58 protein-coding genes and 3 pseudogenes (2 of these 61 only partly in view) are annotated in these 52,811 nt (G+C 73.8%); 32 read left to right on the top strand and 29 right to left on the bottom strand.

The window, feature by feature from the left end:
- The 3 genes and pseudogenes from ACIOGZ_RS21305 to ACIOGZ_RS21315 all read left to right on the top strand — a co-directional run.
- Positions 1-8: pseudogene (locus ACIOGZ_RS21305) on the top strand (NADPH-dependent F420 reductase) (its annotated part extends 640 nt beyond the left edge of the window); the annotation flags it as partial.
- Between the two features lie 436 nt (positions 9-444).
- Positions 445-756: a helix-turn-helix transcriptional regulator gene (locus tag ACIOGZ_RS21310; protein WP_063352995.1), complete on the top strand. Its 312-nt coding sequence runs from the start codon at positions 445-447 to the stop codon at positions 754-756.
- A gap of 165 nt (positions 757-921) precedes the next feature.
- Positions 922-2,190: an MFS transporter gene (locus tag ACIOGZ_RS21315; RefSeq protein WP_400986774.1), complete on the top strand. Its 1,269-nt coding sequence runs from the start codon at positions 922-924 to the stop codon at positions 2,188-2,190.
- Positions 2,191-2,459: 269 nt separating this feature from the next.
- Here the strand turns inward: ACIOGZ_RS21315 and ACIOGZ_RS21320 are convergent, their stop codons facing one another.
- From ACIOGZ_RS21320 to ACIOGZ_RS21335, 4 genes are all read right to left on the bottom strand, one after another.
- Positions 2,460-2,882: a DUF6879 family protein gene (locus ACIOGZ_RS21320; protein ID WP_363632318.1), complete on the bottom strand. Its 423-nt coding sequence runs from the start codon at positions 2,880-2,882 to the stop codon at positions 2,460-2,462.
- A gap of 113 nt (positions 2,883-2,995) precedes the next feature.
- A complete protein-coding gene (locus tag ACIOGZ_RS21325; RefSeq protein ID WP_363632320.1) occupies positions 2,996-3,184 on the bottom strand; it encodes a hypothetical protein in 189 nt (62 codons plus the stop codon).
- A 122-nt stretch (positions 3,185-3,306) separates the two neighbouring features.
- Complete coding sequence (locus tag ACIOGZ_RS21330; RefSeq protein ID WP_400335774.1) at positions 3,307-4,143, bottom strand: helix-turn-helix domain-containing protein; 837 nt, start codon at positions 4,141-4,143, stop codon at positions 3,307-3,309.
- Positions 4,140-4,895 carry a DUF6879 family protein gene (locus ACIOGZ_RS21335; RefSeq protein WP_363588113.1) on the bottom strand — a complete coding sequence of 252 codons (756 nt, stop codon included), beginning with the start codon at positions 4,893-4,895 and terminating at the stop codon, positions 4,140-4,142. Before ACIOGZ_RS21335 ends, ACIOGZ_RS21330 begins: the two co-directional genes overlap by 4 nt.
- A 240-nt stretch (positions 4,896-5,135) precedes the next feature.
- Here ACIOGZ_RS21335 and ACIOGZ_RS21340 point away from each other — a divergent pair, with 240 nt between their 5' ends.
- Complete coding sequence (locus ACIOGZ_RS21340) at positions 5,136-6,269, top strand: NAD(P)/FAD-dependent oxidoreductase (protein WP_363632325.1); 1,134 nt, start codon at positions 5,136-5,138, stop codon at positions 6,267-6,269.
- A gap of 64 nt (positions 6,270-6,333) precedes the next feature.
- Here ACIOGZ_RS21340 and ACIOGZ_RS21345 read toward each other — a convergent pair.
- Positions 6,334-7,056: pseudogene (locus ACIOGZ_RS21345) on the bottom strand (phosphotransferase family protein); the annotation flags it as partial.
- Between the two features lie 236 nt (positions 7,057-7,292).
- Between ACIOGZ_RS21345 and ACIOGZ_RS21350 the strand changes: the two are divergent.
- A complete protein-coding gene (locus ACIOGZ_RS21350; RefSeq protein ID WP_363588117.1) occupies positions 7,293-8,288 on the top strand; it encodes a zinc-dependent alcohol dehydrogenase family protein in 996 nt (331 codons plus the stop codon).
- A gap of 67 nt (positions 8,289-8,355) precedes the next feature.
- Here ACIOGZ_RS21350 and ACIOGZ_RS21355 read toward each other — a convergent pair whose 3' ends face one another.
- Together ACIOGZ_RS21355 and ACIOGZ_RS21360 are read right to left on the bottom strand one after the other, a co-directional pair.
- A complete protein-coding gene (locus tag ACIOGZ_RS21355; RefSeq protein WP_363588119.1) occupies positions 8,356-8,703 on the bottom strand; it encodes a helix-turn-helix transcriptional regulator in 348 nt (115 codons plus the stop codon).
- A 324-nt stretch (positions 8,704-9,027) separates the two neighbouring features.
- Complete coding sequence (locus tag ACIOGZ_RS21360; RefSeq protein ID WP_363588121.1) at positions 9,028-9,900, bottom strand: bacterial transcriptional activator domain-containing protein; 873 nt, start codon at positions 9,898-9,900, stop codon at positions 9,028-9,030.
- A 598-nt stretch (positions 9,901-10,498) separates the two neighbouring features.
- Here ACIOGZ_RS21360 and ACIOGZ_RS21365 point away from each other — a divergent pair.
- The 12 genes from ACIOGZ_RS21365 (at position 10,499) to ACIOGZ_RS21420 (ending at position 21,720) form a co-directional block, all read left to right on the top strand.
- Positions 10,499-11,710, top strand: a complete 1,212-nt coding sequence (locus ACIOGZ_RS21365; RefSeq protein WP_363588123.1) for an aminotransferase class I/II-fold pyridoxal phosphate-dependent enzyme — start codon at positions 10,499-10,501, stop codon at positions 11,708-11,710.
- A gap of 56 nt (positions 11,711-11,766) precedes the next feature.
- Positions 11,767-13,005 (top strand): beta-ketoacyl-[acyl-carrier-protein] synthase family protein, encoded by a 1,239-nt coding sequence (locus ACIOGZ_RS21370; RefSeq protein WP_363588125.1) that lies wholly within the window; start codon positions 11,767-11,769, stop codon positions 13,003-13,005.
- Complete coding sequence (locus tag ACIOGZ_RS21375; protein ID WP_363588127.1) at positions 13,002-13,895, top strand: MaoC family dehydratase; 894 nt, start codon at positions 13,002-13,004, stop codon at positions 13,893-13,895. The genes ACIOGZ_RS21370 and ACIOGZ_RS21375 overlap by 4 nt, the downstream gene beginning before the upstream one ends.
- 7 nt (positions 13,896-13,902) lie before the next feature.
- Positions 13,903-15,438, top strand: a complete 1,536-nt coding sequence (locus ACIOGZ_RS21380) for an AMP-binding protein (RefSeq protein WP_363588129.1) — start codon at positions 13,903-13,905, stop codon at positions 15,436-15,438.
- A 51-nt stretch (positions 15,439-15,489) separates the two neighbouring features.
- Entirely contained in the window at positions 15,490-15,762 is a 273-nt protein-coding gene (locus ACIOGZ_RS21385) for an acyl carrier protein (RefSeq protein WP_063352985.1), read from the top strand.
- 3 nt (positions 15,763-15,765) lie between these two features.
- A complete protein-coding gene (locus ACIOGZ_RS21390) occupies positions 15,766-16,797 on the top strand; it encodes a hypothetical protein (RefSeq protein WP_363588131.1) in 1,032 nt (343 codons plus the stop codon).
- On the top strand, positions 16,790-17,680 hold the full coding sequence (gene trpA / locus ACIOGZ_RS21395; RefSeq protein ID WP_363588133.1) for a tryptophan synthase subunit alpha: 891 nt from the start codon (positions 16,790-16,792) through the stop codon (positions 17,678-17,680). Before ACIOGZ_RS21390 ends, trpA begins: the two co-directional genes overlap by 8 nt.
- A gap of 19 nt (positions 17,681-17,699) precedes the next feature.
- A complete protein-coding gene (locus ACIOGZ_RS21400) occupies positions 17,700-18,074 on the top strand; it encodes an ectoine synthase (protein ID WP_363588135.1) in 375 nt (124 codons plus the stop codon).
- Positions 18,075-18,171: 97 nt separating this feature from the next.
- Positions 18,172-19,317, top strand: coding sequence for an acyl-CoA dehydrogenase family protein (locus ACIOGZ_RS21405; RefSeq protein ID WP_363588137.1), 1,146 nt, complete (start codon positions 18,172-18,174; stop codon positions 19,315-19,317).
- Positions 19,314-20,039, top strand: coding sequence for an N-(5'-phosphoribosyl)anthranilate isomerase (locus ACIOGZ_RS21410; protein WP_363588139.1), 726 nt, complete (start codon positions 19,314-19,316; stop codon positions 20,037-20,039). Before ACIOGZ_RS21405 ends, ACIOGZ_RS21410 begins: the two co-directional genes overlap by 4 nt.
- Positions 20,036-20,791, top strand: coding sequence for an indole-3-glycerol-phosphate synthase (locus ACIOGZ_RS21415; RefSeq protein WP_363588141.1), 756 nt, complete (start codon positions 20,036-20,038; stop codon positions 20,789-20,791). Before ACIOGZ_RS21410 ends, ACIOGZ_RS21415 begins: the two co-directional genes overlap by 4 nt.
- On the top strand, positions 20,788-21,720 hold the full coding sequence (locus tag ACIOGZ_RS21420; RefSeq protein ID WP_363588143.1) for an alpha/beta fold hydrolase: 933 nt from the start codon (positions 20,788-20,790) through the stop codon (positions 21,718-21,720). The genes ACIOGZ_RS21415 and ACIOGZ_RS21420 overlap by 4 nt, the downstream gene beginning before the upstream one ends.
- A 190-nt stretch (positions 21,721-21,910) precedes the next feature.
- Here the strand turns inward: ACIOGZ_RS21420 and ACIOGZ_RS21425 are convergent, their stop codons facing one another.
- The 4 genes from ACIOGZ_RS21425 to ACIOGZ_RS21440 all read right to left on the bottom strand — a co-directional run bounded on the left by ACIOGZ_RS21425 (position 21,911) and on the right by ACIOGZ_RS21440 (position 24,128).
- Positions 21,911-22,804 carry a phosphotransferase family protein gene (locus ACIOGZ_RS21425; protein ID WP_400986921.1) on the bottom strand — a complete coding sequence of 298 codons (894 nt, stop codon included), beginning with the start codon at positions 22,802-22,804 and terminating at the stop codon, positions 21,911-21,913.
- 77 nt (positions 22,805-22,881) lie between these two features.
- Entirely contained in the window at positions 22,882-23,034 is a 153-nt protein-coding gene (locus ACIOGZ_RS21430) for a hypothetical protein (RefSeq protein ID WP_400986778.1), read from the bottom strand.
- Between the two features lie 60 nt (positions 23,035-23,094).
- Complete coding sequence (locus ACIOGZ_RS21435) at positions 23,095-23,304, bottom strand: DUF397 domain-containing protein (RefSeq protein ID WP_363588149.1); 210 nt, start codon at positions 23,302-23,304, stop codon at positions 23,095-23,097.
- The gene (locus ACIOGZ_RS21440; RefSeq protein ID WP_363588151.1) at positions 23,289-24,128 is read right to left on the bottom strand and encodes a helix-turn-helix transcriptional regulator; all 840 of its coding nucleotides are present in this window, start codon (positions 24,126-24,128) and stop codon (positions 23,289-23,291) included. The genes ACIOGZ_RS21435 and ACIOGZ_RS21440 overlap by 16 nt, the downstream gene beginning before the upstream one ends.
- A gap of 118 nt (positions 24,129-24,246) precedes the next feature.
- Here ACIOGZ_RS21440 and ACIOGZ_RS21445 point away from each other — a divergent pair, with 118 nt between their 5' ends.
- The 3 genes from ACIOGZ_RS21445 to ACIOGZ_RS21455 all read left to right on the top strand — a co-directional run bounded on the left by ACIOGZ_RS21445 (position 24,247) and on the right by ACIOGZ_RS21455 (position 25,238).
- A complete protein-coding gene (locus ACIOGZ_RS21445) occupies positions 24,247-24,444 on the top strand; it encodes a hypothetical protein (protein WP_400986779.1) in 198 nt (65 codons plus the stop codon).
- A 2-nt stretch (positions 24,445-24,446) separates the two neighbouring features.
- On the top strand, positions 24,447-24,695 hold the full coding sequence (locus ACIOGZ_RS21450) for a hypothetical protein (RefSeq protein ID WP_363632342.1): 249 nt from the start codon (positions 24,447-24,449) through the stop codon (positions 24,693-24,695).
- A 75-nt stretch (positions 24,696-24,770) separates the two neighbouring features.
- Positions 24,771-25,238: an NUDIX domain-containing protein gene (locus tag ACIOGZ_RS21455; protein WP_363632344.1), complete on the top strand. Its 468-nt coding sequence runs from the start codon at positions 24,771-24,773 to the stop codon at positions 25,236-25,238.
- Positions 25,239-25,311: 73 nt separating this feature from the next.
- Here the strand turns inward: ACIOGZ_RS21455 and ACIOGZ_RS21460 are convergent, their stop codons facing one another.
- The 4 genes from ACIOGZ_RS21460 to ACIOGZ_RS21475 all read right to left on the bottom strand — a co-directional run bounded on the left by ACIOGZ_RS21460 (position 25,312) and on the right by ACIOGZ_RS21475 (position 29,147).
- Positions 25,312-26,220 carry an aminoglycoside phosphotransferase family protein gene (locus tag ACIOGZ_RS21460; protein WP_400986782.1) on the bottom strand — a complete coding sequence of 303 codons (909 nt, stop codon included), beginning with the start codon at positions 26,218-26,220 and terminating at the stop codon, positions 25,312-25,314.
- Positions 26,221-26,324: 104 nt separating this feature from the next.
- A complete protein-coding gene (locus ACIOGZ_RS21465; RefSeq protein ID WP_400986784.1) occupies positions 26,325-27,020 on the bottom strand; it encodes a DUF6875 domain-containing protein in 696 nt (231 codons plus the stop codon).
- Positions 27,017-27,682 (bottom strand): hypothetical protein, encoded by a 666-nt coding sequence (locus tag ACIOGZ_RS21470; RefSeq protein ID WP_363588163.1) that lies wholly within the window; start codon positions 27,680-27,682, stop codon positions 27,017-27,019. The genes ACIOGZ_RS21465 and ACIOGZ_RS21470 overlap by 4 nt, the downstream gene beginning before the upstream one ends.
- An 85-nt stretch (positions 27,683-27,767) precedes the next feature.
- Complete coding sequence (locus ACIOGZ_RS21475) at positions 27,768-29,147, bottom strand: pyridoxal phosphate-dependent decarboxylase family protein (RefSeq protein ID WP_400986786.1); 1,380 nt, start codon at positions 29,145-29,147, stop codon at positions 27,768-27,770.
- A gap of 258 nt (positions 29,148-29,405) precedes the next feature.
- On the opposite strand from ACIOGZ_RS21475, the gene ACIOGZ_RS21480 reads away from it, so the two are divergent.
- On the top strand, positions 29,406-30,911 hold the full coding sequence (locus ACIOGZ_RS21480; RefSeq protein WP_363632350.1) for a multicopper oxidase domain-containing protein: 1,506 nt from the start codon (positions 29,406-29,408) through the stop codon (positions 30,909-30,911).
- A gap of 64 nt (positions 30,912-30,975) precedes the next feature.
- On the opposite strand, the gene ACIOGZ_RS21485 is transcribed toward ACIOGZ_RS21480, so the two are convergent.
- Both ACIOGZ_RS21485 and ACIOGZ_RS21490 read right to left on the bottom strand, forming a co-directional pair.
- A complete protein-coding gene (locus ACIOGZ_RS21485; protein ID WP_400986787.1) occupies positions 30,976-32,466 on the bottom strand; it encodes an FAD-binding protein in 1,491 nt (496 codons plus the stop codon).
- Between the two features lie 63 nt (positions 32,467-32,529).
- On the bottom strand, positions 32,530-32,934 hold the full coding sequence (locus ACIOGZ_RS21490; RefSeq protein WP_400810463.1) for a hypothetical protein: 405 nt from the start codon (positions 32,932-32,934) through the stop codon (positions 32,530-32,532).
- 279 nt (positions 32,935-33,213) lie between these two features.
- On the opposite strand from ACIOGZ_RS21490, the gene ACIOGZ_RS21495 reads away from it, so the two are divergent.
- Together ACIOGZ_RS21495 and pgm are read left to right on the top strand one after the other, a co-directional pair.
- Positions 33,214-33,513 carry a YciI family protein gene (locus ACIOGZ_RS21495; protein ID WP_063352966.1) on the top strand — a complete coding sequence of 100 codons (300 nt, stop codon included), beginning with the start codon at positions 33,214-33,216 and terminating at the stop codon, positions 33,511-33,513.
- A 128-nt stretch (positions 33,514-33,641) separates the two neighbouring features.
- Positions 33,642-35,282: a phosphoglucomutase (alpha-D-glucose-1,6-bisphosphate-dependent) gene (pgm, locus tag ACIOGZ_RS21500; RefSeq protein ID WP_363632400.1), complete on the top strand. Its 1,641-nt coding sequence runs from the start codon at positions 33,642-33,644 to the stop codon at positions 35,280-35,282.
- A 188-nt stretch (positions 35,283-35,470) separates the two neighbouring features.
- Here pgm and ACIOGZ_RS21505 read toward each other — a convergent pair whose 3' ends face one another.
- The gene (locus ACIOGZ_RS21505) at positions 35,471-35,878 is read right to left on the bottom strand and encodes a MarR family transcriptional regulator (protein ID WP_363589201.1); all 408 of its coding nucleotides are present in this window, start codon (positions 35,876-35,878) and stop codon (positions 35,471-35,473) included.
- A gap of 218 nt (positions 35,879-36,096) precedes the next feature.
- Between ACIOGZ_RS21505 and ACIOGZ_RS21510 the strand changes: the two genes are divergently transcribed.
- Entirely contained in the window at positions 36,097-36,501 is a 405-nt protein-coding gene (locus ACIOGZ_RS21510; RefSeq protein ID WP_363589174.1) for a nuclear transport factor 2 family protein, read from the top strand.
- 33 nt (positions 36,502-36,534) lie between these two features.
- Here ACIOGZ_RS21510 and ACIOGZ_RS21515 read toward each other — a convergent pair whose 3' ends face one another.
- Positions 36,535-37,743, bottom strand: coding sequence for an MFS transporter (locus ACIOGZ_RS21515; RefSeq protein WP_400986789.1), 1,209 nt, complete (start codon positions 37,741-37,743; stop codon positions 36,535-36,537).
- Between the two features lie 110 nt (positions 37,744-37,853).
- On the opposite strand from ACIOGZ_RS21515, the gene ACIOGZ_RS21520 reads away from it, so the two are divergent.
- On the top strand, positions 37,854-38,189 hold the full coding sequence (locus tag ACIOGZ_RS21520) for a transcriptional regulator (RefSeq protein WP_363589178.1): 336 nt from the start codon (positions 37,854-37,856) through the stop codon (positions 38,187-38,189).
- A gap of 198 nt (positions 38,190-38,387) precedes the next feature.
- Here ACIOGZ_RS21520 and ACIOGZ_RS21525 read toward each other — a convergent pair whose 3' ends face one another.
- The gene (locus ACIOGZ_RS21525; RefSeq protein WP_363589180.1) at positions 38,388-38,810 is read right to left on the bottom strand and encodes a tautomerase family protein; all 423 of its coding nucleotides are present in this window, start codon (positions 38,808-38,810) and stop codon (positions 38,388-38,390) included.
- A gap of 66 nt (positions 38,811-38,876) precedes the next feature.
- Positions 38,877-39,578, bottom strand: coding sequence for an SDR family oxidoreductase (locus ACIOGZ_RS21530; RefSeq protein ID WP_363589182.1), 702 nt, complete (start codon positions 39,576-39,578; stop codon positions 38,877-38,879).
- Between the two features lie 145 nt (positions 39,579-39,723).
- Between ACIOGZ_RS21530 and ACIOGZ_RS21535 the strand changes: the two genes are divergently transcribed.
- Positions 39,724-40,350, top strand: coding sequence for a TetR/AcrR family transcriptional regulator (locus ACIOGZ_RS21535; protein WP_400845353.1), 627 nt, complete (start codon positions 39,724-39,726; stop codon positions 40,348-40,350).
- 508 nt (positions 40,351-40,858) lie between these two features.
- Here the strand turns inward: ACIOGZ_RS21535 and ACIOGZ_RS21540 are convergent.
- Positions 40,859-41,332 (bottom strand): MarR family transcriptional regulator, encoded by a 474-nt coding sequence (locus ACIOGZ_RS21540; protein WP_363623915.1) that lies wholly within the window; start codon positions 41,330-41,332, stop codon positions 40,859-40,861.
- A 150-nt stretch (positions 41,333-41,482) separates the two neighbouring features.
- Here ACIOGZ_RS21540 and ACIOGZ_RS21545 point away from each other — a divergent pair, with 150 nt between their 5' ends.
- The 3 genes from ACIOGZ_RS21545 (at position 41,483) to ACIOGZ_RS21555 (ending at position 43,769) form a co-directional block, all read left to right on the top strand.
- Positions 41,483-42,382 carry an MBL fold metallo-hydrolase gene (locus ACIOGZ_RS21545; RefSeq protein WP_363623917.1) on the top strand — a complete coding sequence of 300 codons (900 nt, stop codon included), beginning with the start codon at positions 41,483-41,485 and terminating at the stop codon, positions 42,380-42,382.
- A 334-nt stretch (positions 42,383-42,716) separates the two neighbouring features.
- A complete protein-coding gene (locus ACIOGZ_RS21550; protein ID WP_400810453.1) occupies positions 42,717-43,196 on the top strand; it encodes a hemerythrin domain-containing protein in 480 nt (159 codons plus the stop codon).
- A gap of 72 nt (positions 43,197-43,268) precedes the next feature.
- The gene (locus ACIOGZ_RS21555; RefSeq protein WP_363589191.1) at positions 43,269-43,769 is read left to right on the top strand and encodes a hypothetical protein; all 501 of its coding nucleotides are present in this window, start codon (positions 43,269-43,271) and stop codon (positions 43,767-43,769) included.
- 119 nt (positions 43,770-43,888) lie between these two features.
- Here the strand turns inward: ACIOGZ_RS21555 and ACIOGZ_RS21560 are convergent, their stop codons facing one another.
- The 4 genes and pseudogenes from ACIOGZ_RS21560 to ACIOGZ_RS21575 form a co-directional block, all read right to left on the bottom strand.
- Positions 43,889-44,080, bottom strand: coding sequence for a DUF397 domain-containing protein (locus tag ACIOGZ_RS21560; RefSeq protein ID WP_400986923.1), 192 nt, complete (start codon positions 44,078-44,080; stop codon positions 43,889-43,891).
- 116 nt (positions 44,081-44,196) lie between these two features.
- Positions 44,197-44,748: pseudogene (locus tag ACIOGZ_RS21565) on the bottom strand (DUF5919 domain-containing protein); the annotation flags it as partial.
- Positions 44,749-44,850: 102 nt separating this feature from the next.
- Entirely contained in the window at positions 44,851-45,057 is a 207-nt protein-coding gene (locus ACIOGZ_RS21570) for a DUF397 domain-containing protein (protein ID WP_400986791.1), read from the bottom strand.
- Positions 45,047-45,883: a helix-turn-helix domain-containing protein gene (locus tag ACIOGZ_RS21575; protein WP_400986793.1), complete on the bottom strand. Its 837-nt coding sequence runs from the start codon at positions 45,881-45,883 to the stop codon at positions 45,047-45,049. Before ACIOGZ_RS21575 ends, ACIOGZ_RS21570 begins: the two co-directional genes overlap by 11 nt.
- A gap of 118 nt (positions 45,884-46,001) precedes the next feature.
- Here ACIOGZ_RS21575 and ACIOGZ_RS21580 point away from each other — a divergent pair, with 118 nt between their 5' ends.
- The 3 genes from ACIOGZ_RS21580 to ACIOGZ_RS21590 all read left to right on the top strand — a co-directional run bounded on the left by ACIOGZ_RS21580 (position 46,002) and on the right by ACIOGZ_RS21590 (position 47,020).
- Complete coding sequence (locus tag ACIOGZ_RS21580; protein ID WP_400986795.1) at positions 46,002-46,202, top strand: hypothetical protein; 201 nt, start codon at positions 46,002-46,004, stop codon at positions 46,200-46,202.
- The gene (locus tag ACIOGZ_RS21585; RefSeq protein ID WP_400986797.1) at positions 46,202-46,450 is read left to right on the top strand and encodes a hypothetical protein; all 249 of its coding nucleotides are present in this window, start codon (positions 46,202-46,204) and stop codon (positions 46,448-46,450) included. Before ACIOGZ_RS21580 ends, ACIOGZ_RS21585 begins: the two co-directional genes overlap by 1 nt.
- 75 nt (positions 46,451-46,525) lie before the next feature.
- Positions 46,526-47,020: an NUDIX domain-containing protein gene (locus ACIOGZ_RS21590; RefSeq protein ID WP_400986798.1), complete on the top strand. Its 495-nt coding sequence runs from the start codon at positions 46,526-46,528 to the stop codon at positions 47,018-47,020.
- 62 nt (positions 47,021-47,082) lie between these two features.
- On the opposite strand, the gene ACIOGZ_RS21595 is transcribed toward ACIOGZ_RS21590, so the two are convergent.
- The 3 genes from ACIOGZ_RS21595 to ACIOGZ_RS21605 all read right to left on the bottom strand — a co-directional run.
- Positions 47,083-47,559, bottom strand: a complete 477-nt coding sequence (locus ACIOGZ_RS21595; protein ID WP_363589746.1) for a hypothetical protein — start codon at positions 47,557-47,559, stop codon at positions 47,083-47,085.
- 270 nt (positions 47,560-47,829) lie between these two features.
- Positions 47,830-52,254 carry a beta strand repeat-containing protein gene (locus ACIOGZ_RS21600; RefSeq protein ID WP_400986800.1) on the bottom strand — a complete coding sequence of 1,475 codons (4,425 nt, stop codon included), beginning with the start codon at positions 52,252-52,254 and terminating at the stop codon, positions 47,830-47,832.
- A 518-nt stretch (positions 52,255-52,772) separates the two neighbouring features.
- Positions 52,773-52,811, bottom strand: partial view of an AAA family ATPase gene (locus ACIOGZ_RS21605; protein ID WP_400986802.1) — the 3' end only. Its footprint extends 492 nt past the window's final position; 39 of the gene's 531 nt are visible here — the last part of the coding sequence; its start codon lies beyond the right edge, outside the window; it ends in the stop codon at positions 52,773-52,775.

Genomic DNA, 52,811 nt, shown 5'->3' on the forward strand with positions numbered 1-52,811 from the left:
GCCCACCGCACCGCCCGCACCCGCACCACCGTGACCGCCGACGCCCTGGCCGCCTACCGCACCGCCGCCCGCACCGGCCGGGGCCCCCCCCCCCCCCCCCCCCCCCCCCCCCCCCCCCCCCCCCGCCCGCCCCCCCCCCCCCCCCCCCCCCCCCCCCCACCCCCCCCCCCCCCGCCCCCCCCCGGGGCCCCCCCGGGCGCGGGCCGGGCTGCTGGAGGCGACCGCCGCGTTCCTGATCGGCCTGTGGGTGGGCGAGGGCGTGGACGCCCAGGCGATCGCCCCGCCCCTGGCCCACGCCGGCCCGTAGGCCCGTAGGCCCGCAGGCCGCCGGGGCGGCGGGCATGCGGGCCGCCCCCGCCTCGTCCGGCCCGGGTTGACACGCTTCTTCACATCTAGAATATTGGATACGTCATCTGGTCGAGGGTCGGGCGAAGGGAGCGCGCGGTGGATCCGCTGGCCGTCCACAAGGCGCTCGCCAACCCGGCGCGGGCGGACTTCCTGCGCTGGCTCAAGACGCCCGAGCGCTACTTCGACGAGGACTACTACCGCGAGCGCGGCGTGGGCTTCCACATCGGCGTGTGCGTGACGGACATCCGGGAGAAGTCCGGGCTCGCCCAGTCCGTGGTCTCCGGCTACCTGCAGATCCTGCGCGACGCCGGACTGCTGGTGTCCGAACGCGTCGGCAAGTGGACCTTCTACCGCCGCGACGAGGAGACGATCGCCGCGTTCGCCGCCTACGCCCGCGACGAACTCTGACGCTCCGCCCCCTCCGGGGCGCACCCCACCGCCCCCGCCGGGGCGGCCCGGGCTGCGCCCTTCCTTTTCGCCCCATTCCATCTAACTATCTAGATTTGTAGCCCCATGCGCGGGCGGGTGCCGTGCGCCCGCACACCCCGCGCGCCGGGCGGACGGAGGCAGCACATGCGAAAGACCGGCCCCGCCGTCCTGACACTCTCCCTGGGAGTGTTCGGGATCATCACCACCGAGATGGGCGTCGTCGGCGTCCTGCCCCGCATCTCCGAGGAACTCGGCGTCACACCCTCCGCCGCCGGCTGGCTGGTGGGCGTCTTCGCCCTCGTGGTCGCCGCCACCGGACCGTTCGGCACCCTGCTGGCCTCCGGCCTGCGCCGCAAGGCCGTCCTGGCGAGCGCACTGGCCGTCTTCGCGCTCTCCAACGCCGTGTACGCGCTCACCGACGACTTCGCCGTGATGTTCGCCTTCCGGATCCTGCCCGCGCTCTTCCACCCCGTCTTCTTCGCCGTCGCCCTCACCACCGCCGCCAACCTGGTCCCCGAACACCGCGCCACCCGGGCGGCCACCACCGTCTTCGCCGGCGTCACCGTCGGCTTCGCCTTCGGCGTGCCGCTCACCTCCTACCTCGCCGAACACGCGGGCCTGGCCGCCGCGTTCTGGTTCGGCGCCGGCGTCAACCTGCTGGCCTGCCTGGGCGTCCTGCTCCTCCTGCCCCCCACCCCCGCGACGCCCGCAGCGCCCGCAGCGCCCGCAGGCCGGCGCCCCTCCTACCGGGGCCAGCTGGCCATCCTGCGCCGGGGCCGGCTGTGGCTGTCGGTCCTCGCCGTCGTGTGCGTGTTCGCCGCGATGTTCTCCGTCTACGGCTACTTCGCCGAATACCTGGAACGCGTCACCGGCCTGAGCGCCTCCCTGGTGGGCGCCGCGCTGATGGCCTTCGGGATCGTCATGGTCCTCGGCAACCTCCTCTTCGGCCGCCTCCTGGAACGCGACCTCCCGCGCACCGTCACCGCCTTCCCCGCCCTCTACGTCCTCCTCTACGCCCTGCTCTACGCGATCGGCCCCTGGCCCGCGCCGATGACCGCCGGCGTCCTGCTCTGGGGCGCGGTGCACTCCGGCGGACTCGTCGTCAGCCAGAGCTGGCTGGCCCGCGACGCCCAGGACGCACCCGAGTTCGGCAACAGCCTGTTCATCTCCTTCTCCAACCTGGGCATCACCGCCGGCAGCGCGGTGGGCGGCCTCGTCGTCTCCACCGCCGGCGCCCGCCACCTGCCCTGGGCCGGAGCGGGCTTCGCCCTCGCCGCCCTGGCCGCCGTCCTGCTGCGCCGCCGCCTGGGCCCCGCCACCCAGGCCACCCCCACGCCGCAGACCCCGGCGCAGGACGAGCCGACCACCGACGACGCCGCCGCGCCCGATTCGGCCCGGGCCGCCACCGCCTGACGGCTGCCGTATCAGTCCAGGCAGGCCAAGGCGCCCGCCACGAGCGAGCGCACGGCCGCGCCCCGCACCGCCCCCCTGCGAGAGGCGGTCGAAGGCCCGGGCGTACAGACCGACCTGGCCGGGCCGGGTGAGGGTGGAAGCGGCATCCAGCGTGTCCGCGTGGACCCCGCTCCCCGTGTCCTCGCGGATCTCGCGCACCCGGCCGGCCAGGGCTTCGCGGGCCTGTTGAACGCTCGCAGAGGGGTGCGCGGGCACGGAGCCGGCCTTCGTCAGACGTCGTACAGGTGGTGCGGGACCGCTCGCTCCCAGACCGCTTCGAACGCGGTGGCACACAGCGCCACGGTCTGCGGGTCCGCCGTGATCTCGTCCTCGACCACCGCGCCGTCACCGGAGAAGTGGTGCACCCGAAGCAGCGCGCCGTCGAACAGCCAGAAGTCGTTGCCCGGCAGGGGGATGCCCGTGGCCCGTCGCCGGGGCAGCCAGCGGACCTCCTCACCCGCCGTGACGTTGGCGTGGGTGACGTAGTGCTCCCACCGGATGTACGCGGACACGGGCTCGGAGACGACCCGGGCCCGGCGCACGGCCACACCCCGGGCCACCGTGTCCGTGATCAACTGGTCGTAGGAGTCCCGCAGCTCCAGATGGACGGCGGAGCGCCGGCACCGCCCGAGCAGCTCGGCGAAGTCGGGCACGCCCGACGCCGCTCGCGTTCCTCCGGGGACAGCTCGGTCGGCCGGACCGCTCGTCGGGGTCCGGCGGGGCCGCCCCGCCTCCCGGCGGCCGGGGGCCCCTTGCGGTGCCGCGCTCACGTGTCCAGGGCTTTGCGGATCAGGGTGGCGAGCACGGCGGCCTCGGCCTCCTTGAGGTGTCCCAGGGCCACCCAGGAGAAGCTGGATCCCGCGAACACGTCCGGGCCACCACGGACGAGGGCGGAGATCCCGGCAGCGCGCAGCGCTTCCCGCAGATCGTTCGCCGCCGACTCCTCGGCGCTCACCCGTTCCGACTGTCCAGTCGGCTCAAGACCCGACATGTGCCACTCCCTTGACCGATGGGGTTCCGTCACCACGAAGGCAGGGGCGGCGGCAGGAACCGGGCGGAGGTGATTCCCGGTGATTCTCACAGCAGCGACCGGCGGGCCCGGGAAATCACCCGATGGGCTGACGGGCCGTAGACGGCGCTCTCCGCCAGGGCCTCCCACGCCCGGACGTGAAGCGCGACGTCTGCCGGATCGTCCAACCACATCTCCGCGTGCCAGGACTCGGTGATGACCAACGCGCCGTCGTGGATGGAGAATCCGACTCCCGCGGGCACTCTGAGATCGGCATCGAACGGCACGATCCCGAGCCGGACGTTCCCACGTGCCAGCCAGGGGGCCAGGCACTCCAGCTGGTCCGCCAGTACGGCCGGCGGGCAGAGCCGGGAGACAAGGGCGCCTTCCCACACCAGGAAGTGGAACGACCGCGACCGGTCGTTGAGAACCCTCTGGCGTTCCATGCGGGTCACCGCCGCGGCCTCGACGTCGCGGATCGACGGATGGACCCTGGTGTACCGGGTGAGGACCGCTCGCGCGTACTCGGCGGTCTGGAGCAGGCCGGGAACCAGGGTCGGGTCGAATGACCGACGGTCGCCGGTCTTCTTCCCCTGCGCGGCGTGCGCCTCCTGCACCGGCCGGACACCGCCGGCGAGTTGGCGCCGCCACGACCGGTACTGGGTCTCCACCGTCCGCAGCCGGCCCACCAGCTCGGCGGCGGCGTCGGGCCGGCCGACGGCCTCGGCCCAGGCGACCACATCGGCCCTGGTGGGCGACTGCCTGCCGTTCTCCAGCTTGCTGACCTTGGACTGGGGCCAGCCCAGCCGCACGGCCAAGGCGCGTCCGGACAACCCGCACTCGGTGCGCAGTTCACGCATCCGGGCACCAAGAGCAGACCGTGCCTGCTGATAGTCGGTGCTCACATGCCGGAAGGTACCTGAGCCCGGAACCGCGCGTAGGGCCTCGCGTGGTGCCAGGCGGCATCACGCACCTGGCAGGCACGGAGGACTTCCAGCGGGTCGGTGACCAACTCCATTCCCACGGTGCGCTCCCCCTCGAAGTGGAAGCGCGCGACCGTGCGGGAGTCGAAGAGCCAGAAGTCCGTCAGCCCGGCCAGCCCGGCCGCCTCGGCCTCCGAGCGCCACATGCACCGGATGTCCTCACCGGCCGCCACGTTGGTCCGGGCGCACGCCAGCAGGTACCGCTGCCCCTCGGTCGGCGGATCGTCCACCAGACGCACCCGCTCGAACCTCTTGCCCTTGCCGACCATGCGGCGCACGTTCTCGAACCAGGGGTGCCCGACCTCCCCGGCGCTGTCCCCCGTCCGAAGGAACTCGGCGTAGGAGGGCGTCTGCTTGTCGGAGAGGTATCCCGCCCTTGTCTCCAACCGCCACGCGGTGTGCTCGAACCCGTCGTTGATGAACTCGGTGATCCGCTGCTGCGGTACGAACTCCGGCACCGGCGTCGACTCCTTCGGAGCGAACCGCACCAGCAGTTCGCGGGGCACGACTACGAAGCCCTCATCGTCCTTCACGTGCATGAGTTGCGCCACGTCCTCGGGGTCCGTCACGGCGTACCCCTGCACGGCCACCTCGCCGGTGTCCACGTCCTCGTACAGCGTCGGGCAGTCGCCGACACCCGAGGTGCTACCGATGACACGCAGCCGCCTTGCCATAGCTGTTCCTCTCGACGGCAGACAGGAAGGTCCTCCCATGATCGGCCTCAACCGGCGCTCCGGAAGGGGTGATTCTCGATGATTCTCATGACGATCCGACGCGGGCGCGGTGACGGCCGGATGTCGGGGGTGTGAGCCGGGTGCCGGTGGCCTGTCAGCGGCGTGCCGGTGGGCCCTGGGACCTTTCCGGGGACAGGCCGGGTGCCCATCCGGCAGGCGCGCGACAGACAGGGAACCACCATGACCACCGACATCGCGATCATCGGCGCCGGACTCGGCGGGCTGACCCTGGCCCGGGTCCTGCACCTGCACGGCATCGCGGCCACCGTCTACGAGGCGGAGGCCTCGCCGGCGGCGCGTGCGCAGGGCGGGATGCTCGACATCCACGACTACAACGGGCAGCTCGCCGTCCGGGCGGCCGGCCTGACGGAGGAGTTCGAAGCCCTCGTCCTGGAGGGCCGCCAGGCGATGCGGATCCTCGACCGGGACGGGAGCGTCCTGCTCGACAAGGCCGACGACGGCACGGGCGGGCGCCCCGAGGTGCAGCGCGCCGAACTGCGGCAGATGCTGCTCGCCTCGCTCCCGGCCGGCACCGTCCGGTGGGGCCGCAAGGCCGCCGGCGTCCGCGCCCTGGGCGCCGGCCGCCACGAGGTGGCGTTCGCCGACGGCACCACCGCCGCCACCGGCCTGCTGGTCGGCGCGGACGGCGCGTGGTCACGGGTGCGGCCGCTGCTGTCCGCCGCCACCCCCCAGTACACCGGCACGTCGTGCGTCGAGACCTACCTGTTCGACGCCGACACCCGCCACCTCGCCGCCGCGAAGGCGGTCGGCGGCGGGTCGATGATGGCGCCCTCGCCGGGCGCGGAGATCTTCGCCCACCGGGAGAGCGGCGACACCCTGCACACCTACGTGATGCTCACCAGGACGCAGGAATGGTTCGCCGACATCGACTTCACCGACCCCGGTGAGGCACGCGCCCGCATCGCGGCACAGTTCGACGGCTGGGCACCGGAGCTCACCGCGCTGATCACCGACGGCGACACCGCGCCGCTCCTGCGCCCCCACTACACCCTGCCGATCGGCCACCGGTGGGACCGGGTGCCGGGGGTGACCCTGCTGGGCGACGCCGCCCACCTCGCGGCCCCCAACGGCGAGGGCGCCAACCTCGCCATGCTCGACGGCGCCGAACTCGGCCAGGCCCTGGCCGCGCACCCCGGCGACACCGAGGCCGCCCTCGCCGCGTACGAGCGGGCCATGTTCCCACGCGGCGCCGAGGCCGCCTCCGAGGGCGCGCACATGCACGAGCTCCTCAACGGCGACGACACCCCCCACGCCCTGATCGCCGCCTTCCTCGACGGCGGTCCGGCCTCCTGAACCGCCCACCGGGAAGCCGGGAAGCCGGGAAGCCGGGAGCCGGGGAGCCGGCGGCGGGCGGCGCTCAGGCGTACCGGTCGAGCAGCGCCTCCAGGTAGTCCTCCAGGCGCCGGCCCAGCAGGGCCGGCGTCAGGTCGCCGCGCCCCAGCTCCCGCCACGGCACGGCGACCTTCTCCGCGTCCGGCGCGAACGCCAGCGCGTCCAGCAGCCGCCAGTACAGGTGCGCGCCCCGGTCCGCCTCCAGCGTGCCGCCGGCCGCCAGGTAGCGGGCGGCGAAGTCCAGGCCGGTGTCCACGCCGTGCAGCAGGGCCAGGGCGGTGGAGCAGTGGGCCACGTCCAGGTCGGCCGGGCCCCAGGAGGTCTCCACCCAGTCCACGACCCCGCTGACGGCCAGCGCGGCGCCCTGCCCGGTGAACAGCACGTTGCCGGGGTGGAAGTCGCGGTGCAGGAAGCACGGCCGGTACGCGGGCACCTCGCGGCGGATCACGTCCACCGCCCGCCGCCACACCCCGGGACGCGCCGTGGCCCCGGGCACCCGCACCCGCTCCGGGGCCGTCCACGCCTCGAAGGCGCGGGGGCGCTCGCCCGGCGCCACCGCGAGCGCGTGCACGGCGGCCAGCTGACCGGCCAGCAGGTCCGCGCGGCGCTCCACGTCGCCGTCCTGCGCCACCCGCACGCCGCCCGGCAGCAGCGACATCACCAGCGACGGGTGGTCGCAGAACTCGCCCGCCGCGTCCAGGGCGTGCAGCCGCGCCGCCGGCACGCCGCCGTCCGCGAGCAGCCGCAGCCCGCGCGGCCCCGGGTCTGACGCGGGTCTGACGCGGGTCTGACGCGGGTCTGACGCGGGTCTGACGCGGGTCTGACGCGGGGTCAACTCACCGGCAACGCCCGCCGACCGCCCCCTATTCCGAGACCGGTCGAAGTTTGACAGTTTCCCGCGCACCGGGTTACGTAAGTGGCCGCACCGCACGCCGCACCGCACGCCGCACCGCCACCGGCCCGCCGCAGCAGGGGAGTTACGCCATGTCCAGGACCGTCGTCTTCGACCGCACCGGAGGGCCGGAGGTCCTGACCGTGCGAGCCGCCGCCGTACCCGTGCCCGGCCCCGGCGAACTGCTCATCCGCGTCACCGCGATCGGCCTCAACCGCGCCGAGGCCCTCTTCCGCGCCGGCACCTACCTCGACGAGCCCAGGCTGCCCGCCACCCCCGGCTACGAGGCCGCCGGCACCGTGGAAGCCCTCGGCGAGGGCGTCACCGGCTTCGCCGCCGGCGACCGGGTCGACACCGTCCCGGCCTTCTCCCAGAACGACTACGGCGTCTACCGCACCCACGCCCTCGTGCCCGCCCGCGCCGTCGTCCACCACCCGGCCGGCCTCACCGACGTCCAGGGCACGGCCGTGTGGATGCCCTACCTGACCGCCTACGGCGCCCTCGCCGAGGACGGCCACCTGCGCCCCGGCGACCACGTCCTGCTCACCGCCGCCGCCTCCGGCACCGGCCTGGCCGCCATCCGCACCGCCCGCCGCCTGGGCGCCGTCCCCATCGCCACCACCCGCACCCGCGCCAAGAAGCAGCAACTCCTGGACGCCGGCGCCGCCGACGTCGTCATCACCGGCGAGGAGGACCTGGTGGCCCGCGTGGACGCCATCACCGCCGGCACCGGCGTGCGCACCGTCTTCGACCCCGTCGCCGGCCCCGGCGTCCTCACCCTCGCCCGCACCATCGCCCCCGGCGGACGCCTGATCGTCTACGGCCGCCTCGACCCCCGCGACACCCCCCTGCCCGGCCAGGACACCTTCGCCCCCGTCACCAGCCGCTTCTACTCCATGCACGAGGTGACCCGCGACGACGAACGGCTGCGCCGCGCACAGGCCTTCGTCACCGCCGGGCTCGCGGACGGCTCCTTCACCCCCGCCGTCGACCGGGTCTTCGAGGGCCTCGACCGGATCGCCGAGGCCCACCGCTACCTGGAGGCCGGTACCCAGGTCGGCAAGATCGTCCTCACCGTCCAGAACTGACCCCGCCGGGGCCGAGCCTTCCGGAACCGGCCCGCCCCGCGGCCGCCGGCCGCGAGCGGGCCGGCCGTCAGGGCGCCGCGCGGGCCTCGGCGTCGGCGGCGGCGACCACCGCCGACAGCAGGCCCGGGAAACGGCCCTCCAACTCCTCGGCGCGCAGCGAGTTCATCTTGGTGGTGCCGACGTAGTACTGGTGCAGCAGTCCGGCCTGGCGCAGCACGTTGAAGTGGTGCGTCGAGGTGGAGCGGGAGACCGGAAGGTCAAAGGAGCCGCAGCTCAGCGCGGCGCCCGCGTGGGCCAGCCGGCGCACCACCGATCTGCGGGCAGGGTCCGCGAGTGCCTCCAACACCTGCTGGACGCTGAGGTCCTCCACACCAGGGTGCACGATCACCCGCGCCGCCACGCGTGCCCGTCCCACACCCACCACCCCTTCCCAACGCTCGACCCCCGTCCCGGTTCGGTAAAAGCCGCGCGGCGTGCGCGACTTCGCGCCTCGACGCTACTACGAGCGCGCCGTGCGCCACGCCCACCGCAACACCTCCGCAACACGCGCGCGCCCGCCCCGGCGCGCCCGCGACCCCCGCGCCCCCGCCCGCCCCCGTGCGCGCACGCGGGCGGGCGGCCCCCCGAAGCCGGGGGCCGCCCGCCACGACGACAGGCCGTCAAGCCGCGCGCGCACCGACAGGCCGTCAGGCCGCGCGCACCGCCGATCCCGCCAGGCCGCGCGCCCACCGACAGGCCGTCAGGCCGCGCGCACCGGCGGCCCGGCCGGGCGCGCCAGCCGGGCCAGGGCCAGCGGCTCGAAGATCCCCATCAGCACCGGGTCCACCGGCCGCACCGCCGCCGCAGCGGGCGCGACGGGAGCGGGGGAGCGCAGCAGCGCCAGGTAGAGCTCCTGGGTCTCGGCGGCCGGGTCGATGCCCAGCTCCTCCGCCAGCACCTGGCGCAGCTGCTGGTAACAGCGCAGCGCCTCGGCCCGGTTGCCGGCCGCGGCCAGCGCCTCCATCCGGCAGCGGTAGGCGCTCTCGCGGAACGGGGCGCGGCGCACCGCCTCGTCGGCCCAGCGCAGCGCGTGGTGCTCCTCGCCCAGCGCCGAGGCCGACAGGCTCGCCGTCTCCAGCGCGGACATCCGCAGCTCCTCCACGTGCTCGCGCACCCCGCCCGCCCACTCGCCCTCGTGGTCGGGCAGGAACGCGCCGCGCAGATTGGCGATCGCACCCGCGGCCAGCTGCTGCGCCACCGCGTAGGAGCGGGCCGCGTACGCCTCCCCGGCCTCCCCGACCGCGCTGGCGGCGGCCTCCAGGTCCACCGCCGCGTCCGCGGGCAGCCGCAGGACGTAGCGCCCGCCCTGGGCGATCAGCGGGGTGGCGCCCGGGCCCTGGCCGGGGGCGGCGACGAAGGCCCGCACCCGCGAGACCACGCTGCGCAGCGCGGAGGCCCAGGTGTCGGGCAGGCCGTCGGGCCAGATGGTGTCGGCCAGCTGGTCGCGGCTGGTGCCGGCGGAGCGCTCCAGGACCAGGCGGGCGAACGCCACCTGGGCCTGGGCGCTGGACAGGTGCTGCGGGGCGCCGTGGTCGTGCTCGATCGTCACAAGTCCTGTCAGGCGGATCAGCATGAGAATTCCCCCGATCTGCCGTACGGACTGTCTTCCCGGAAGCCGTTCAACGTGCTCCAACCCCCTTGAGCCAAAGCGGAGCCGACGGCCCGTGACGCCGGGCCGACGGCGTGGGAAACCTGGACCGGAAATTCCGCCGACCAGCCGTTCGGTTTCGGCGGATTTCGACCATACATTCGACGCATCACACGGTGTCAACACTGGTCGACAAAACATACCCACCAGCCGGTCCATGCGTCGTGGACGCAGGGTTTCTGCACGTCAGAGCGTTACCGCAGGCCGGGAACACGGCTATTGCGGACGCCTTGCGCATCCTGCCGTAGAAATGTAGTCATCCTTGAGCACCCCGCGTGAAGGCTTCGAGAAACACCACCCCACCCCCTGCGCCGGGCACCACCCGTAAAAGCCCCGGGACTATCCCGGGAGGAAACCCCAGCACCACCACCCGCCCCCGCGCCGGGAAATACCGAAAACAATCCGGAACAAGCCGACGACGAACCGCCGACCAGCCGACGGACAACCGGCGGCAAACCGACGGCAAACCGCACGGCAAAACCGCCGCGCGCCCGCCGCGCCCCGCCGAGAAGGAGACCCGCACGTGAACGCCACCGGAGCATGGGACCGCCTGGAGCCGAAGCTCGCCGCCACCCTGGACCGCGTGGCCGCGCTGGAGTCCGACCCCTCACGCCGCAACAGCTTCGTCGCCTACACCATGGAACGCGACAGCGCCTACTGCGACCTGGACGGCGAGCGCCTGCTCATGATGTCCGGCTACAGCTACCTGGGCCTGGCCGGCGACGAACGCGTGGTGGCCGCCGCCAAGGCCGCCGTCGACGTCTACGGCACCGGCAACCACGGCGTGCGCGCCCTGGCCGGCACCATCCCGCTGCACGAGGAACTGGAAGCCGAGGTCGCCCGCTTCGCCCGCCGCGAACGCGCCCAGGTCTTCGGCTCCGGCTACGCCGCCAACGTCGGCACCGTCGGCGCCCTGGTCGGCCAGGGCGACACCGTCCTGATCGACAAGTACGACCACGCCAGCATCGTCGACGGCTGCCGCCTCTCCGGCGCCACCGTCACCCGCTTCCGCCACAACGACGTCGACCACCTCGAACGCCGCCTCAAGGCCGCCTCCCCGACCGGCGTGCGCCTGGTCATCGTCGACAGCGTCTACTCCATGGACGGCGACATCGCCCCGCTGCCCGAACTGCGCGCGGTCTGCGACGCCCACGACGCCCTCCTGATGGTCGACGAGGCCCACGCCCTGGGCGTCATCGGAGAAACCGGCGGCGGCATCGAGGAGCACTTCGGCTACCGCCACCGCGTCGACATCAAACTCGGCACCCTCTCCAAGGCCATCCCCTCCATGGGCGGCTGGGTCGCCGGCAGCCACGAACTGATCGGCCACCTGCGCTACGCCGCCCGCCCGTTCCTGTTCTCCGCCGCCCTCGGCCCCGCCCAGACCGGCGCCGCCCTGGAGTCCCTGCGGATCCTGCGCCGCGAACCCGAACGCGTCACCCACATCCAGGTCCAGGCCCAGCGCCTGCGCCGGCGCCTCAACGACGCCGGCATCTCCACCATGGACTCCGCCACCGCCGTCCTGCCCGTCATCGCCGGCTCCGACGACGCCGCCTACGACTACGCCACCGCCTGCCGCAAGGCCGGCGTCATCGGCCTGCCCGTCGTCACCCCCGCCGTGCCCAACGACCTGGCCCGGCTGCGGATCGCCGTCACCGCCCGCCACACCGCCGCCGACATCGACTTCGCCGCCGACGCCTTCCTGACCGCCGCCGCCCAGACCGGCCTCATCTGACCAGGACGGCGCCACCAAGGAAGGCCCGGCCCCCAACGCCCGGAAAGGACAAGACCATGGCAGCCCGCCCCACCCGGCCCCCCATCGCCGTCACCGGCCTGGGCGTCGTCAGCCCCGCCGGCCACACCCCGGCCGCGTTCTGGCACACCGTCAGCACCGGCACCCCCACCGCCACCGCCCTCACCGACCCCGCCCTGGCCCGCCACCGGGTCCGCCTGGGCTGCCGCGTCACCGACCTGCCCGACAACGGCCCCGTCCCCGCCAAGGACGCCCGCCGCCTCGACCCCTTCGCCCACTACGGCACCCTCGCCGCCCTCGCCGCCCACCAGGACGCCGGCGCCCCCGAACCCGACCCCGGCCGCAGCGCCATCGTCGTCGGCAACGCCGTCGGCGGACGCACCACCAGCGACCGCGAATCCGCCCTCTTCACCACCGCCGGACCCCTGCGCGTCAGCCCCCTGATGCCCCTGGTCACCATGCCCAACGCCGCCGCCGCCCAGATCGCCATGCGCCTGGCCTGGACCGGCCCCGCCCTGACCATCGCCACCACCTGCGCCTCCAGCGCCGACGCCATCGGCCACGCCGCCCTCCTCCTGGAAACCGGCCGCGCCGACATCGTCATCGCCGGCGGCTGCGAAGCCACCCTCACCCCCGTCACCCTCGCCGCGTTCGGCAACCTCGGCGCCCACTCCCAGCGCAACGACGACCCCACCCGCGCCAGCCGCCCCTTCGACACCGACCGCGACGGCTTCGTCATGGGCGAAGGCGCCGGCTTCCTCGTCCTCGAACGCCTCGCCGACGCCCGCGCCCGCCACCGCACCCCCTACGCCCTCCTCGCCGGCTACGGCTCCAGCGCCGACGCCTACCACCTCTCCAACCCCCGCCCCGACGGCGCCGGCGCCGTCGCCGCCATGCGCGCCGCCCTCACCGACGCCGGCCTCACCCCCGCCGACATCGCCCACGTCAACGCCCACGGCACCTCCACCGTGCACAACGACCGCGCCGAAGCCGCCGCGCTGCGCACCGTCTTCGGCCCGCACGGCGTGCCCGTCACCTCCACCAAGGGCTCCATCGGCCACCTCATCGGCGCCGCCGGCGCCGTCGAGCTGATCGCCGCCGTGCAGGCCATGAACAGCCGCCTCGCCCCTCCCACCGCCAACCACGAGCACACCGAACAGGGCCTGGACCTCGACGTCGTCCACGGCACCGCCCGCCCCATCCGCCCCGGCGCGGCCCTGTCCAACTCGTTCGGCTTCGGCGGCCACAACTCGACCCTGGTGGTGACCCCGCTATGACCACGACCACACCCGCGACCGCGACCACACCCGCGACCACACCCGCGACCGCGACCGGGCCCGCGACGACGCCCGCCCACCGCACCGCCCGCACCCGCACCACCGTGACCGCCGACGCCCTGGCCGCCTACCGCACCGCCGCCCGCACCGGCCTGCCCCCCGCCCCGGACACCGCCGCCGCCCCCGCCCACCCCTTCGTCCTCGCCCACACCCTCGCCCAGCACACCGTCACCACCCTGACCACGGGCGATACCGGCTTCACCGGCGTGGTCCACCTCGCCCAGGAGATCCACACCCACCACCCCCTCACCGCCGGCACCCACGTCGACATCGACGTCACCGTCACCGCCGCCCGCCGCGAAGCCCGCGGCACCCGCCTGGCCCTCACCACCCACCTCACCGACGGCACCCGCACCCTGGCCCGCCTGACCACCTCCGCCCTGCTGGTCGGCGCCACCGCCATCGAACCCTTCGGCACCCTCACCCCCGCCGCCCACCCCGGCACCACCCCCGACACCGAACCCCTCACCCTCACCCACACCCTCACCCCCGCCGACGTCACCGCCTACGCCCACGCCGCCGGCGACCTCAACCCCCTGCACCTCGACGACGACGCCGCCCGCGCCGCCGGATTCCCCGCCGCCATCGCCCACGGCATGCACCTGGTCGCCCTCGCCACCGAGGAGATCACCGACCGCCACGCCGACGGCGACCCCACCCGCCTCACCGCCCTGGGCGCCCGCTTCGCCGCCCCCGCCACCCCCGGCACCCCGCTGCGCCTGACCCTGCAGCCCTACGACCGGGGCACGGTGGTGCGCTTCACCGTCGCCACCCAGGACGGCACCGCCGTCAAGGCCGGCTGGGCCGCCCTCACCCCGGCGGGGGAGTGAGACCCCGATGACCACACCCGCCGAACCCACCGCGCCCGCCGCGCCCGCCGCGCCCGCCGTGCAGGCCCCGCCGCCGCTGTCGCTGCCCGACGCGTTCACCGCCCACGCCCGCACCCGGCCCGACGCCGTCGCCCTCCTGTGGCACGAACGCGCCGTCACCTACCGCGAACTCGCCGAAACCGCCGAACGCGAACGGCTGCGCCTGCACACGCTGGACCTCGCCCCCGGCGAGCCGGTGGGCCTGCCCGCCGCCAAGTCCCCCGAGCAGATCGCCCTCGTCCTGGCCTGCCTGATCGAGCGCCGCCCCTTCCTGCTGCCCTCCCCGCAGCTGGCCCCCGCCCTGCTCGCGGCCCTGTTCGCCCAGGCCGGCGCCCGCCACCTGCTCGCCCCCCTCGGCCAGGACACCCCCGCCCTGCCCGCCCTGGCCCGCCCCGCCCCCGTGCCCACCCTCGCCGCCGGCACCTCCTTCCTGCTCACCACCTCCGGCTCCACCGACCTGCCCAAGATCGTCCCCCTCGCGCAGGCCGCCGTCGACCGCTTCACCGCCTGGGCCCACGACACCTTCGACCTCGGGCCCGGCCGCGTCGTCGTCAACTACGCCCCCCTCAACTTCGACCTGTGCCTGCTGGACGTGTGGGCCACCCTCGCCGCCGGCGGCACCGTCCTGCTCATCGACCCCGCCCACGCGCTCAACGCCCGCCACCTGCTCGCCCAGCTCACCCGCCACCGCCCGCACGTCCTCCAGGCCGTCCCCCTCGCCTACGCCCTCCTCGCCCAGGCCGCCGCCCAGACGGCAGGCCCGGCGGTGCTGGACAGCGTCGAGCACGCCGCGTTCACCGGCGACGCCATCGACGCCCGCACCCTGGCCGCACTGCCCGCCCTGCTGCCCGGCGCCGCGCTCTACAACATCTACGGCTGCACCGAGACCAACGACAGCTTCCTGCACCGCCTGGACCGCCTGGACGCCACCGCCGCCCTGCCGGTGCCCATCGGCACCCCCCTGCCCGGGGTGCGCACCCTGCTCGCCGCCCCCGACGGCACCCCCGTCACCGGCCCCGGCCGCGGCGAACTGTACGTCTCCACACCCTTCCAGGCCGCCGGCTACCTGGACCGCTCCCGCGACGCCGGCCGCTTCACCACCCAGCCCGAGGGCGCCGGGCCCGGACGGCGCTGGTTCCGCACCGGGGACCTGGCCGTCCGCGACGAACACGGCCGCCTGCACCTGACCGGACGCGCCGACTTCCAGGTCAAGGTCCGCGGCGTCGCCGTCAACACCGCCGAGGTCGAACGCGTCCTGCTCGCCCACCCCGAGGTCCGCGAGGCCGCCGTCGCCGCAGCCCCGGACCCGCTGACCGGCAAACGCCTGCACGCCGCCGTCCAGCGCGCCGCCGGCTCCGCCCTCAACAGCCTCACCCTGCGCGAGCACCTGGCCCGCAACCTGCCGCGCGCCGCCGTGCCCGAACGCCTGGCCATCCACGACGCCCCGCTGCCCAAGACCGCCACCGGCAAGGTCGACCGCAAGGCCGTCCTGCCCACCGCCTGACCACACCACCACACCCACCAAACCCCAATACACCCAAGGGAGTTGCGAGCCATGAGCAACATCGCCCAGATCAAGCGGTTCCTCATCGAGGAGTTCCTGCCCGACGTCACCCCCGAGCAACTCGCCGACGACCACGACCTGCTCTCCGACGGCGTCATCGACAGCCTGGGCGTCCTCAAGCTCATCGCCTGGGTCGAGGACCACTTCGCCCTGCCCGTCGACGACACCGACCTCGACCCCAACAACTTCCGCTCCGTCACCGCCATCGACGCCTTCATCACCCAGCGCCGCGCCGTCCCGGCCAGCGCCGTGGCAGGCGGCTGACCCGTGCACCCGGCCCTCACCGCCCTGCTCGCCGGGCACGACGTCGACCTGGACACCTGGCGCTCGTGGTGGGACCAGCTGGAGCAGCGCACCCCGGGCCCGGCCCGCGACAGCGACCGGGCCCAGGCCGCGGCACTGCTGGCCGCCCTCACCACCCGCCTGCCCGCCCCCGACACCCTCGCCGCCTTCACCACCTCCCTGACCGAACGCAGCCCCCACCCCGGCCCCGCCCACCCCGCCAGCGTCAACATCGTCGGCACCGGCGGCGGCCCGGCCACCTTCAACCTCTCCACCGCCGCCGCCCTGACCGCCGCCGCCATCGGCGTGCCCGTCGTCAAGACCGGCTCCCGCGCCTACACCAGCAGCGCCGGCTCCATCGACCTGCTGGAGCGCCTGGGCATCACCCTCACCTCCTCCCACACCGCCACCGCCGACCACCTCGCCCGCCACGGCATCGCCTTCGCCGGCCCCCACGTCTACCCGCCCGCCCTCACCCGCCTGGCCCGCCTCCTGTTCCCACTCACCCTCAAACCCTTCGGACGCCTCCTCAACACCCTCGGCCCGCTGCTCGCCACCGTGCCCGTCACCGCCCAGCTCACCGGCGCCAGCGCCGCCACCGACCTGCCCGCCCTGCGCCACCTCGCCCCCCGCACCCCCGGACGCGCCGTGTGGCTGGCCACCAACACCGCCGGCGCCGACGAACTCCTGCCCTTCGCCGACAACACCCTGCACACCCCCGACACCACCATCCACCTGCCCGCCGGCTCCATCGCCCCCGCCGACGGCACCCTGGCCGACCTCGCCCCCCACCCCGAGGACCTCACCGGCCACTTCCTGCAAGCCCTCGCCGGCCGCGCCGGCCCCACCGCCACCCACACCATCGCCCTCAACGCCGCCGCCCTCGCCCTCGCCTCGGGCCGCCACACCCACTGGCACACCGCCCACACCGCCGCCCTGGACGCCCTGGCCGACGGCGCCCCCCGCGCCCTGGCCACCCGCCTGCGCACCGACCACAAGGCCCCCGCCCATGCCTGACACCACGTTCTTCGCCGCCCGCGCCGACGGCCGCCCGCACCTGGCCCTGTTCCTCAACGCCGGAGACCCGCCCGCCCGCCTGACCGACCTGGCCCTCGTCCTGGACGAGGAAGGCGTCGACGTCCTCGAACTCGCCGTCCCCTTCCCCAACTCGCCCACCGACGGCCCCGTCATCCGCCGCTCCGCCGACCGGGCCCTGGCCGCCGGCACCACCCTGGACACCGTCCTGGACGAACTCGCCACCCTGCGGCCCCAGTTGAAGAACCTGAAGATCGCACTGCTCGCCGACTGGAGCCACAGCCTGCGCGCCGCCGACCCCGCCACCTGCGCCCGCGCCATCGCCCGGGCCGGCGCCGACGCCCTGCTCGTCCACGCCCTGCCGCCCCGCCTGCGCCCCGCCTGGCGCCAGGCCCTGCGCGAGGCGGCCCTGCCGCAGGTCGCCACCTGCTACCCGACCTCCACCCCCGAGGTCCTCACCGCCGCCGCCCGCGACGCCCACGGCGCCTACGTCTACCTCGTCGCCCACTACGGCCGCTCCGGCACCACCCCCGCGCAAGGCCACCACACCCTGGCCGCCACCGTCGCCGCCCTGCGCGCCGCCGCCCCCGCCACCCCGGTCGCCATCGGCTTCGGCGTCAAAAGCGCCGCCGACCTGGACGCGGTCGCCGCCGCCGGAGCCGACGCCGCGATCGTCGGCTCCGCCGCCGTCGCCCGCATCGAGACCGCCCTCACCGAGGGCCGCGACGCCGCACAGGCGCTGCGCGCCCTCCTCCACGACCTCCGCCCGCCCGGGCCACCCCAGCCCGCCACGGCCGGACGCACCACCAGCACCAGCACCACCGGCACGCGCACCACCCCCGGCACCACCACCCCCGCCCGCTGACACGAAAGGCAGAACCAGCATGCTGATCCGCGACATTGACGACGTCCAGACCGTCGAGTGGGGCAACGGCCTGTCCCGCCGCTTCCTGGTGGCCGGCGACAACCTCGGCTACACCCTCACCGACACCATCGTCAACGCCGGTACCAAGTCCCGCCTGGAGTACCGCAACCACCTGGAGGCGTGCTACTGCATCGCCGGCTCCGGCGAGGTCATCGCCATGGACGGCACCTCCCACCCCATCACCCCCGGCCGCCTCTACGCCCTCGACCAGCACGACGCCCACTACCTGGTCGCCAGCCCCCACGAGGACCTGCGCCTGGTCTGCGTCTTCTCCCCGGCCCTGCGCGGCGACGAGGTCCACCAGCTCGACGCCTCCTCCTCCTCCGCCTACTAGGCGAAGACCCTCCCCTTCGAGTCACGCGCCGGCGCCCCGCGCGTCGGCCTGCCACCCCGGGCCCCGCACGCGGGCCCGGGAGGAAGGCGGCACGTCCATGATCCGCTGGAACGCCGACCAGCACGCCCTGCGCGAGGGCCTGGCCCGCTTCGGCGACGACCTGAGCGCCGGCCACATCGAAGGCGACGAACAGGCCGCCTTCTCCCCCGACAAGTGGCGCCTCGTCCAGAAGACCGGCATCCTGTCCCTGCCCTTCGAGGAACGCTACGGCGGGCTGGGCCAGTCCCTGCTCACCACCATGTACGTCCTGGAGGGCCTGGGCCAGACCTGCCGCGACGGCGGCCTCAACTTCTCCGTCACCACCTCCCTCGCCTCCACCGGCGTCCCCCTCCAGGCCTTCGGCTCACCCGCCCTCAAAGAGGCCTACCTGCCGCGCATCGCCTCCGGCGAGGCCATCGGCGCCCACGCCATCACCGAGTCCGAGGGCGGCTCGGACGCCATGCAGATGCGCACCCGCGCGATCCGCGACGGCGACCACTTCGTCCTCAACGGCGCCAAGACCTTCGTCAGCAACGGCCCCGTCGCCGACGTCATCGTCGTCTACGCCCGCACCCACCCCCAGGGCGGGGCGCTCGGCGTCACCGCGTTCCTCCTGGACCGCGACATGCCCGGCATCAGCACCGGAAACCCCATCAAGAAGATGGGCCTGCGCACCTCGCCGCTGTCCGAGGTCTACCTCGACGACGTCAAGGTGCCCGCCTCCCGGGTCCTGGGCCGCGTCGGCGGCGGCTTCCTCGTCCTGGACCACGTCATGAAACGCGAGATCCTCTACTCCTTCATCGTCAACACCGGCGAGATGCAGCACCGCCTGGCCCGCTGCCTCGACTACGCCAAGACCCGCATGTCCTTCGGCAAGCCCATCGGCTCCTACCAGTCGGTCGCCAACAAGATCGTCGACACCAAGATCCGCCTGGAGACCGCCCGCAAGTGGCTCTACGACACGGCCCAGCGCCTGGAGGCCGGCGAGAACGTCACCGTCGACATGGCGATCGCCAAACTCCTCACCAGCGAATCCAACCTCGCCACCTCGCTGGCCGCCGTCCAGGTCTTCGGCGGCAACGGCTACATGTCCGAGTACGGGCTGGAGAAGGACGTGCGCAACGCCGTCGCCGGCACCATCTACTCCGGCAGCAACGAGATCCAGTACAACCGCATCGCCGCCATGCTCGGACTCGGCAAATGACCGCCCCCGCCCCGCCCCGCCCGCTGCCGCCCGCGCGGCCCCGCCACCTCAAGGTGTGCGGGGCCCGCACCCGCGCCGACCTCACCCTCCTCGCCGAATCCGGCCCCACCCTGGTGGGCCTGTGGCACGGCGTGCCCGGCGGCCCCGCCGAACTCTCCGAACAGCACCTCGCCCACCTCGCCGCCACCGCCATCCGCCTGGGCCTGGAACCCGTCCTGGTCACCTTCCTCGACGACGCCGACCAACTCGCCCGCCTCGCCCGCGCCACCGGCATCCGCTGGATCCAGCTCCACGCCTACCAGAGCCCCGCCCTCGTCACCGAACTGCGCCACCGCCTGCCCTACGCCGTCCTCGTCAAAGTCCTCCACCTCTCCCGCGGCCGCTGCCTGGAACGCCCCTTCATCGGCGCCTTCGAACGCGCCGGCTGCGACCTGTTCCTGCTGGACACCGTCACCGACGACGGCCGCGTCGGCTCCACCGGCCACCCCCTGGCCCCCGCCGACGTCCACACCCTGCTGCCCCGCCTCACCATCCCCTTCCTCCTCGCCGGCGGCCTGAACGCCGCCAACCGCGACACCTACCGCACCGTCACCGACCACCCCCTGTACGCCGGCGCCGACATCGACACCGCCGCCCGCAACCGGGCCGGCGACTTCACCCACGAAGCCGTCACCGCCCTCGCCCACGCCTGGCACCCCCGCCCCAAGGAGGCCTACGTATGAGCGCCCCGCGGTTCCTCGACGCCCTGCTGGCCGCGAGCCGCCCCCTGATCATGGAGGTCAAACTCCGCGACCCGCACGGCACCGACCTGCTGGGCCCGCGCACCGTCACCGACCTCGTCACCCGCTACGAACAGGCCGGCGCGCCCTGCCTGTCCGTGGTCACCGGCCGCTGGTTCGGCGGCACCCCCCGCCTGCTGCGCGAGGTCACCGCCGCCACCGACCTGCCCGTCCTCCAGAAGGACTTCCTCACCCGCCCCGCCCAACTGGAGGCCGCCGCCGCCCTCGGCGCCTCCGCCGTCCTGCTCACCGCCGCCCTGCTGCCCGCCACCTCCCTGCACCGCCTGGTCACCACCGCCCTCGCCCTGGGCCTGACCCCGTTCGTCGAGATCACCGGCGAACACGAACTCGCCCACCTGCCCCAGCCCGAACACTGCGTCATCGCCGTCAACAACAAGGACATCCGCACCCGCGAACGCGACCGCGGCGACCTCGGACGCAGCCTGCGCCTGCTGCCCGCCCTGCACGCCACCGGCACCCGCGCCCCCGTCTCCGCCTCCGCCATCACCGAACCCGCCGACGCCGCCCGCCTCCTGGACGCCGGCTACGCCGGACTGCTCATCGGCACCACCCTGATGCGCCAGAGCGACCTCACCGGCTGGCTCACCGACCTCGACACCGCCCGCGCCGGAGCCGCTGACAGGGCCGCCACCACCGCCCGCGCCGGAGCCGTCCGCGCCGGGGCCGCCCTATGAACCCCCGCCCGAACCCGCGGCCCAACCCCCGGCTCGCCACCCGCTCCCTCGTCCTGGACGCCGGCGGCATCCCCGTCTCCGCGCTCGTCGCCGAACCCCAGGACCGCGCCCCCAAAGCCGTCCTCCTCGCCATCCACGGCCGCGGCATGCGCGCCGCCTACTTCGCCGGCCCCGCCCACCCCGACACCAGCCTGCTCACCCTGGCCGCCGACCTCGGCTACACCGTCCTGGCCCTGGACCGCCCCGGCCACGGCGCCTCCGCCCACCGCCTGCCCGACGGCCAGCTCATCGCCGACCAGGCCGCCACCCTGCACGCCGCCCTCACCGACTACGCCCGCGCCCACCCCGTCGGCGCAGGCGTCCAACTCCTCGCCCACTCCTTCGGCGGCAAGATCGCCCTCCACCTCGCCGCCCACTGGCCCGCCGACCCCCGCCTGCCCCTGCTCGGCGCCGACATCTCCGGCCTCGCCCAGCACTACGCCCCCGGCGCGTGGGAGCGGCCCGACGACCTCGCCGGCGGCGGCCGCCTCAACTGGGGCCCCCTCAACCTCTACCCGCCCGGCACCTTCCACGCCGCCCGCACCCTGCTCACCCCCGTCCCCGCCCTCGAATCCCGCGAACTGGCCACCTGGCCCGCCCGCTACAGCGCCCTGGCCGCCCGCGTACGCGTGCCCGTGCGCCTCACCCTCGCCGACCACGAGGCCTGGTGGCGCCTGGAGCCCTCCCACCGCACCGCCCTCACCGCCGCCTTCCCCCCGGGCCTGGCCCACCTCGTCACCGCCCACCGCGCCGGCCACAACCTCTCCCTGGGCCACGCCGCCCGCCCCTACCACCTGCGCGCCCTCGCCTTCACCGACGAGTGCCTCACCCGCCCCCGGCCCCAGCCCGCCGCTGCCGCCCCCGAGCCGCTCCTGGCCGCCGCCGGCTGACCGGGCGGGACGTCGACGACTTCCTCGGCCAGATGCCCCCCGGCAGCCTCCCCGCCGCCTCCCCGGGCCCGCAGACGGGTGTCGGCACGTCCGCGTCGGTGCAGGTGCAGGTGCAGGTGCAGGTCACCGGCAACGGCCCCGGGCGGAATCGGGAGCGCGCCTCACACCGCATACCGAGCACAGGCGCGGGTCACTGCCACACGAGCAGCGCTTCGAGCTCCGGAAGCCGGCCGAACAGGTCGGGGAGGCCGCGCACGCCGTTGCGCACGGACTCGTGGGAGAGCGCGAGGTCAGGACCGGTGCTCGCCTCGACACCGGCGAGGCACCGCAGAATGTTCCACCTCGTGTGCCCCAGCCAGCCGCCGATCATGAACACGAACCAGCTCGGACCTGGCGGCGGCAGCGTGCCGCCCCCCGCGACATAGCCGTCGAGGACCGAGCGGAAGACGGCGGGCTCGATGTGGTCGAAGCCCGGTCCCTTCGCGAGGCTGAGCGCGGTCGAGCCGAGCTCGCCGGACAGGTCGAGCGTTCCCGAGAGCTCCCAGTCGAGCACCACCGGCCGGCCCTCCCGGGCGAGCAGGTTCCACGGTTGGATGTCCCTATGGGTCAGCACGACGGGGCCCGGCCGTTCGCAGGTGTCGACGAAGTGGGCGATCGCGAGGAACGTCTCGACGTGAGAGGCGAGTTCGTCGGCCCAGGGCTGTCCGGTCGCCGCCGCCCGCGCGGCGAGCTCGGGCCAGTCCCGTGACGTCGGTTCCTCGACCGACGCGTGGGTCCACGCGACGTCGAGCGCGTGGACGCGCGCGAGGATCCCGCCGATCTCGAACGCGTACGCCGCCGACACCGGCGCTTCCGGCACCTTCTCTCCCTCGACCCATCGGTGAACGAGCGTGTGGTGGCCGGCCGAGATCGGCTCCGGCATCGGGATGCCGGCGGCGAAGGCCGCCCGCTCAAACCTGAACACGTCCTCGGCGCGATAGGCCCAGCGGCGGTCGGCGAGGTTCAACTCCTTGACCGCGAACGACCCTTGGTCGGTGTCGAGCCGGTACATCCGGTTGGCGAACCCGCCGTGGACGCGGATCATCGGCCCGATCGGCACGCCGAGATGCGAAAGGTTCACCCACGCATGCTAGTGCAGCGCCGCGTTGATCCTTCGGGGGTTCATGCGGCTTTGAGCGGGGAGCCGTCGTAGGTCCAGCGGTCGGGCTTGGCGGCGTGTTCGTCGTAGTCCAGGACGAAGTCGTCGATGCGTTCGGTCGGTTCCTCGCGGGAGGTGAACTGGCCGTGGCGCAGCAGGCGTCTGGTCAGTGCCATCGTCCCACCCCGAGATGGCCCCGCCGCCCCGGGTCGGGGCGGCGGGGCCGGGAGTTGCTGCTACCGGGCGTCGAACTCGCCGGTGCGGACGGCGGTGACGAAGGCCTGCCAGGCGGGGGAGGGGAAGAGGAGGGCCGGGCCGAAAGGGTCTTTGGAGTCGCGGACCGGCATCACGCCGGTAAATCCGTCAGCGACCTCCACGCAGGTTCCTCCATTGCCGCCGCTGTACGAACTCTTTCGCCAGCGAGCGTCAGTCAGATTGACGTCCATTCCAGATCCCTCCGTACCACGCGGATCATCGAAAGTGAGTCGGCCTGGTTCAGGGCCTCGACCACAAGGCGATCGTAGCTCCTGGCCAGCGCCGAAACTGACTGGATATCCCGTTCGATGTAACCGCGTTGCTCGATCTCGCCGTAGCTGAGAATTTTGCGGTTCGGCATGGTAAGGAGTTGCACCACGCGAGTGAACGGCCGGTTCTCGCCCAGAGAGTACGGCGCCACCTGAATGACCACGTTGGGCCGATCAGCCAACTGTTCAAGGTGGAGCAGTTGCTCGATCATGACGTCCCGGCCGCCGACGAGTCGCCTCAGGCAGCTCTCGTCCAGCACCGCGTGCAGGACCGGAGGTGGAGTCCGTTCCAGGATGTGCTGTCGGGCAAGCCGGAAGTTGATACGTTCATCGGCCTGTTCTGGGAGTGCGGCGCCCTGCCTCACATATCCCGACTCAATCGCGGTTGCGTACGCGGGAGTCTGTAGGAGTCCAGGGATGACGTTGATCTCGAAGAGCTTGATCTGCTCCGCGCGGGCCTCGTAGTTGGCGTACTCCGGGAAGCCCTCCAACAACGTCGTGTGCTTGAGCTGCCAGTACATCAGTACGAGCGTGCCGCCGGTCTTGAGCTCCTGGTCGGCCAGCTCCGCCAGCTGCAGGCTCGGCGGCCGGTGCGCAAGTTCGACGTAGGACAGGTGCGATGCGGTGCACCCGACCTTCTTCGCCAGCTGGACCTGGGTGAGCCCAACTGCTTCGCGTGACCTGCGGAGTTGAACTCCGAAGGCGGCCCACGGGGACGAGGTCGGGTCGATGCTCTTCTTGTTCATGGAACTTCCCCAACTCACGGCTGCTCTGACAGCAAGTCGTATATCGCTTCCGATGCTAGGTGGTGCGGGGCCACCATGTGCACAGAACGTGAAACACTGATTGCGGAAGGTTATTCCCATGGCTGATGCCCAAGTCCCCCGCCTCCACGGCTACGGCGTGCGCTGGGACACCGGGGCCCGCCTCTACCGGGTCCGGCACGAGCTCACCGGGGATTGGCTGCGCCAACCGGACGGTGAGCTCAGCGGGTTCGGTTCCTTCTCCGACGCCTGGGGTGCCTGGCGCGTCTTCGAGGTCCACAAGCGGCCGGGGGAGTGAGCGTGTCCTCGATGCTCTCCCGCGCGACCGCCGACCAGCGGCGCCAGGCGGCCGACGTCCTCGACGACCTGACCACCGTCCTCGCCCTGGGCGGCGTCACGTTGCCGTCCGTCGAAGTCGACTGGGAGCACGGCCGCAGGACGGGCTGCTACCTGATCAGCCTCGGCTGCGCCCGCCCGTCCGAACTCCTGCGGGTCGTCGACCTGCTCCGCAAGGGGCTGCGCTACGAGCGCCTGGCGCATGACGACTGAACTCCTCGCCCGCCTGCTCTGGTGGGCCGGCTTCTCCCTCCTGCTCCTCGCCGCCCTCAGAAGGTGAACCGCCCGATGCGTGACCCCCGCTTGCTCGCCAAGCCGCCGGTGTGCCGGCTCGGCTGCCTCGTCCTCGTGCGCAACCCGCGCGGCGACATCCTCCTCGTCGACCCGGACTACATGGACGGCCTGATCCTGCCCGGCGGCGCCGCCCAGCCCAACGAGCCCCCGCACCTCGCCGCCGCCCGGAACCTGCGTGCCGAGACCGGGCTCAACCTGCGTCTCGCCGACGTCCTCGCGGTCGACTTCACCCCGGCCGACCGCCACCTGGAGCGCCTCAACCTGGTCTTCGACGGCGGCACCGTGCGCGACGACGTCCGCCTCACCGTCCCGCCGCAGCACCGCAGCGGCCTGTTCGGCGCCCGCTTCGTCCCCGTCCGCCGGCTCCCCGACGTCATGGCGCCCTCCCAGGCCGCCCGCGTCAGCGAGGCGTTGGCGGGCCGCGCGCTGCCCGTCCTCCTCCACGGACAGCGCGCGACCTGAGGGCCGCCGTCCCGGCGCATCCGAGTCGGCGACCGACGCGCGCGGTGAACCCGTCCCGACCGGCCGGGACGGCTCACCGCGCGCCGGCGGCCTCCAGGATCGCGGACAGCCGCGCCAGGCATTCGCCGACGAAACCGGGATAGGTGCCCCAGTAGTACGACAGCCCGCCGACCCCGACGCCGACCGCCCACGCCCGGGCCCGCAGCCACGTCACGTCGTCGAGGCCGAGGGCGTCCCAGTACGCCTGGCGGGCCGGGGACGGAAGGTCCCACACCGTGGCGTGCTCGGCGTCGGGAAAGCCGACCGACAGGCATCCGAAGTCGATGACCGCGTGCAGCCCGCCCTGCCGGACCAGCAGGTTGGAGGGTTTCAGGTCGCCGTGCAGCCACACCTGGCGCCCGGACGGCCCGGGCAGGGCGAGCGCGCTGCGCCACAGGTGCAGCAGGTGCTCGATGTCGAGGTCCAGGCCCGGGATCGTCCGGCACTTCTCGAAGCATGCGGTGATCGACTCGTCGCTGTCGCGCAGGTCGCCCCCGCGGTACCAGTGGAGCGCGCCGCGGCGGACGGCCCCCATGAGCGGGACGCAGTGCAGGCCCTTGACGACCGCCGCCAGGTCGGCCCCGAAGGCGGGCCAGTCGGTGACCGACCCCGGGCCGGGCTCCTCGCCGTCGATCCAGCGGTACACCGACCAGGCGAGCGGGAACACGGCGCTCGGGGCCCCGGCGTGCACCGGCTCCGGGACGCGGCACGGAAGGTGCGGTGCCAGCCGCGGCAGCCAGGTCAACTCCTTGCGCACGGAGTCCGCGCTCTGCGCCGTGCGCGGCAGCCGCACGAGCAGGTCGTCGCCGAGCCGGTACATCGTGTTGTCCGTGCCCGAGCCGGCCGGCGAGATGGACAGGTCGGCCCATTGCGGCCGCTGCTCCCGGAGCAGGGAGCGGACGACCGCCTGGTCCGCGAAGACCTCGTTCTCGTGAAGCGCCACGGTGAGAGCCTTCACGCCGGGCGCCACCGCCGCCAGCGATTTTCCCCGGGGGGCGCGCGCGGAGCCGGGCGCCGACCCGGCTCCGCGCGCAGGGGGGCCGCGGCTCAGGCGGCGGTCAGGCGGGCGGTCCTGCGGTGTTCCGTCATGCCGGAGACCAGCTGGTCGCGGATGCGGGCGGGGACCTGGGGGGCGAAGCGGGCCAGGTAGTGGGCCAGGTGGGCCTCGTCGTCGACGAGGAAGGGCAGGTCGAAGACGAGGAGCTTGCGCACCGCCAGCAGCGGCACGGGCGCGCGCAGCGGCCTGAAGGAGCGGTTCCACAGGCCCCCCTCCTCGCAGACGGGGTGGAACTGGCCGATCATCAGGCCCTGTTCGACGAACTCGTCCTTGGCCTTGCGCTGCGCCTCGTCCAGCGCGGTGGAGTCGGCCCGGTCCAGGCCCGGCAGCACCAGCAGCACGGTCAGCAGCTCCCGGTCCGACTCCTCCGCCAGGCCGGCCAGCAGCCGGTCGTACCAGGCGCGCAGCTCGCCGACCAGCGCGGGCAGGTCGCCGTCCGCGCCGGTGTCGGCGACGGCGACGTGGAACAGGCCGCGGCGCAGCGAGGGCTGGGTGTAGGGGCAGACGGGGCCGCTGCGCCCGAGGTCGGGGTGGGCGGTGGTGAGGAAGCGCCGGCTCCAGTCGAGGATCTCGGCGGCCTCGGGGTGGTGGTCGGCGGCGCCGGCGTCGATCTGCTCGGCGGAGTAGACGCGCAGCGCGGTGTCGATGCGCAGCGCGGTGTCGATGTCGAGGGTGTGGGTGGTCATCGGGGGCCCCGCCACACGGGGGTCAGGCGGGGGCCGCCGGCGGGCAGGGCGATGGCCTCGCCGAAGCGGGTGAAGCCGCCGGCGCCGCAGACCCGGGCGCCGCCGGGGGAGCTGGTCTCGGCGTAGGCGGCCTGGCCGTCGTGGTCGACGCGGGCCAGGAAGGCGCGCAGGAGGGCGGTGCCGGTGCCGGTGTGGCGGGCGTCGGGGTGGGCGCCGACGAACGCCAGGTAGTGGTGGGGGCGGTGGCGCGGGTGGCGGCGGGCCTGGAGGCGGGTGATGGCGGCCAGGCGGCGGGCGGATTCGGGGTGGGTGTCGGCGTCGACGGCCGCGTCCAGGGCGCGGGCGGTCGCCTGGTCCTGCCCCCCGGGGTGCTCCCACACGCCGGGGGGCAGGAAGAGCAGCGCGCCGACGGGGGCGGCGTCGTCGGGGTGCTGGGCGGTCAGGGCGCCGCCGTGGGCCAGGCACTGGTCGACGTGGACGCGGAAGAAGGCGGGCAGGATGCGGGCGCGGTGGGCGTCGTCGGGGAAGGCCCAGCGGGTGAGCGGGTCGTCGTGGAAGGCGGCGGCGAGCACCCGGGCGAGGGCGGGGGCCTCCTCGGGTCGGGCGGGGCGGACCGCGGGGGCCGCGAGGGCGGCGCCCGGCGGGACGGTGGCGGTGGTCAACGGACACTCCTCGGCAGACAGGCGGCGGGGCGGCGGGGCGGCAGGGCGGTCGTACGGGGGGGCGCTCGTACGGGGGCGGCGGGCCTCAGGGCCGGGCGGTGGCGAGCGCGGTCAGGCGCGCGTGCAGGGCGGGCAGGTGGTCCTCGGCCTCGGGCTTGATCAGGACGCTGCGCAGCACCGAGGCCCCGTCGGCGTCCGCCGCGGCCGCCGGGTGGCGGCGGGTGAAGTCGGCGGCGTCCACCCGCAGCAGGCTCAGGTAGAGCGGGTCCTGCTCGTCGGCCATGCCCTGGCGCAGCACGTGCCGGCTGGCGGCGTCGACGGCGGACATCGGCGCCCCACCCGGGGTGGGGTGGTAGGTGACGATGTCCAGTTGCGGGCGCTGGTGGAGGGTCAGGTGCGGGCTGTCCTCGATCAGATCCGCCCAGGCCAGGGCCGCGCGCCGCCCGCCGGCCAGGACGGCGCCCAGGCCCTGGGGGGTGAGCGGCAGCAGTTGCAGGGTCAGCCACAGGGCGGCGGCCGCGGCGCCGGCGCGCGAGCATTCCAGGCTGATCTCGCCCAGGTGCAGTTCGGCGTCGGTGAAGTAGGTGTAGGGGGAGTCGTGGGCGAAGTGGCGGCCGATGTCGGGGTCGGCGAACAGCACCGCGCCGCAGCCGTAGGGCTGGAGGCCGTGCTTGTGCGGGTCGACGGTGACGGAGTCGCAGCCGGCGATGGCCCGCCACGGCGCCGGGTCCAGCCCGAGGGCGGCGGCCTGGGCGTCGTCGGTGGCCAGCAGGGCGAAGAACCCGCCGTAGGCGGCGTCCACGTGCACCCGCACCCCGTGGCGGCGGGCCAGTGCCAGCACCTCGTGCACCGGGTCGACGGCGCCGAGCCCGGTGGTGCCGGCGGTGACGACCACCGTGCCGACGCGGCCGGTGGCGAGCAGGGCGGCCAGCGCGTCGACGTCCATGCGCCCGTCCGCGTCGCAGGCCACCGCGTGGCCCTCGACCCCCAGGACGTGGCACATGCGGCTGTGCGTGTAGTGGGCCTGCGCGCTGTAGGCGACGCCGAGCCCGGGGTGGCTCTGGCGGGCCACGTACAGGGCTTCCAGGTTGGCGATGGTGCCGCTGCTGGTGAGGTGGCCCACGTGGCGGGGCAGGCCGAACATGGCGGCGAGCTGGGCGACGCACTCGCGTTCCATGTCGTTGGTGGCGGGCCCGCCCTCGTAGGCGTGGTTGTTGGGGTTGAAGCGCATCGCCGTCAGGTAGCCGACGACGGCGGCCGGGTGCGGCGGCTTGACCATCTGCCCGGCGTAACGGGGGTGGAAGAACGGGTAGTTGTGCTCCAGGCGCTTGGCGAAGCGCTCGAACGCGGCGGCGAAGTCCGCGTCGTCCACCTGGTGCGAGGGATGCGGGCTGTACGGCCCGAACCGCTCTCCCCACTGCTCGGCGACCTCGGCCGCCCTCGGCAGCCAGTACCGCAGGTCCACGCTCCGGCCCTTCCCTTCGAGGGATCCTCCAGTGTTCTGCGAGCCACGGTGACCGCCCGCCGCAAGCGGCCCGCAACACCCGCAGCTCACCGCGCGCCCCGCCCGCAACCCGCCCCGCGCGGTCCACCGGGCCTCAGCCGGACCCCAACCCGGCGCAAGGATCCGCTGCTGCAATCACCCCCGGAACCCGCCCCCGCCCCACCCGCCGGGGCCGCACGGGCACACCGCCACACCGGGCCGGCAGCAGGAGGACGCGCGATGGTGACCAGACGCAGGATGATCGGCGCCGCCCTGGCGACCGGGGGAGGGGTCCTGCTCATGCGCACCACCCTGCGCCCGGCCGCCTCCGTCGAGACCGCCGCCGAGGCCGCCCACACCCACCCGGGCCCCGCCGCCTCCGCCGCCGAGGCCGACCCGGGCCCCGACGCCGGCCCCACCCTGGCACCGAAGTTCACCGCCGCGATGCCCCTGCCCCCGGTGCTCGCCCCCGTCTCCACCGACGGCGCCGCCGACACCTACGCCGTCACCATGCTCAAGGCCTACGCCCGCATCCTGCCCGGGCACCGCACCGACGTCCTCACCTACAACGGCGCCTTCCCCGGCCCCGTCATCCGCGCCCGCTCCGGACGCCCGGTCGTGGTGCGCCAGACCAACCTGCTGGACGACCCCGTCTCCGTCCACCTGCACGGCGCCCGCGTCCCCGTCGCCTCCGACGGCGGCCCCATGAACCTCCTGGACACCGGCGCCACCCGCACCTACACCTACCCCAACGACCAGCCCCACGCGAGCCTGTGGTTCCACGACCACGCCCACCACCTGGAGTCCGAGCACGTCTACCGGGGCCTGGCCGGCACCTACCTGATCACCGACGCCACCGAAGCCGCCCTGCCGCTGCCCGCCGGCCGCTACGACCTGCCCATCGCCCTGCGCGACGCCCGCTTCGACCCCCAGGGCCGCCTCGTCTACCGCATGGACGACCCCCTCAACCGCACCACCATCCTCGCCAACGGCCGCCCCTGGCCCAAGGTCGAGGTCGCCGCCCGCAAGTACCGGCTGCGCCTGCTCAACTCCTCCAACCTGCGCTTCTTCTCCCTGCGCCTGGCCGACGGCGGCCCCCTCACCCAGATCGGCTCCGACGGCGGCCTGCTGGAACGCCCCCACGTCACCGACACCGTCGACCTCTCCCCCGGGGAGCGCGCCGACGTCGTCGTCGACTTCTCCCGCTACCCCGTCGGCTCCAGCATCGTCCTCACCAACTCCATGCCCCCCGGCCCCGCCGAACACGTCGGCCAGGTCCTGCGCTTCGACATCACCCGCGCCGCCGACGACCCCAGCCGCGTCCCCGCCCAGCTGCGCACCCTGCCCGCCCTGGGCGCGGCGGCCCGCGAGCGCACCGTGGTCCTGGAGTACCAGGAGAAGCCCGGCGCCGCCCCGCTCGGACTGATCGATGGCAAGGTGTACGACCCGGCGCGGGTGGACGCCTCGGTGGCGTTCGGCACCTCGGAGATCTGGACGGTCGTCAACGCCAACAAGGACGTCCCGCACAACTTCCACCTGCACCTGGTGCAGTTCCGGGTGCTGGCGCGCAACGGCGCCGCGCCCGGCCCGGCGGAGTCCGGTCTGAAGGACACCGTGCGCCTGCTGCCGGGGGAGAGCGTGCGCCTCCAGGCCCTCTTCGATTCCTACCGAGGCCGCTACCCCTACCACTGCCACCTGCTGGACCACTCCGCGATGGGCATGATGGCGCAGCTGGAGATCACCTGACCCCCCTTTACTCGACCCCCCGCCGGGCCGCCCGCCCCCCGCGGGCGGCCCGGGGGCCCGGCCGTCAGCCGGCGTGGATGCCCTGGCCCGGCGCCAGGATCCCCGCCGGATCCCACCGCCGCTTGGCCCGCTCCACCCGCTCCCACAGGCCGCCGTAGTGGCGCCGCCAGTCCGCCCCCGTCATCCCCGGCACCGCCCCGATCAGGTAGCGCTTGCCGCCCAGCTCCACCGCCCGGTCGTACAGCCGCCGGTTGCGCTCCAGCATCGCCGCCGTGTCCGCCCCCGGCGCCGGGAACGCCAGCAGGTCGAAGTGCCAGCCCACCGGCTCCTGCGGCAGCACCGCCAGCGGCGCCCCCACCCGCGCCCGCGCGTACGGGTAGAACAGCAGCAGCCCCGCCCCCAGGTCCGCCGCCGTCAGCAGCGCGGTCGCCTCCCGCATGAACACCCCCACCGTCGAGGCGGGCAGGAACAGGCTCAGCCACGGCTTCGCCAGCCCCCAGAACCCGGCCGCCCGCAGGTACCCCGCGAACGCGTCCACCCGGAACGCGTACTCGCGCCAGCTCTGCTCCACCACCGTCGTCTCGCCCGGCACCCCGTGCAGCCCCGCCAGCAGCGCCTCCCGGTCCACCGCCCGCCCCGCGTCCCCGTAGGCCACCAGCTCCGCCGTGTAGCGCCACCGCTGCCCGTCCGCGCTGCGCACCACGTTGCCGACCTGGAGGTCGAAGCGGCCCTGGGCCAGCACCTTCTCCTGGTCCGCGCGGTAGAGGTCCGCGTCGTCGTAGGCCAGGGTGAACACGGTGGCGCGCTCGCGCGCCGGCACCAGGGCGAGCGTGGCCCGCACGATGATCCCCACCTGCCCGCCGCCGGCCAGCACCGCCTCGAACAGCTCCCGGTTGTGCTCGCGCGAGGCCGTCACCAGCTCGCCGGTGCCGGTCACCACGTCCAGCGACCGTACGGTGTCCGCCTGCAGCCCGTGGCGCTGCACCGCCCCGCCGATGCCGCCCACGCTCAGCGTCCCGCCCACCGACAGGTGCAGGTAGTCCGTCAGACACGGCGGCATCCAGCCCGCCGCCAGCGCCGCGTCCGTCAGCTGCGCCCAGGTGGCGCCCGCCTCCACCACGGCGAGCCCGGGTTCGACGGAGACGATCCGCGACAGCCCCCGCGCGTCGATCGCGATGCCGCCGCGGGGGTTGGCCTGGCCGTAGCTGGAGTGCGACTCCAGCCCGCCGTCGCCGACGACCGCCTGGTCGCCGCTCTGCCCGTTGACCGCCACCGGGATGCGGTGGCGCCGGGCGAAGGCCACCACCTTCTGCACGTCGCGCACCGAGGCCGGGCGCAGCACCGCGCGGGGCGAGGCGGTGACCAGGTGCCCGAAGTCGGAGGAGAACCGTTCCACCTCGGCGCCCCGCAGGGCCACCGTGCCGTCCAGGGCGGGCAGTTGATCCACGTTCTCGCCCGGCTCGGCGGCCCAGGCGCGGGCGGCGGTGTTCCAGCCGACGACGGCGGCGCCGGCGCCGGCGATCAGTGCGCGGCGGGACAGACCTGAACTGCTCATACGAGAACTTCTCCGATCAGTCGTCAAATAGGGATTGTTGTACCGCAACCACCCCGCGACCACCTACCTCCCCGCACGCCCCTCCTGCTGCTCCCGCTCCAGCCCCGCCAGCGCGGCCGCGACGTACTCCCGCATCCGCACCTGGTGGGCCGGGGCGCCGGCGGGGATGTGCGCGCAGGCGGCCCGCGCCTCCTCCAGCAGCGCCCGCCGCGCCTCGGGCAGGTGCGCCACCCGCGGCGAGTCGGCCGCCGTCCACAGCACGTGGGCGAGCTTGTAGGCGTACACGCGCGGGCTGACCGGGAACAGCGCCCGGTACACCCACAGCCCCTCCGGGGCGTCCAGGACCCACTCGTTGTGGCTCAGCAGCCGCACCCGCGCCTTGAGCACCAGGTCCCTGTGCGCCACGTCCCTGCGCGCCACATCCTTGTGCGCCACGTCCTTGTGCGTCACGTCCCTGTGCACCGTCATCCTCGCGTCCCCCTTCGTCCGTTCACCGCCCACCGCCCCCGGCCCGATGCGGCCCGTGCGCAGCACGGCGCGCGCCCCGGCCGCCCTGGGCAGGGGGCCGGCGCGTGGCCGAAGGAGTGGATGCGGACGAGTCTGCGGGCTGCGCCCGCCCCCCGGCAAGGCGTGATCCGGGTGCTCTGCGTCCTACCGCAACCCCCCGCTGAACTGGCACAATGGGGTCCGGTACACGCCGCGAGCCCCGGCCGCGAGGCCCCTGCCGTGCGGGGCTAGCCTGGTCGCATGTTCGTACTTGAGCTGACGTACACCGCCCCGCTGGAGCGCATCGACGCCGCCCTGCCGCAGCACGTCGAGTGGCTGCGCGGGCACTACGAAGCCGGCACGTTCCTCGCCTCGGGCCGCAAGGTGCCGCGCGAGGGCGGGGTGATCATCGCGCTGGGCGAGGACCGCGCCGCGGTCGAGGAGCTGACCCGCACCGACCCCTTCGCCCGCGAGGGCCTGGTCGCCTACACGGTGACCGAGTTCCTCGCCACCACCACCGCCCCCGCCCTGGACGCCTACCGCCAGCAACTGCCCGCCTGAACCCCGGCCCCTGAACCCCGGCCCCGCCGTGCCCCGCCCCGCCTCGCGGTTCGGGGCACGGTCGCGTTCTGGCTACGATCGGTGGCACGGGGCAAGGACGCGTACGGGAAGTTGGCGGGAGAAGACGGATGGCACACGCACGGGCCGGGCAGTTGGCGCAGCCGGATGACCTGGTGGATGTGGCGCGGCTGGTGACGGCGTACTACGCGCTGAACCCGGACCCTCAGGAGGTCGGCCAGCGGGTGGCGTTCGGCACCTCGGGCCACCGCGGGTCCTCGCTGGACGCCGCGTTCAACGAGGACCACATCGCCGCGACCACGCAGGCGATCTGCGAGTACCGGGCCCAACAGGGCATCGCCGGACCGCTGTTCCTGGGCGCCGACACGCACGCGCTCTCGGAGCCGGCGAAGGTGACGGCGGTGGAGGTGCTGGCCGCCAACGGCGTCCAGGTGCTGCTGGACGCGGCCGACGGCTACACCCCCACGCCCGCGGTCTCGCACGCGATCCTGGCCCACAACCGGCGCAGCCCCCGGGCGCTGGCGGACGGCATCGTCGTCACCCCCTCGCACAACCCGCCGCGCGACGGCGGCTTCAAGTACAACCCGCCCAGCGGCGGCCCGGCCGGCTCGCAGGCCACCGGCTGGATCCAGGACCGCGCCAACGAGCTGATCCGCGAGGGCCTGCGCGGCGTCAAGCGCGTCCCGTACGCGCGGGCGCTGGCGGCGGCGACCACCGGGCGCCACGACTACCTGGGCACCTACGTCGAGGACCTGCCCGCCGTGCTCGACCTGGACGCGGTGCGCGCGGCCGGGCTGCGCATCGGCGCGGACCCGCTGGGCGGGGCGTCGGTGGCGTACTGGGCGCGCATCGCCGAGACGCACCGCCTGGACCTGACGGTGGTCAACCCGGTCACCGACCCGACCTGGCGGTTCATGACGCTGGACTGGGACGGCAAGATCCGCATGGACTGCTCCTCGCCGTCCGCGATGGCCTCCCTGATCGGCCGCAAGGACGAGTACGCCATCGCCACCGGCAACGACGCGGACGCCGACCGGCACGGCATCGTCACCCCCGACGGCGGCCTGATGAACCCCAACCACTACCTGGCGGTGGCCGTCGACTACCTGTACCGCCACCGCGCGGACTGGCCCGCCGACGCCGCGGTCGGCAAGACGCTGGTGTCCTCCTCGATGCTGGACCGGGTCGCCGCCGACCTCAAGCGCGAACTGGTCGAGGTGCCGGTGGGCTTCAAGTGGTTCGTCGACGGGCTGGCGGAGGGCTCGATCGCCTTCGGCGGCGAGGAGTCGGCCGGCGCCTCGTTCCTGCGCCGCGACGGCGGGGTGTGGACCACCGACAAGGACGGCATCCTGCTGGCCCTGCTGGCCTCCGAGATCACCGCCGTCACCGGCGCCACCCCCAGCGCCTACTACCGCGAGCTGACCGAGCGCCACGGCGCCCCCGCCTACGCCCGCGTGGACGCCCCGGCCGACCGCGAGCAGAAGGCGCGCCTGGCCCGGCTCTCCCCGCAGCAGGTCACCGCGGGCGAGCTGGCCGGCGAGGCGGTGACCGCGGTGCTGGCCGAGGCGCCCGGCAACGGGGCACCGATCGGCGGCATCAAGGTGTGCACCGACAACGCCTGGTTCGCGGCCCGTCCCTCGGGCACCGAGGACGTCTACAAGATCTACGCCGAGTCCTTCCTCGGCACCGGCCACCTGGCCCGGGTGCAGGAGGAGGCCCGCGCCCTGGTCGGCGAGGTCCTCGGCGCCTGATCCCGCGCCCGCGGGTGCCCCGGACCGGTTCCCCGGCCCGGGGCACCCGCGTTTTCCGGGCCCGTCCTTCCCGGAGGCGCTGTCCCGCGCGCCCCGTCGCCCCTTAACCCCGCCGCCCCTTAACCCCGCCGCCCCGTGCGCCCCTTGGCCCCGCTGCTCCTTCGCTCCGCCGCCCCTTCGCCCCGTGCTCAGCCGAACGGGCCCTGCTCGGTGAAGCGCCGCAGCGACCGGGCGAACGCCTCGGCCTCCCCGGGCGGCCAGGAGGCGAGCGCCTCCTCGATGCCGCCGGCCAGGCGCCGGCGCATCACCGCCACGGTGCGCTCGCCGGCGCCGGTCAGGGTCAGCAGGGTGGCGCGCTGGTCGCGCGGGTCGGCCGCGCGGCGCAGCAGCCCGGCCTCCTCCAGACGGGTGGCCCGGCGGCTGACCCCGGAGCGGTCCAGGCCGATCTCGGCGGCCAGGTCGGCGGCGCTGCGCGCCCCGGTGCGGGCCAGGCCGGAGAGCACGGGGTAGGTGACCTCGTCCACCGCCTCGCCCAGGCCCTCGGTCAGGCGCCGGTAGAGCGCGGCGCGGGCGGGGCGGCGCAGCAGGACGGCCAGGGCCTGGGCGACGGCGTCCCCGAGGCCGGAGGCAGTTTCAGGAACGGGGCCGGGGTCGGGGTCGGGGTCGGGGTCGGGGTCGGGGTCGGGGTCGGGGATTTCGGGGGAGTGGTCCACCCCCCGATCATAGCGTGCGCGACGCACGCATTCCTGGGGTACGCTCATCCCGTGAAGCGTGCGCCACGCACGCATTGTCGGATTCCGAGAAGGGAACCCCCATGCCCGCCACCGCCCCCCGCACCACCATCGCCGCCGCCCTCGACGACCTGCTCTTCACCCCCGGCCTCGACCTGGAGACCGCCGTCGAGCGCCACTTCACCCCCGACTACCGCCAGCGCACCGACGGCCGCTGGGACGACCGCGCCGCCTTCACCGACCACATCCGCCACCTGCGCGCCGTGGTCGCCTCCGGCCGCGTCGAGGTCCACGAGGAACTCCACGACGGCGACCGCACCGCCACCCGGCACACCGTCGACGTCCTCAAGACCGACGGCACCCAGGTCTCCATGGAGGTCTACCTCTTCGGCCAGTACGGCCCCTGCGGGCGCCTGCGCCGCATCGAGGAGACCACCCTGCTGCTCGCCGGAGCCGAGGCCGACCGCAACCTCGGCTCCGCCCGCTGAGACCCCGCCCGCTGAACCCCGCCCGCCCGAGGATCAGGACCGCGACGGCGACGGCGACGGTGCCGGCGCCGGCACCGTCGCCTCCTCCTCCGTCGGCGCACCCGCCCGCGCGTCCCGCGTGGTCGCCGCCGCCGTCACCGCCGCCACCAGCGCCAGCCCCGCCGCCGCGAACGGGAACCACCGCCCGCCCAGCACCGCGATCGCCGCACTGCCCGCCACACCCCCGGCCGCCGTCCCCAGGTACAGCGCACTGCTGTTCAGCGAGATCAGCAGTGGCGCGTTCCCCGGATCGATCGACGCCAGCCGGTGCGGCAGCGCCACCGACACCGCCCACCCCGCCAGCGGCACCACCGCCGCGTACACCAGCGCCCCCGGCATGCTGCGCCCCAGCCACGGCAGCGCGGCGAACGCGCCCGCCGCCACCGTCGAGCCGGTGAGCAGCACCCGCCGCACCCCGACCCGGTCCACCAGGCGCCCGCCCAGCCAGCTGCCCGCCACCGACATCACGCCCGCCGTCAGCAGCACCAGGCTCAGCCGGTCCGCGTCGCCCCCGGTCGCCCCCGAGACGGCGGTGGCCAGGTAGATGTAGACGCACTGGAAGGCCAGGAAGAACGCCAGCGTGGTGGCCGCCGCCCCCAGCACCCGCCGCTGCCCCAGCGGGGCCAGGCGCGCCCGCAGCCCCGGCGCCGCCACCGGCGCCGCCAGGTCGCGCAGCAGCAGCGCCAGCCCCGCCAGCGCCGCCACGCCCAACGCGGTGACCAGCCACATCGTCATCCGCCAGTCGCCGCGCCCCACCCAGGTGCCCAGCGGTACGCCCAGCGCGGTGGCCACCGTCATCCCGCCCAGCACGGTGGCCAGCGCCCGTCCGCGCCGCTCGGGGGCGACCAGGGTGGTGGCCACCGCGTTGGCGGTCGGCGTGTACAGCGCGGCCCCGGCCGCCGCCAGGACCCGGGTGGCCAGCAGCAGGCCGTAGCCGGGGGCGAGCGCGCTGAGCGCGTTGGCCGCGCTGAACACCGCGAGCGCGGTCAGCAGCAGCCGCCGGCGCGGCCAGCGGGCGGTGAGCGCGGCCAGCACCGGGGCCAGCAGCGCGTAGCCGAGCGCGAAGACGGTGACCAGCTGGCCCGCGGCCGGCACGGACACCCCCAGGTCGGCGGCGATCGGGCCGAGGATGCCGGCGACGACCATCGAGTCGGTGCCCATGGCGAAGGTGCCGAGGGCGAGCAGGAGCAGGCGTACGGGCATGGAAAAGCCCCCGATTGTTTGACGATAGGGCAACAGTTTGACGCTCGTCAAACACTAGGGATGGGTGGATGATTGTCAAACCAATGTCCAGCCGACGAGGACCACGCGCCATGACCGAAGACGAGCGGCTGCCCCAGCCCGCCACCGCCGACATCGACCTCGTCACGGTCCTGCACGCCCTCGGCGACCCCGTCCGGATGACCCTGCTGCTCAGCTACGCCGACGGCGCCGAACACTCCTGCGCCCCCCGCGACCTGGGCCTGGACCACCTCCACAAGTCGACCGTCTCCCACCACATGCGCGTCCTGCGCGAGGCCGGCGTCACCACCACCCGCGTCGCCGGGCGCAACCGCTTCGTCAGCCTGCGCCGCACCGACCTCGACGCCCGCTTCCCCGGCCTGCTCGACGCCCTCCTCGCCGGTGCGCCTGCCGCCCTCGACGGCTGAACCTGCCTGAACCTGCCTGAGCCCGCCTGAACCGGCCAGGACCCACCGCTCGCGGGGTGCCGGGGCGGTGGGTCCTGGAGTGGGAAGTCGACCTGTCCGACTTCTCGTGGCGGCGCCGTGCCGGGGCGTCCGTCGACAGGAGGTCGGCAGGAGGTCGGAAGGGGATCGGCAGGAGGTCAGCAGGAGGTCAGCAGGGAATCAGTAGGGGATCGGGCGGTTCTCGCGGGCCCACAGCTGTTCGGCCTCGCTCTGGGACGGGGGCGGGGCGATCCCGTTGATCATCCACAGGTCCCGGGGCGTCTCGTCGATGTGGAACTCGCAGTACAGGCCGCGCCCGGTGGTGTGGGGCGCGAGGAGGGCGGCGAGGGCCTCCCGGGTGCGCTTGCGCAGGTCGGGGTCCTCGGTGTGCCGGGCGATGTGCTCGACCACGATCCGCACCGCGTCGTGCGCGGGCTGGTCGCCCACGTGGAAGGAGTCGGCGCCGATCTCGTGGAAGAGCGTCATCACGTAGAACTTCGGCAGCCCGAAGCGGGTGTAGAACCCGGTGATGTCGGCGGCGAGCTGCTGCTTCTGCCCGGGGGTGTAGGTGCCGGGAGGGTGGTAGACGTGCCACAGGGGCATGGGTGTTCTCCTCGGTGTCGGCCGGCGGTGGCCGGCGGGTTTCGACGGGTTTCGGCGGGGTGCGGTTCAGCGGCGGATGGGGATGGTGAGGCCCTCCACCGGGCCGGGGAGCGCGGACTTGAGCGCCCGGGTGAGGTCGTCGACGAGGACTTCGCGATCGCCGCGCTCGACGCCGTCCAGGACGATGCGGGCCACCTCGGCGGCCGGGATCTTGTCGACGGGCAGGGCCGCCACCATCTCGGTGTCCGCGAAGCCCAGGTGCACGCCGACGACCTGGGTGCCCTGGGCGGCGAGCTCCAGGCGCAGGGAGTTGGTCAGGGACCACAGGGCGGCCTTGGAGGCGCCGTAGGCGCCGGCGCCCGCGCCCCAGGACAGCGCGGAGTGGATGTCGACCAGCGCTCCGCCGCCACGGGCCGCCAGCACCGGCGCGAAGGCCCGGGCGATGCGCAGCGGGCCCAGGACGTTGGTGTCGAAGGTCGCCTGGACCTGCCGCAGGTCGCCGGTGAGCAGCGCTCCCGGGTACAGGACGCCGGCGTTGTTGAAGACGAGGTCGACGTCCTGGACGCGCTCGGCCAGGGCGGCCACCGAGGCGTCGTCGGTGACGTCCAGGGCGAGGACCTCCACCCGCCCGTCCTCGCTGGGCACGGGGGTGCGGGCGGTGGCGTAGACCTTCTTCGCGCCGCGCGCCAGCAGTTCCCCGACGAACGCCCGGCCGAGGCCGCGCAGGCCTCCGGTGACCAGGGCGGTGGAGCCGTCGATCACGGTCATGTGCGTGTTCCTCGCTCTCGGAAGGCGGCGCCCGCAGCCGGGGTACCGCAACGTTTAGATTATTACCATCATCTAAACTGGATGGGGAAGCCCGGATGGGAAAGTAGGACCACCACCACCGCAGGACGAGGAAAGGAACGCAGGCATGCCCCGCGTGTCACGGGCCGAGGCCGAACGCCACCGCCAGGAGGTGATCGACCACACCGCCAGACTGATCCGGGAGCAGGGCTCCGACCAGGTCAGCGTCCCCCAGGCGATGGCCGCCGCAGGCCTGACGCACGGCGGCTTCTACCGGCACTTCACCTCCAAGGACGACCTCGTCGCCCAAGCCCTCACAGCCGCCTTCACCGAACGCCGCGAAGCCATGGACCGCCTCGCCGACGACCCCACCCCCGACCCGGCCGCCGCCCAACACCCCACCCCCCGCGCCGAGTTCCTCGCCCGCTACCTCTCCGCCCCCCACCGCGACAACCCCGGCCAGGGCTGCGCCGCCGCAGCCCTGGCCGCCGACGCGGCCCGCGCCGAACCCGGCTCCCCGCTGCGCACCGCCTTCACCGCCGGACTGCGCGACCTGGCCGACGGCTTCCAGCACCTGCCCGACGCCGCCGACCGCGAGAGCGCCCTCGCCGACCTGTCCACCATGGTCGGAGCCCTCCTCCTGGCCCGCGCCAGCGAGGACCCCGCCCTGTCCGACGAACTCCTCACCGCGGCCCGCCACCGCCTGACCACCACCCCCGCCGCGGACGCGGACACGGGCGCGCCGTCCGCGTAGGGCCCGCAGGCTCAGCCCGTGATCGCGCGCACCCGGCCGGGGTCCGGGTGCGGCTCGTACGCGGTGCTGCACTCGCTGATCAGCGTGCCCGCCTTCGCGCCGCAGGGGGCACAGCTGGTTCATGCCGCTCGGGCCGGCGGGGCCGCAGCACCCCCGGGAATGCCTCCCGCCGGGATGCGGCTGGAGTGACGGTGCGTCATCGGGGTGCAGGACCACGGTGTTCCGGGGCCCCGCGGAACACCGGGAACCCGGCGCCGTCCGGATCGCCGACGCAGGGACCCCCGGCGAAGACCGGCAGGCATGCGTCGGAGGGCGCGAGCGGGGCGTCCCACGGCCCGGGTTCCAGGGCGAAGAAGCCGGGCAGTCTGGTCAGCGGTCCGGCGATCGGGGGCGGTCGCAGGCCGCCCACGCGAACACGGTCACCCGGCGTTCCCGACACCCGGCGCGCGCCCTGCCGACCGGACAGGACCTGGCCGCTGCGCCGGGGGAGTGCGGGGCCCGCGCCGATCTACCGGCCCGGCGGGCGGCCTCCGGCCGGGCCGGGCGGCTGGCCGGGGCAGAGGCGGGTGGCCAGTTCGAGCAGGTCCCGGAGGGCGTGCTGCTGGGGGGCGGTGAGGCCGGCCAGCGGCGAGTCCTGGGTGAGGAACGCGAGCAGGCGCGTGCGCAGCGCCGCGCCCTCGGCGGTGAGGACGAGGTGCTTGGCGCGGCGGTCGGTGGGGTGCGGTCGGCGCTCGACCAGGCCCTGCTTCTCCAGCCGGTCGACGACGAAGGTGGTGTTGGAGGGCTCGCAGTTCATGCGCTGGGCGAGTTCGCGCATGGTCAGCGGCCCGGTCATCTCCCGCAGCGCGGTCGCCTGGGGCGCGGTCAGGCCCAGGGTGACGGCGCGTTCGCGGACGTGGTCGGCGATCTGCTGGGCCAGCCCGTTCACCAGGCCGCACAGCTCCCATTCGGGGGTGGCCTGCGGTCGGGGGGGCGTCGTCATGGCTCCATCCTAGCGAGTCCATCAAGCCATCATATTTATCACTTGAACCTTTATGCCTTGAATCTTTCTAGCTTGATGCTTATGGTGGCAAGGCCCGCCGCCGTCGCCACCGGCCCGGCGGCGGACCGACACCGAAGAGGGGAAGGGACCATGGCGAACTTCGAAGCCGACGCGGCCCACCGGGACGAGCGGCTGCGACGGCCCTCCGGCATCCGCTCCGTACAGCTCGGCGACACGAAGGTGACCTTCGTGCCGGACGGCGTCGTCCTGCTGCCGCCGCGCGGCTGGCTGCCCGAGACCACCGACCGGACGTGGGCGGAGCGCCCGCAGTACCTCGACGCCTCCGGCCAGTTCGTCGCGACCGTCGGCGCGCTGCTCGTCGAGCACGCCGGGCGCGCCCTGCTGATCGACGCGGGCTTCGGGCCCCGCTCGCTGCCGGCGGACCCGAGCGTCCCGCACGGCCCCGGCCACGGCGGCGCGCTCCTCGACAACCTCGCCGAACTCGGCCGCCGGCCGGACGACATCGAGGCGGTGGCCTTCACCCACCTGCACTCCGACCACACCGGCTGGGCCTGGCACCCCGCCCCCGGCGGCGACCGGCCGGCCTTCGCCCACGCCGACTACCTGGTGTCCGAGGCGGAATGGGCCGGCCACCTCGCCCGGCCGGACGGGCCCGGCGCGGTCGAGGGGGCCGCCGTCCTGGCCCCGCGCGTGCGCACGGTCGCGCACGGGCAGGAGGTCTTCCCCGGCGTCCGGGTGCACGTCGGCGCCGGCCACACCCCCGGACACGCCGAGTACACCGTCACCGCGGGCGGGCAACGGCTGATCGCCTTCGGCGACGCCATGCACTCGCCCGTCCAGGTCGACCACCCCGAGTGGTCCGTGTCCGTCGACCACGACCCGGCCCGCGCGGTCGAATCCCGCCGCCGCCTCGTCGCCGAACTCGCCGAACCCGACACGATCGGCTTCGGCGTCCACTTCGCCGACGTCGTCTTCGGCCGCGTCCGCCACGACGGCCCCGGCCCCGCCTGGCACCCGCTGGACGCCTGACCGGCCCCCGGGCCCCGCCCGGGGCCCCTTCGGGGGTGTCCACCGCGCCCGCCCGGCCGCCGGCCTTCGGCGCGGATCCCACACGGCTCCGGCATCGCCGCGGACGTCAGGCGACGCCGGAGCCCCCGCCGTCACCACCCGCATGCCGCTCGACCGCGCTCGGAACCCGCCGGAAGCCGGGCCGCGGGGCCACGATGTCCGGGGAAGCCTTCGGCACCCACCCGCGACGGCGCTTGCCCGGACGCCGAGACCCGTGATCGGATGGCGCCAGCATCGCGTGCCGGTGGCGGACAGCGTCAGGCATGGAGGTGCGGAACCGAAGGGACCGCCCTCCGTGGCCTCCCAGGACGGCGACCGCGCGGTCGCCCTGAGCCTTCAACTCTCCCAAGCACACCAGGAACTACGCCGCCGGATCGGCCGGATCAGAGCCGGAATCGGACAGCGCCGCCCGGGCGACGACACACTGCGCACCCACTGCCTGGCCTTCTGCGCCGCGCTGACGGCACACCACCAGGGCGAGGACGAGGGCATGTTCGCCCACCTGCTGCGCGAACGCCCGCAGCTCGCCGGGACGGTCGCCAAGCTCGTCGAGGACCACGAGATGATCGCCGCCATCCTCACCAGGGTGCGCGAACTCGCCGACCACGCCGCCGAATCGCCCGGCGACGGGCTGGAAGCGGTCGGGCGCGAACTCGACGGACTCACCGCGATCATGGAATCCCACTTCGCCTACGAGGAACGCACGATCAGCGAGGCCCTCGACAGCGCGGTACCCGACGGCGGCTGGCCCGACCAGGTGTTCCGGTTCGGCTGACGAGCGAGCCCCTGCCTGCGGGGGAACGGAATTATGTTGTGACGTGAGGGCCTGCGCTGTAGACATACCGCGATGACGATTTTTCATTGCGCCGCCTGCGGCGAGGCCCTCACGGCCGACCTTGAGCCCCTCCCGGCGGTTCCTGCCCGGCACCTGTTCGAGGGCGAGCTCGTCAACGGCCGGCGACAGGCCCCGCCCACCATGCCCCGTGGCCACTACGCCGTCGATCCGCAGCCGCACGGGCCGCCCTTCGTCCCTGCCGAGGACCAGGACGACTGGCCCCCCGCCTACCCCGGCGGCCCGTGCATCAGCGACTTCGACGGAACGGTCGTCGTCTCGGCCGGACCCCGGAACACCTTCGTCCTGCACCCCGAGGACGGGACCGGCCTCACCTGGCACACAACAACGACCGGGCCACCCAGCTGCTGCGGAGCCCCCGGCGACGGCCCACCCAACCGCGCCTGCCACTGCGGCGCCGTGGTCGGAAGCGAGATGTCGGACTGCTACACACCCTACGAACTCCACCTGCTGCCCGACGCCGTCCGCCCCGCTGCCCACACCCCCGACCACTGACGCACACGGCTACACGGACACCACGGGCGACTGGACGGCCAAGGCAAGGCCGTCACGCGCACCCAAGCCGTCGACTCAGCGACACCGGCCAGTTCCTCTTCCCCACCCAGGAATTGCCACTACCGGGCGTCGAACTCACCCGCGCGGACGGCGGCGACGAAGGCCCGCCAGGCGGGGGAGCGGAAGAGGAGGACAGGCCCGTCGGGGTCCTTGGAGTCCCGGACGGGCTGCACACCGGTGAAGCCGTCGGCGACCTCGACGCACTGACCGCCCTGGCCGCTGTAGCTGCTCTTGCGCCAAGTGGTGTCCATCGCGGTTGCCTCCTGCGGGCGGAGTGGAAAGCCGATGGGGATGACTTCCCACTCCGGCGCCGGGTTAGACACAGGTGGCAGCGCGGGCCGGAACGGATGTCGCTGCCCCGGGACCAGAGTTCTTCGACGTGTTCGGCGAAGCGGTCGAACATGCCGTTCTCCCCGCTGCGCCGCAGGTGCATCAGGGGCGAGTCGTGGCCGACGGAGCGGGCGAGGTGGGGCGTGACGAGGGCGTGCTCGTCGAAGCGGAAGACGGAGAGTCCGACGTGGTTCGGGCCGTCGTCCGGAGCGCTGAACCGGGCCTCGATGCCCTCGGTGCCGGAGAGCTTGGCCAGGTTCTCCAGGGCGACCCTGATCCTGGTGGACACCGTGAGCGTCACGTCCTCGATCTGCTCGCGCTGACGCGTCGTGTCGGAGACCGGATCCCCGAGGAGAAACCGGACCCGGCAGCCGCTCTCGGCCTTGCGCCGCAGAGTCTGCAACAGGGCGGGCTGCTCCAGCCAGACGAAGTAGCTGGTGTAGCCGTCGAGGAAGATGTCGGACCGGGCCTCGGCGATCAGCTGCGCCCAGACCGACTGCGGGCAGGCCGAGCGGTACGGGTAGACGGCGAACACCTCCCGGTCGTGCCCGGTCTTGACGTTCGCCCGGACGGTGTTGGGCCAGATCATCCGTTCATCACCCCCTGAGGTCACGGCGGCGGGGTTGAACCGGGTGGAGGGGTTGAGAAGGCCCCGCCGCCCTGGATCGGGGCGTCGGGGCCGGAGTTGCTGCTACCGGGCGTCGAACTCGCCAGCGCGGATGGCGGTGACGAAGGACTGCCAGGCGGGGGAGGGGAAGGCGAGGGTGTGGCCGTTGGGGTCCTTGGAGTCGCGGACCGGGACGATGCCGGGGAAGCCGTCCGCTACCTCGATGCATTCGCCGCCCTGGCCGCTGAACGTGCTCTTGCGCCAGCGAGCGCCGGATAGGTCAAGGTGCACTTTCAAATTCCTTCCGTACTGCGCGGATCAGCTCAAGCGACGGGGCCAGAGGCAGTGCCTCGGCTTGCAGCCGATCGTACTCCCTGGCCCAGCCCGCGAGGGTTTCGGCGTCGCGCTCCAGATGGCCGCGCAGATGGCTCTCCGAATAGCCGAGCAGCGAACGATTCGGCATCGTCAGAAGCGTCACCGGGTGTGCGAACGGCCGGTTCTCCCCGAGACCGAGCGGGGCTACCTGGATGGTCATGTTCGGTAGACCGGCCAACTTCTCCAGGTGGGCCAGCTGGCCCACCATCACCGCTGGTCCGCCGACCGGCCGTCGCAGGCTCCACTCGTCGAGTACGGCTTGGACGTATGGCGGAGACGGTCGGTTGATCCGTTCCTGCCGGGCGAGGAGGAACCGCATGCGCTCGTCGGCCTGCTGCTGAGTGACGGTCCCGCGCGTGACCGGTGCCTGTTCATAGGCTGCCGCATACTCGGGAGTCTGCAGCAGCCCTGAGATGACCCCGATCTGGAAGAGCCGGATGGCGGTCGCTTCGGCTTCCTTGTCGGCGTACTCAGGGAAACCCTCTATCAGGATGCTGTGTTCGAGCTGGTCGAGCATCAGGCCGAGCGTGCCGCCGGTGGCGAGGTGCTCGTCCACGAGATCGACGAATCGGCGGCTCGGCGCGCGGATGCCGCGTTCGATGCTGGAGATGTAGGCACCGGAGTAGGCGATGGCCTCTCCGAGTTCCGTCTGGGTCAGGCCGCGTGCCTCGCGTGAACGGCGGAGCTGAATCCCGAGGGTCGCGTACGGGGATGACGCAGGATCAAGCTTCTTACGGTTCATGATGCTTCCCAACTGAACCATGCTGAACTGGCGACTTCAGATGCTTCCCTAGGAGGGGGTCGTTCCGCAAGTCTTTCCCACACAGAAAGTGAAGGATTGACTGCGGAAGGTTATTCCCATGGCTGATGCCCAAGTGCCCCGGCTCCACGGCTACGGGGTCCGCTGGGACCCGGAGGGCCGGTGTTACCGGGTGCGGAACGAGACGACGGGGGAGTGGCTGCGCAGCGGTGCCTCGGGTGAGCTGGCCTCCTTCTCCTCCTTCTCCGCTGCCTTCAGCGCGTGGCGGGGGTTCGAGGTTCGGCGGCAGGTGGGGGCGTGATGGGGGAGAAGGTCTACCGCGTCACCGCCGACCAGCGGCGCCAGGCGGCCGACGTCCTGGACGACCTGACGGCCGTCCTCGCCCTGGGCGGGGTGAAGTTGCCCTCCGTCGAGGTGGATTGGGAGCACGGCCGCAGGACGGGTTGCTACCTCATCGGCCTCGGCTGCGCCCGCCCGTTCGCACTCCTGCGGGTCGTGGACCTGCTGCGCAAGGGGCTGCGCTACGAGCGCCTGACGCATGACGGCTGAACTCCTGGTCCGCCTGCTCTGGTGGGCCGGCTTCTCCCTCGTACTCCTCGCCGCCCTCAGGAAGTGAACCGCCCGATGCGCGACCCCCGTCTCCTCGCCAAGCCGCCGGTGTGCCGGCTCGGCTGCCTCGTCCTCGTGCGCAACCCGCGCGGCGACGTCCTGCTCGTCGACCCGGACTACATGGACGGCCTGATCCTTCCGGGCGGCGCCGCCCAGCCCAACGAGCCCCCCAACCTCGCCGCCGCCCGTCACCTCCACGCCGAGACCGGCCTCAACCTGCGCCTCACGGACGTCCTGGCCGTCGACTTCACCCCCGCCGACCGTTACCTGGAGCGCCTCAACCTGGTCTTCGACGGCGGCACCGTGCGCGACGACACCCGCCTGACCGTCCCGCCCCGGCACCGCAGCGGCCTGTTCGGCGCCCGCTTCGTCCCCGCCCACGAACTCCCGGACGTCATGGCCCCCGCCCAGGCCGCCCGCGCCGCCGAAGCCCTCGCCAACCGCGCCGTCCCTCTCCTCCTCCACGGCCAACGCACCACCTGCGACGAGAACCGGCCCCCACCGCGCTAGAACGCCGGGCGGCAGCTACCTCGCCGACACCCGAACCCGAACCCGGCCCCGGCAGTGGGCGCTCAGCTGACGCCCCGCAGGACACACAGGGTCCCCTGCGGCGCGTGGAACGCCTGCCGCACCTCCCACGCGCCGCTCTGCCCCGCCTTGACGTTCACCGCCGTGTCGCCGAGGGCGAGCACCGTGGCCTTCGCCGAGGTGAAGTAGACGACGATCCGGTAGTCCGCGTCCCGGCCGCCGGGGTTCACCGCAGTGCCGGCCGCGCGCCAGCCGTCCTTGGTCGCCTCGCAGGTGCCGATGGTGACCTGCTTGCGCTTCTCCTGGTCGTTGGCGACGGACGACGGAGGCGGCAGCGTCGGCTGCTCCAGCACGGCGATCTCACCGCTGCTCGCAGCGTCCTCGGAGGGCGCGGCCGTAGCGGCCTGCACGTCCTGACTGCCACCGCTGTGGGGCTGGCGGCAGCCGGACAGGGCGGCGAGGGCGAGCAGTGCGATGCCGGCGGCGGCACCCGCTCGGGCCTTGTGCTTGGTTTCGCGCATCTCTTACTTCCTTCGGCTGTGGGCGGCGCCAGGAACGATCACACCGGTGTCACCGCAGAGGGGCCCGGCCTGTCTTACCGTGCCGGTGCGGGCGGCGCGGGCTCGGCGGGCCTGGCGGTGGCGGAGGTTCATCCGTTCGGCTGAGGTTCGTCCCGTCGTCCGCCCCTCACCCACGGGCCGGACGGACGACGGACGGACGACGGACGGGCACAGAACGGCGGCGGTCCCCGGAGCCCATGCTCCGGGGACCGCCGCCGTCAGCCGCCGTTGCTAGCCGCGACGACGGGTGCGGCGCGTCACCAGCGCCAGCCCACCGCCGAGGAGCAGGAGACTCCCCGCCAGCCCGGCCAGGTGGGTGTTCGCGCCGGTGCTCGGCAGGTGGCCGTGCGGCGGCTTCGCGGTCACCGTCGCGCTGGACGGCGGGGAGGTCACCGGCGGACCGGACGGCGGAGTGCCCGTCGCCGTCGAGGTATTGGTGATCTTCCCGCTGTTCAGGTCGGCCTGCGTGACGGTGTAGGTGGCGGTGCAGGTCACGGACGCGCCCGGTGCGAGCGAGGCGGCGCCTGCCGGGCAGGTGATCACGGGCGGGGTGCCGCTGCCGGAGAACGCCGTCTCGTTCACCGTCACGTCGGTCAGTGTGACGTTCCCGGTGTTGGTCACCAGGAAGCTGTAGTCGACGGTCTGACCCGCGGCCGTGACCGTGGTCGGGGAAGCCGACTTCACCACGGTGAGCGCCGGGGCCGGGGTGTTCGGGACGTTGGTCGAGGACGGCGGGGACGTCACGGGCGGGCCGGTGGGCGGAGTGCCCGTCGCTGTTGCCGTGTTGGCGACCTTGCCGCCGTTCAGGTCGGCCTGTGTGACGGTGTAGCTGGCGGTGCAGGTCACGGACGCGCCGGGGGCGAGCGAGGCGGCGCCGGCCGGGCAGGTCACCACGGGCGCCGTGCCGCTACCGGAGAACGCCGTCTCGTTCACGGTGACGTTGGTCAGGGTGACGTTGCCGGTGTTGGTCACCAGGAAGGAGTAGTGCAGCACCTGGCCGACGGCGGTCAGTTCCGTCGCATCCACCGACTTGACGATGGTGAGCGCCGGGTTGGACGTCGCGGTGACGGTCGCGCTGGAGGGCGGTGAGGTTACGGGCGGGCCGGTGGGCGGTGTGCCGGTGGCCGTCGCGGTGTCCGTGATGCTGCCTGCGTTGAGATCAGCCTGTGTGACGGTGTAGCTGGCGGTGCAGGTCACGGACGCGCCGGGGGCGAGGGAGGCGGCGCCTGCCGGGCAGGTGATCACGGGAGGGGTGCCGGTGCCGGAGAAGGCGGTCTCGTTCACGGTGACGTTGGTCAGGGTCACGTTCCCGGTGTTCGTCACCAGGAAGCTGTAGTCCACGACCTGCCCGACGGTCGAAACCGTGGTCGGCGAGGCGGACTTGACGATGGTGAGCGCCGGGGCCGGGGTGTTCGGGACGCTGGTCGAGGACGGCGGGGACGTCACCGGCGGGCCGGTGGGCGGGGTACCTGTCGCCGTCGCCGTGTTGGTGACCTTCCCACTGTCGACATCCGCCTGCGTGACGGTGTAGCTGGCGGTGCAGGTCACGGACGCACCGGGCGCGAGCGAGGCGGCGCCTGCCGGGCACGTGATCACGGGCGGGGTGCCGGTGCCGGAGAACGCGGTCTCGTTCACCGTCACGTCGGTCAGCGTGACGTTGCCGGTGTTGGTCACCAGGAAGGAGTAGTGCAGCACCTGGCCGGCACCGGTCAGTTCCGTCGCATCCACCGACTTCAGGATGGTGAGCGCCGGGTTGGACGTCGCGGTGACGGTCGCGCTGGAGGGCGGTGAGGTCACCGGCGGGCCGGTGGGCGGTGTGCCGGTGGCCGTCGCGGTGTTGGTGATCGAGCCCGCGTTGATGTCGGCCTGCGTCACCGTGTAGGGGGCGGTGCAGGTCACGGACGCGCCGGGGGCGAGGGAGGCCGCGCCTGCCGGGCAGGTGATCACGGGCGGGGTGCCGGTGCCGGAGAACGCGGTCTCGTTCACCGTCACGTCGGTGAGGGTCACGTTCCCGGTGTTCGTCACCAGGAAGCTGTAGTCCACGACCTGCCCGACGGTCGAAACCGTGGTCGGGGACGCGGTCTTCATGATCGTGATCGCCGGAGCCGGTGTCGCGGTGACGGTTGCGCTGGAGGGCGGTGAGGTCACCGGCGGGCCGGTGGGCGGAGTGCCCGTCGCCGTTGCCGTGTTGGTGATCGAGCCCGCGTTGATGTCGGCCTGCGTCACCGTGTAGGGGGCGGTGCAGGTCACGGACGCGCCGGGGGCGAGGGAGGCGGCGCCTGCCGGGCAGGTGATCACGGGCGGGGTGCCGGTGCCGGAGAACGCGGTCTCGTTCACCGTCACGTTGGTGAGGGTGACGTTGCCGGTGTTGGTCACCAGGAAGCTGTAGTCCACGACCTGCCCGACGGCGGTGACCGTGGTCGGGGACGCGGTCTTCACGATCGTGAGCGAGGGCGTCGCGGGGACCGGGGTGTTGGTGAAGGTGCAGAGCACCATCGGGCTGTTCTTGCCCTCCACCGTGGGCGGGAACGGCAGGTTGAAGGTGGTCGCTCCGGTGCCCGAGGCGACCGGGGCGTTGCCGTTGGCGGTGTCGACGCAGTCGTAGGCGGTGGTGTAGTTGGCGAGGCTGCCGGAGGCGGCGGTCTCGGTCAGCGTGTAGGTGGTCCCCGACACGGCGATGACCGGGCCGGCGGGGGGTGTCTGGACGCCGGTGCTGGTGCCGGTCGTGGTGGCGGTGTTGCCCTGGGTGATGCCGCCGCCGGTGATCGCCAGGCCGAACTGGTCGTTCGAGGTGGTCGACTCGGCGAACCGGCCGACGATGTTCTTCTGCAGGGCCAGGGTCGGGTTGGTGGAGCAGGCGCCGAGGTCCACGGACAGGAAGGCGTTGTTGGAGTACGGCGTGGGCCCGGCCGTGATCGCGCCGGTGTTCGGGTTGAGCTGCTCCAGGTAGGTGGTGCTCCCCGAGGCGAACTCGATGTAGAGGTTTCCGGCGTTGTCGAAGGCCGCCCCGTTGAACGAGTTGCCGTTCGGGTTGGGCAGGGTGCTCAGCACCGTGTCGGTCAGCGGCACACCGGTGGCCGACCCCGTGGTGGGGATCGGCCCGGCCACCCGACCGATGGCGGCGTCGGTGCCGACGGAGGAGAGGACGTAGAGGTTGCCGGCGGCGTCGAAGGTGATGTCGCCGTTGGGGCCGGAGGCTCCGGTGACCGGCAGGTCGAACGTGGCGATCACGCCGGGGATCGCGGTGTTGGTGACGGTGTTGAAGCCGTAGAGGGTGGCCACGCCGGGTGTGGTCGCCGTACCGGGTTCGAAGCTGGCGTAGTAGTAGATGCCGTTGGCCGGGTTCACCGCGCCGGCGACGAAGGAGTCGGTGGTGGCGCCGGCGGATCCGGTGTAGGTGGTCCAGGCCCCGGTGGCCGCGTTGTAGCCGTACACGTTGACGGACCCGGCGACGGTCGGGGTCTGGTCGACCACGTAGGCGGCGGTGCCGCCGTCGGTGATTCCGAGGGCGTTGGTGAAGCCCGACCCGGCGGGGAGCGTGCTGACCGTCGTCGCGGTCACGCTGGATCCGCCGACGGTGCCGGCGGCCAGGGCGAGCAGGGTGCCGGTCGCGGCGGTGGAGGAGCCGCGCTGGATGGCGTAGATCGTGTTGCCCGTGCAGTCCAGGGGGTCGCCGGGTGCCCGGGGCAAGCGGCCGAGCGGGGCGGCGCTGCTCGGGCCGGCCGGTCCGGCCGCTGCGGATGGCGTGGTCTCCGGGGACGGCGTGGTCTCCGGGGACGGGGCTCCTGGAGCGCTGCTCTGGCCGGTGGGCGTCGAGGCCGCTGACGGGTCGGCCTTCGCCGTCGTGGCGCCGGCGCCGGGATCCTTCCACTCCAGCACGACGAGGCCGTTGCCGCCGTCGCCGCTGTGGCCGCCGCCCTTGGCCGCGTCGGCGCCGGTGTTGGCGTCGGTATCGGCGCCGTTGACGTCCGTGATGGACGGCGCGAAGCCGCCGAAGGCCGCCCCGGTGACGTACTGGCGCTCGGTCACGTGAGGGGCAAGGCCTTGCGGCCCGTCTTCAGGACCGGCCCCGGCAGCACCGGCGCCGCTCGCGGTCGCGGTCTCAGTCGCGCTCGTGGCCGTGCCGCCGTCGGCTGCCAGCAGGGTGTCCGCGGGGGTGTGGGACTGGCCCGACCGGATGGTGGAGGCGCCGCCGTTGCGGGCCGCCGGGGAGTCTGCGGCGTCGGGGTGCGAGCGCCCGCCCTGACCCGGTACCACCGTCAGTCGCTGTCCGGCCGTCACTTCCAGTAGCGCGGTCGCGTAGGCGCCGGCGGCGCCCGGTCGGTTCGCGTGCTCGCGGCCGGCCGCGGCGGTGTCGCCGTCGGCGGCCGCACCCGCGCCCCAGGCCTTCGCCCTGATCGAGGAGACCCCGGTGGGGACGGTGAAGTCCTGGTCGCTTCCGGTGTAGGCGAAGGACAGGCAGTCGGTGTAGCCGGCATCCGCCGGGCACGCCTGAGCCGCGTGCGCGGCGGGGGCGGCCAGCAGCGGGACGAGCGGCACCGGCGCCAGCATCAGCACGGCCGCGAGTACTCCGGACCAGCCGCGCCGATTCGGGGCGGCTCTCCCCGGTGCCTCGAAGGCTCGGGCCAAGCCCCAGCGGCGTCTGACTTCGGGCATCGGGGACTCCCCAGGGTGTTCACGGGACGCGTGGATGGCGGCATAAATACGCCATAAGGTGACGAAACGACTATGCCGTATACACCATCCGGGCCGATTCGGCACGCGGGGGAAGTCATCCCGGCGGCCCACAGGGACGGGCCGGCAATAGCGGACGGGCCGTCAAGGTGCGGCCGTCGGAGTGGCGGTCGACGCCACGGCGATCACGGAGGTCACGGCGCCTCGCCCGCAAGCGGCACCCGGCGCGGGGACCTCCCCCTCGCGCGCTGCCCGCAAACGGACGGCAGGGCGCGGCAGGCCCGCGGAGGCGCCGTCCGCGCGAAGCCCGTCGAACGCCTGGGGGAATCTGAACTCGACTGCCGCTGTGCGGAGTTGATCCGGCGAACCGCCGGACTCACTGGCGAACTGTCGACCGCGCCTTGGCGTCATGGTCGGGCAGACCGTGATCGGGCGCGTCGCGCCCGGCGGCGATGAACGAAGAGACCGTGTCGGACCAGGCCGAGCAGTTCGGGCGTCCGTCAGCCGCCGGGTCCGGTGGCGAAGGCGGCGATGTCGGC

The organism is Kitasatospora sp. NPDC088160 (assembly GCF_044741445.1).
Taxonomy (GTDB): Bacteria; Actinomycetota; Actinomycetes; order Streptomycetales; family Streptomycetaceae; genus Kitasatospora.

Coding starts and splice junctions, on each gene's coding strand:
- ACIOGZ_RS21485 (WP_400986787.1), bottom strand. CDS start 32,466: ATGAGCAGTTCAGGTCTGTCCCGCCGCGCACTGATCGCCGGCGCCGGC.
- ACIOGZ_RS21530 (WP_363589182.1), bottom strand. CDS start 39,578: ATGACCGTGATCGACGGCTCCACCGCCCTGGTCACCGGAGGCCTGCGC.
- ACIOGZ_RS21585 (WP_400986797.1), top strand. CDS start 46,202: ATGGGGGAGAAGGTCTACCGCGTCACCGCCGACCAGCGGCGCCAGGCG.
- ACIOGZ_RS21445 (WP_400986779.1), top strand. CDS start 24,247: ATGGCTGATGCCCAAGTCCCCCGCCTCCACGGCTACGGCGTGCGCTGG.
- ACIOGZ_RS21495 (WP_063352966.1), top strand. CDS start 33,214: ATGTTCGTACTTGAGCTGACGTACACCGCCCCGCTGGAGCGCATCGAC.
- ACIOGZ_RS21425 (WP_400986921.1), bottom strand. CDS start 22,804: ATGATCCGCGTCCACGGCGGGTTCGCCAACCGGATGTACCGGCTCGAC.
- ACIOGZ_RS21535 (WP_400845353.1), top strand. CDS start 39,724: ATGCCCCGCGTGTCACGGGCCGAGGCCGAACGCCACCGCCAGGAGGTG.
- ACIOGZ_RS21350 (WP_363588117.1), top strand. CDS start 7,293: ATGTCCAGGACCGTCGTCTTCGACCGCACCGGAGGGCCGGAGGTCCTG.
- ACIOGZ_RS21430 (WP_400986778.1), bottom strand. CDS start 23,034: ATGGCACTGACCAGACGCCTGCTGCGCCACGGCCAGTTCACCTCCCGC.
- ACIOGZ_RS21555 (WP_363589191.1), top strand. CDS start 43,269: ATGACGATTTTTCATTGCGCCGCCTGCGGCGAGGCCCTCACGGCCGAC.
- ACIOGZ_RS21595 (WP_363589746.1), bottom strand. CDS start 47,559: ATGCGCGAAACCAAGCACAAGGCCCGAGCGGGTGCCGCCGCCGGCATC.
- ACIOGZ_RS21540 (WP_363623915.1), bottom strand. CDS start 41,332: ATGACGACGCCCCCCCGACCGCAGGCCACCCCCGAATGGGAGCTGTGC.
- ACIOGZ_RS21415 (WP_363588141.1), top strand. CDS start 20,036: ATGAGCGCCCCGCGGTTCCTCGACGCCCTGCTGGCCGCGAGCCGCCCC.
- ACIOGZ_RS21560 (WP_400986923.1), bottom strand. CDS start 44,080: ATGGACACCACTTGGCGCAAGAGCAGCTACAGCGGCCAGGGCGGTCAG.
- ACIOGZ_RS21510 (WP_363589174.1), top strand. CDS start 36,097: ATGCCCGCCACCGCCCCCCGCACCACCATCGCCGCCGCCCTCGACGAC.
- ACIOGZ_RS21410 (WP_363588139.1), top strand. CDS start 19,314: ATGACCGCCCCCGCCCCGCCCCGCCCGCTGCCGCCCGCGCGGCCCCGC.
- ACIOGZ_RS21590 (WP_400986798.1), top strand. CDS start 46,526: ATGCGCGACCCCCGTCTCCTCGCCAAGCCGCCGGTGTGCCGGCTCGGC.
- ACIOGZ_RS21405 (WP_363588137.1), top strand. CDS start 18,172: ATGATCCGCTGGAACGCCGACCAGCACGCCCTGCGCGAGGGCCTGGCC.
- ACIOGZ_RS21545 (WP_363623917.1), top strand. CDS start 41,483: ATGGCGAACTTCGAAGCCGACGCGGCCCACCGGGACGAGCGGCTGCGA.
- ACIOGZ_RS21315 (WP_400986774.1), top strand. CDS start 922: ATGCGAAAGACCGGCCCCGCCGTCCTGACACTCTCCCTGGGAGTGTTC.
- ACIOGZ_RS21480 (WP_363632350.1), top strand. CDS start 29,406: ATGGTGACCAGACGCAGGATGATCGGCGCCGCCCTGGCGACCGGGGGA.
- ACIOGZ_RS21375 (WP_363588127.1), top strand. CDS start 13,002: ATGACCACGACCACACCCGCGACCGCGACCACACCCGCGACCACACCC.
- ACIOGZ_RS21580 (WP_400986795.1), top strand. CDS start 46,002: ATGGCTGATGCCCAAGTGCCCCGGCTCCACGGCTACGGGGTCCGCTGG.
- ACIOGZ_RS21400 (WP_363588135.1), top strand. CDS start 17,700: ATGCTGATCCGCGACATTGACGACGTCCAGACCGTCGAGTGGGGCAAC.
- ACIOGZ_RS21525 (WP_363589180.1), bottom strand. CDS start 38,810: ATGCCCCTGTGGCACGTCTACCACCCTCCCGGCACCTACACCCCCGGG.
- ACIOGZ_RS21340 (WP_363632325.1), top strand. CDS start 5,136: ATGACCACCGACATCGCGATCATCGGCGCCGGACTCGGCGGGCTGACC.
- ACIOGZ_RS21380 (WP_363588129.1), top strand. CDS start 13,903: ATGACCACACCCGCCGAACCCACCGCGCCCGCCGCGCCCGCCGCGCCC.
- ACIOGZ_RS21440 (WP_363588151.1), bottom strand. CDS start 24,128: ATGAACAAGAAGAGCATCGACCCGACCTCGTCCCCGTGGGCCGCCTTC.
- ACIOGZ_RS21455 (WP_363632344.1), top strand. CDS start 24,771: ATGCGTGACCCCCGCTTGCTCGCCAAGCCGCCGGTGTGCCGGCTCGGC.
- pgm (WP_363632400.1), top strand. CDS start 33,642: ATGGCACACGCACGGGCCGGGCAGTTGGCGCAGCCGGATGACCTGGTG.
- trpA (WP_363588133.1), top strand. CDS start 16,790: ATGCCTGACACCACGTTCTTCGCCGCCCGCGCCGACGGCCGCCCGCAC.
- ACIOGZ_RS21600 (WP_400986800.1), bottom strand. CDS start 52,254: ATGCCCGAAGTCAGACGCCGCTGGGGCTTGGCCCGAGCCTTCGAGGCA.
- ACIOGZ_RS21385 (WP_063352985.1), top strand. CDS start 15,490: ATGAGCAACATCGCCCAGATCAAGCGGTTCCTCATCGAGGAGTTCCTG.
- ACIOGZ_RS21435 (WP_363588149.1), bottom strand. CDS start 23,304: ATGGACGTCAATCTGACTGACGCTCGCTGGCGAAAGAGTTCGTACAGC.
- ACIOGZ_RS21465 (WP_400986784.1), bottom strand. CDS start 27,020: ATGACCACCCACACCCTCGACATCGACACCGCGCTGCGCATCGACACC.
- ACIOGZ_RS21420 (WP_363588143.1), top strand. CDS start 20,788: ATGAACCCCCGCCCGAACCCGCGGCCCAACCCCCGGCTCGCCACCCGC.
- ACIOGZ_RS21490 (WP_400810463.1), bottom strand. CDS start 32,934: ATGACGGTGCACAGGGACGTGACGCACAAGGACGTGGCGCACAAGGAT.
- ACIOGZ_RS21360 (WP_363588121.1), bottom strand. CDS start 9,900: ATGCTGATCCGCCTGACAGGACTTGTGACGATCGAGCACGACCACGGC.
- ACIOGZ_RS21335 (WP_363588113.1), bottom strand. CDS start 4,895: ATGGCAAGGCGGCTGCGTGTCATCGGTAGCACCTCGGGTGTCGGCGAC.
- ACIOGZ_RS21515 (WP_400986789.1), bottom strand. CDS start 37,743: ATGCCCGTACGCCTGCTCCTGCTCGCCCTCGGCACCTTCGCCATGGGC.
- ACIOGZ_RS21575 (WP_400986793.1), bottom strand. CDS start 45,883: ATGAACCGTAAGAAGCTTGATCCTGCGTCATCCCCGTACGCGACCCTC.
- ACIOGZ_RS21520 (WP_363589178.1), top strand. CDS start 37,854: ATGACCGAAGACGAGCGGCTGCCCCAGCCCGCCACCGCCGACATCGAC.
- ACIOGZ_RS21370 (WP_363588125.1), top strand. CDS start 11,767: ATGGCAGCCCGCCCCACCCGGCCCCCCATCGCCGTCACCGGCCTGGGC.